Below are 54,159 nucleotides of genomic sequence, written 5' to 3'. Positions count from 1 at the left end.
GGTCTTCCTGGCGGCCGAGCTGGGGCTGAAGAAGGTGCGGTTGGTCAAGGATGTGGACGGCCTTTACGACCACGACCCCAACGACAAGACGGCCCCGGCCTTGCGCTATCGCCGCGCCTCCTGGGACGTGGCGCGCAAGCTGGGCGGGGCGCTGGTCCAGCACGACGCCATCGACCTGGGCGAAAGCCGCGGGGTCGAGATCGAGGTGGCGGCCCTGGACCGCGCCGACGGCACGGTCATCGGCGACAAGTCGGCGCCGCCCGGCCCCGCGCCCGCCCTGCCGCCGCTGAAGGTCGCGGTCGCCGGATGCGGCGTGGTCGGCGGCGGCGTGCTGGCCAAGCTGCTCGATGATTCCCGCTACGAGGTCGTGGGCGTCTTGGTGCGCAATCCCAAAAAGGCGCGCGACGTGGACTGTCCGGCCTCGTTGTTCACTTCCAACCCGGCGGACCTGTGGGCCAAGAAGCCCGACATCGTGCTGGAGGCGCTGTCGGAAGGCGAGGCGGGCCACGCGGTGATCCGCGCCGCGCTTGCGGCCGGCTGTGATGTCGCCAGCGCCAACAAACAGGCGGTCAGCCGCGATCCGGGCGGCCTTCAGGCCATGGCCCAGGCCAATGGGCGGCGCATCTTCTGGTCGGCTTCGGTCGGGGGCGGATCGCCGATGATCGAGACGGTGCGCGCGGCTCGCGCGGCCGGCGAGGTGGTCGGTTTCGAGGCGGTGCTGAACGGCACGGTCAACTTCATGCTGGAACGGCTGGGCGACGGAGCGGCCTTCAACGAAGCCTTGGCGGACGCCCGGGCAGCGGGCTTTGCGGAGGAGGACCCGTCCTCAGATCTGGAAGGTCTGGATGCGGCGGCCAAGGTGCGGCTGCTGTGCCACGAGGCGTTCGGCCGGTCGCCCGACGGCGACGTGCCGCGCGACCACCTGACTGAGACGACCTCGGCCGCAGGCGGGGTGCGCCAGATCGGCGCCGCCCATCTGAAGGACGGGGCGATCCGCCCGTCGGTGTCGCTGAACGCCGACCATGGCGATCCGCTGTTCTCGACCCTGCGCGGCGAGGGCAATGCGTTGAAGGTCTACGGCGCCGACGGCCGCGTCTGGCGCTGCCGGGGCCGGGGCGCCGGGCGTTGGGCCACGACCGAGAGCATCTTGGCGGACCTGGCCGAGATCGTGCGTGCACGGCGCGCCGATGCGGGCCTAAACTAAGGCCATGGCCGTCTTCACCCCTGTCTCTATCGCCGACGCTGACGCGTTCCTGGCCGGCTACGACATCGGAGAGCTGGTCGAACTGACGGCCATCGCCGAGGGGGTGGAGAACACCAACTATCGGCTGGACACCACGCGCGGCCGGTTCGTGCTGACCCTGTTCGAGGGGCGGACGGACGAGGCCTCGCTGCCCTTCTGCCTGGGGCTGACGGCGCATCTGGCGGCGCGCGGCTTTCCTTGCCCGACGCCGATCGAGGACCGGTCGGGAGCCTGGCTGGGACGACTGAACGGCCGGGCGGCGGCGGTGATCGAATGGAAGACCGGCGCCTGGCTGCGCACGCCGTCATCGGCCGATCAGGCGACGGCGGGCGCGGTGCTGGCGCAGCTTCATCTGACGGCGGCTGATTTTCATCTGGAACGCACCAATCCGGTCGGGCCGGCGATGTGGCGTCGGCTGGCGGATCGGTGCGTCGAGGGAGAAGGGCGGGCGTCCGAGGTAGATCGCGCGCTGCTGAGACAGGTCCAGGCGACGCTGGCGCGCTTGGGCGATCCCTTTACGACCGATCTGCCGGGCGGGGCGATCCATGCCGACTATTTCCCCGACAATGTGCTGTTCGAGGACGGCGCCGTGTCAGCGGTGATCGACTTCTATTTCGGCTGCACCGGCGCCTTCGCCTATGACCTCGCCATCGCCCTGTCCGCCTGGGGCTTCGACGCCGAGGGGCGACCCATGCCGGACGCCCTGACGGCCTTCCAGCGCGGCTATGAATCCGTGCGGCCGCTTAACGGCGCCGAGCGGGAGGCCTTGCCGCGTCTGGGCGAAGCGGCGGCCCTGCGGTTCACCGTGACCCGGCTGCACGACCGCATTTTCCACGATCCCGCCAATCTGGTGACGCCCAAGGATCCGGCGGTCTTCCTGCGTCGGATGGACCACTGGCGCGCGACCGAACCGGCCTGAGGCGCCTGCGCGGCTTCGTCGCTGGAACCGAAAGCTTGGCCGGGATTTTGATGGTGCAACGGCGACGTGCGCCGCTCCCCGAGGACGAAGATCATGACTGACGAAACCATCAACGGCGCCGCCTCGCAGGCGCAAGGCAAGTTCCAAAAAGGCGTCGGCAAGCTGGTCGGCGACCAGAAGCTGCAGGTTGAAGGCGCTTATAACGACGCCAAGGGCCGCTCGCTGGAAACCTTCGGCAAGGCGATGGATTCGGTCGATCGCCTGGTCGAGAAGGTCCCCGTCGACTACCGCGACAAGGCCCGCACCGTCGCCGCCGAGGCGCGCAAGCGTCCGCTGGTCACGACCCTGTCGGTCGCCGGCGTCGGCCTGCTTCTGCTGCGCGCCCTCACCGGCGGCGGCCGTCGCTAAGACGTTTTAGTGGCGGCCTGAAAAGGCCGCCACGGCGTCACGCGCCGCTTCCATCGTCCCATCGACGATTGTCAACCGCTCGGGCTTGTCGCCCAGGGCGGCGATGACGTTTGCGGGTTCGGGTTCAAAGCTCAAGACGTTCGAGACGAAGTCGCCGAACTTGGACGGATGGGCGGTGGACATAGCGACGACGGGGCCTTTCGAGCGGTCCTGCCGACGCGCGGCGGCCAGCGCCACGGCCGTGTGCGGGCAGACGACGCGGCCCCAGGCCTCATAGGCGTGAGCGATCTCGGCGCGCGTCTCGTCCTCGTCGATGGAGACCGCCGAGACCTGGTCGCGAAGAGCGGTCAGCAGGTCCGGCGTGAAAGCGACGGCGCCGTCGCGGGCGAAGGTTTCGAACACCACGCGCGTCGCCTCGGCGTCGCGGCCGGCCGCCTCGAACACCAGCCGCTCGAAGTTGGACGGCGCCTGCACATCCATGGAGACGCTGCCGCTTTCGACCGCCGGACGGCGCGAATACAGGCCGTCGTTGAGGGCGCGGGCCAGGGCGTCGTTCTGGTTTACGGCCGCGACGAAGCCGTTGGACGGCAAACCCATTTTCGTGGCCGCGATGCCGGCGAAGGCGTCGCCGAAGTTGCCGGTCGGGACGACGAAGGTCGCGGCCCCGCCTAGCTGGGCCGTGGCTGAGACATAGTAGGGGATCTGGCCCGCCAGCCGCGCCCAGTTGATCGAATTGACCGAAGACAGGCGGCCGCGTTCGCGCAGGGCCTCGTCGGCCAGCAGGCCCTTCACCAGACGCTGACAGTCGTCGAAATCACCGCGGACGGCGAGGTTCAGGACATTGTTGGCCTCAACCGTCGTCATCTGTCTGCGTTGAACCGGCGAGACGCGGTCCAGCGGGTGGAGCACGACCAGATCGACTGACTTGGCGCCGGCGAAGGCGCGCACGGCGGCGGCGCCGGTGTCGCCGGAAGTGGCGGTCAGGATGGTCAGACGCTCGCCTGACGCGGCCAGGGCCTCGTCCGTCAGGCTGGCGACCAGCTGCATCGCCAGGTCCTTGAAGGCGGCGGTCGGGCCGTGGAACAGCTCCAGCACGAACAGGCCGGGCTCCAGCTCGACCAGGGGCGTGACCAGCGGATGGTCGAACCCGGCGGTCAGGCGGTCCAGCGCCCGGTCCAGCGCGCCGGCGGGCAGGGCGTCGCCGATGAAGGGGGCGATGGCTTGGAGCGCGATGGACTTGTAGTCGGCCGCGCCGGTCCAGGTTTCGGGCGACAGGCTGGGCCAGGCGGTCGGCATATAAAGGCCGCCGTCCGGCGCGATGCCGCGCAGCAGGGCGTCGGTGAAATCCGTTTCGGAAGATCGGCCTCGGGTCGAGACGTAGCGGGTGCTGGAGGTGCTCATGACGCCGATGGTCGTAGCCAGACGGAGCGGCGGCGTCACCCGGTTTCTGGACGATTTTGTCGGGTTTTCGCGGGTTGTGGCCCGACAATCTACGTCTGGGCGTGAAGGCGGTGGTTTAGGCGCATATTTTTGCCGCTTCACGGGTAATGTCGTCGGTCCTGCAAGAGGGGTTGCGACATCGCCCCGCTGGCGCGGATCGCTGCGACGGTCCATGTCAGGCACCATGAGACGACGTGATCTTCTGATCCGGCTGGGGCTGGTCGCCGGCGGCGCAGGCGGGGCCTGGTGGCTGCGCGACCATGTGGTCTGGCGCGGGCCGACGGTCATCTTCGCCGCGAACGGCTCCAGCGGTTGGCTGCCCTATGCCGAGCCGCGCGCGCCCACCCCGACGGTCGAGGTGACAATCAATGGACGGCCGGTGCGGGCACTGATCGATTCGGGGGCGCAGTATTCGGTCATCGACCGGTCGCTGGTCGAGCGCCTGGGCCTCACCAAAGTCTTCAACATCCCGATGGTGGCTTATGGCGTCGGCGGCGACGCCCAGGTCGGACGGGGGACGACGCTGGATGTGGCGATCGGCGGCTTGCGGCTGACCGGATTGCGCGCGGCGATCCTCGGCCTGGGGCCGCTCGCCAGCGATCAGGGATTGGGTGCGGCGCTGATCCTGGGTCAGGACGTATTGCGTGAACTGGTGCTGGAGCTGGACACGGCCGAGCATCGGGTCCTGTTCCTGCCGCGCGAGGGCTGGACGCCGCCGTCGTCGCTGAAACCCGTGCCGGTGACGCGGGCCGGCAAGGCCTTACAGGCGGGCATCACCCTGGAAGGGGCGACGGTCAATGCGGTGATCGACACCGGCGCCTCGGCGGTGCTGGCCGTCACGCGCGAGACGGCCGAGGCCGCCGGCCTGCTGGACGGCCGCGAACGCACGCCGGGCCAGAGCATCGTGCTGGGCGGAACGGTACGGGCCGAGACCGTCATCGTGCGCACCTTGACCATTGGCGACGAACTGTATCGTCAGGCGGCGGTCGCGATTTATGACGACGTCGCCGTGCCGGGCTTCCCCAACGCCCTGGTCGGCATGGCCGCGTTCGAGAACCGGCGTCTTGCGCTGGACCTGGGCGGCCCCGGCCTGTTCGTCGAACGGCCGATGGAGATCACGGTCGGCTAGACGCTCAACTCGCCAGCGCCGTGGCCACCACCGCCTTGGCTTCGGTTTGGACCTGGGACAAGTGGTCGGGGCCGAGGAAGGATTCGGCGTAGATCTTGTAGACGTCCTCGGTGCCCGAGGGGCGGGCGGCGAACCAGGCGTCGGCGGTGACGACCTTCAGCCCGCCGATGGCCTCGCCGTTGCCGGGGGCCTTCGTCAGGATGTCGGTGATCGGCTGGCCGGCCAGGGTGGTCGCGGACACGTCCGAGGGGCTGAGCGCGGCAAGGCGGGCCTTTTTCGCGCGGTTGGCGGGAGCATCGACGCGGGCGTAGGCGGGGGCGCCGTACTGGTCGGTCAGCTTGGCGTAGAGCTGGCTGGCGCTGCTTCCCGTGCGGGCCTGGATCTCGGCGGCCAGCAGACACAGCAGCAGGCCGTCCTTGTCCGTGGTCCACACCGTGCCGTCGTGGCGCAGGAATGAGGCCCCGGCCGATTCCTCGCCGCCGAAGCCGACGGTTCCGTCCAAGAGGCCGGGCACGAAGTGTTTGAAGCCGACGGGAACTTCCAGAAGGCGGCGACCCAGGCCGGCGACGACGCGGTCGATTATGGACGATGAGACCAGGGTCTTGCCCACCGCCACGTCCGCGCCCCAGCCGGGTCGGTTTGCGAACAGATAGGCGATGGCGGCGGCCAGGAAATGGTTAGGGTTCATCAGGCCCGCGTCAGGGGTGACGATGCCGTGGCGATCCGCGTCGGCGTCGTTGCCGAAGGCGACGTCATACGCCGAGCCGCCCTTCATCATGCCGATCAGACCGGCCATCGCGCTGGGAGATGAGCAGTCCATGCGGATCTTGCCGTCGGCGTCCAGCGGCATGAAGGCCCAGCGCGGATCGACGGCGTCGTTGACGACAGTCACGTCCAGTCGTTGGCGCTCAGCGATCTCGCCCCAATAGGCCACGGCCGCGCCGCCCAGCGGATCGGCGCCGATGCGGACTCCGGCGTTGCGGATGGCGTCCAGGTCGAGAACGCTGGGCAGGTCGTCGATATAGGCGGACAGGTAGTCGAACCGGCCCGCCGCCGCATGCGCCTGGGCGAAGGGGACGCGACGGACCTCGGTCAGGCCGTTCTCGATCAGCTGGTTGGCGCGGGCGGCGATGGCGGATGTGGCCTCGCCCCCGGCCGGGCCGCCGGAGGGGGGATTGTATTTGATTCCGCCGTCACGCGGCGGATTGTGCGAAGGCGTGATCAGGACGCCGTCCGCCTGCCGGCTATTCGTGCGGTTGTACGTCAGGATGGCATGCGAAACGGCCGGCGTAGGGGTGAAGCCGTCGCGGGCGTCGATCAGCACCTCGACCCCGTTGGCGATAAGCACCTCCAACGTTGTGCGGAAGGCCGGCTCGGACAGGCCGTGTGTGTCGCGACCGAGAAACAGCGGGCCGTCAATGCCCTGAGCCGCGCGGTATTCGGCGATCGCCTGAGCGATGGCCTGGATGTGGGCCTGGTTGAAGGCGCCGTCCAGGCTGGATCCCCGGTGGCCGGACGTGCCGAAGACGACCCGCTGCTGCGGATCGCCCATGTCGGGCCGGGTCGTCTCATAGGCGCCGAGCAGGGCGTCGAGGTCGATCAGGTCTTCAGGGCGTGCGGTCGTGCCGGCGCGGTCGTGCATCGTCAGTCAATCAATCGTTTTGAAGGGTGGCGGCGATCAGGCGCCGCTGAAGGTGTCGCAGGACGCAGGGTCGCCCGACTGATAGCCGCGCTGCAGCCATTCGACCCGCTGAGCCGAGGATCCGTGGGTGAAGCTTTCGGGCGAGACGCGACCGCCGCTGCGGCGTTGCAGGGTGTCGTCGCCGATGGCCTGGGCGGTCTTCATGCCCTCTTCAATATCGCCGGGCTCAAGAGCGACCTGACCGTTGGAGACCGCCGAGGCGTTCCGGGCCCAGACGCCGGCGTAGCAGTCGGCCTGAAGCTCCAGCGCGACGGAATACTGGTTGGCTTCGGCCTGACCGGAGGCGCGCTGCTGGGCCTGGCGAACCTGATCTGAGGTGCCCGTCAGGGTCTGGACGTGATGGCCGAACTCGTGGGCGATGACATAGGCGCGGGCGAAGTCGGCGCCGGAGGCCCCGAGCTTGCTCTCCATCTCCTGCCAGAAGCCGAGGTCCAGATAGACGGTCTTGTCGGTCGGGCAGTAGAAGGGACCCATGGCCGACTGACCATAGCCGCAGCCGGTCGATGTGCCCTGTTCGTAGATGACGACGTTGGGCCGCTGATAGCCCTCAAGCTTCTGCGACCAGACATCATCGATGTTGGCGCCGATGACATCGACGAATCGGCCGGCTTGATCCTTCGGCGTCCCGACTTGACCCTGCTGTTGCTCGGCGCCGACGCCGCCGAATTGGCTGGCGAGCTGGGTCGTGGTCGAGGGATCGATGCCAAAGACGAGGTAGCCGATAATGGCCAGAACGCCGACGCCGAGACCTCCGCCGGCAATGGCTCCACCGCCGAGACCCCGTCGATCCTCGACGCCGCCGCCCGTCCGTCCACCCTCCCAACGCATGCCCTATCCTCCGCCCGATCCTGTTTAAGCTAGGCAGGAACGCGGGTGCAAGGGAAGGGATGCGTCAGTTCGGACGATCAAGCCAGTTGTCGATCTGGCTCATGCCCTTGGCTGTCTGCTGGCGTCGTTCGGCGGCGGACTGGCGCAGGGTCCGCTCCTGCTCGGGGCTGTAGAGCGGGCGGGGCGGCAAGGGCTGGGTGACCGTCGGCTCCCGTGCGCCTTCGATGGCGCGCAGGCGAAGCTGGGTCTCGATCTGCTGTTGACGCGCTTGGTCCGCGTTCGAGTGCGCCTGAGAACGCAGGCGGTCGTTCTCATAGCGGTGCTGGTCGGCGATGGCGGCGGGGACGCCCCCCGGATAGGCGCCGTAGGGTCGGCCGGCCTGCGGATAGGTCTGGGCCAAGGCCGGCGTGGCGGCCGCGGCCAACAGGGCGGTCAGGGTCAGGAGCGATCGCATGGACACGACGTGGGGACGCGGGCCAACGCCGCCAAGCGGAGCCGCAACCCTTTGAGTTTCTGTGGGTTCATCCCGTCGAACCCCCTTTATGAACGGAGCACTCCTCATGGCCCAATCCCTTTCCGGCAAGACGGTCGCCATCCTGGCGACCGACGGCGTCGAGTTGGTCGAACTGAATGAACCGATGAAGGCGCTGAAGGATGCGGGCGCGGTGGTCGAGATCGTGTCGCTGAAGGCCGGCGAGTTCCAGGGCTTCGACCATTTGACGCCGGGCGACAAGGTCACGGCGGACAAGGCGGTGGCGGCGGTCGATGCCTCGACCTATTCCGCCTTGCTGCTGCCGGGCGGCGTCGCCAACCCGGACCTGCTGCGGGCGGACGAGGATGCCGTGAAGTTCGTGCGTTCCTTCTTCGATGCCGGCAAGCCGGTCGCCGCCATCTGTCACGCGCCCTGGCTGCTGATCGAGGCGGGCGTGGTCGAGGGGCGCACGATGACGTCGTTCGAAAGCCTGCGCACTGACCTGAAGAACGCCGGGGCCAATGTGGTCGATGAAGAGGTGGTGGTGGATCAGGGCCTGGTCACCAGCCGCAAGCCCGACGACATCCCCGCCTTCAACGCCAAGATGATCGAGGAGTTCGGCGAGGGACGGCACGAGGGCCAGTCTGCATAGGCCGCGCGTCTAGGGCATGGCCCAGACGGAGGATCGCTTGATCTCTTGGTCCTCCAGTTCGCGCGAGGTCGGGACGCGGTATTCGGCCAGAAAATCCAGGCCCGTGCGCGGGAAATAGGTGCGTCCCGGATCGCCGATCAGGACACGCGTCCCCCTCGCGCGGGCCTGGGCCAGCCAAGACAGCACGGCGTCGGTCATCGGCCGTTCGTAGCAAATGTCGCCTGCGCAGATGATGTCCACATCCGGCGGGGCGGCGTCCAGCAGATTGGTTTGGGTGAAGTCCAGCGTCACGCCGTTCGCCGCGGCATTGGCGGCGACGGCGGCTTGGCAGAAGGGGTCGATGTCGGCGCACAGGACATGGGCGGCCCCCGCCAGCATCGCCGCCACCCCGACCAGACCCGAGCCGGCGGCGAAATCCAAGACGCGCTTGCCAGCGACCTCCTGCGGATGGTCCATCAGATACCGGCTCAGCGCCTGTCCACCGGCCCAAGCGAAGGCCCAGAAGGGCGGCGGCACCCCCATTTCGCCCAGCTCTTCTTCCGTCAGCCGCCAGATCGGCGTGATCTCGTCGGCCAGCCACAGCGAAATCTCGGGCGCGTGCGGCACGGGCTGAAGCCGGGTGTTGTCGCGGATGAAGGCGGCGGGATCGAGGACGGTCATTCCGGCTGGCGCGTAACAGCCTTCAGCACGCTGGCATAGCCGGGTGCGACCTCCATGGCCTCGGCTTGCGGCTTCGCATGGATGGCGCGGTGCAGGCGCGGCAGCTTCCAGCAGGGCACATGCATGAACAGGTGATGCTCGGCGTGGAAGTTGACCCAGTAGGGCGCGATGAAGGCACGCTCCCACCAGCTGGCCCTGGTGGTGCGGGCGGCGCGAAAGGGATCGGTCGACGAACCCTCGACGCAGGCGTGTTCGGCGATGTTTCGCAGGCGCGTCACCATCGGAAACCAAGTCGCCATCGGCAGCAGCCACAACACGAAAAAGGCCCACCAGACGCCAGTGGCGATGAGACCCGCCAGCAGGACTGCACTGAAGGCGAGGAAGGGCAGGACCGAGCGGCCGGTCACGACGGACTCATATTGGTGGGCGCTGTCGCTCATTGTTTGTGCGCTATCGCCCTTCGGGCTGCTTGAGCGCAGTTGGGCCAGCGGCAACAGCACCCGTTGTTTGAAGAAGGTCTGGCCTGTCAGATCGCGGATCAGCTTGCGCCGCAGCGAGGCCGGGCTGACGGGAAACGGCTCCGACAGCATCAGATCGGGATCCTCCGCCTGCTGGGCGAAGCGATGATGCATCAGGTGATAGGGGCGATAGGCCTTCAGACTGGCGCCGATCGGCACGGCGCATAGCCAATGGCCGAGAAAATCGTTCAGGCGGTTCGACTTCGACAGGGCGCCATGCGCCGCTTCGTGCATCAGGATGGCCAGACCCAGCTGACGCGTGCCGACTATCATGACGCACAGCGGGATCAGCCATGGGATCAGGACGCCCGTGATCACGGCCAGGGCGATCACGGCCCAGCAGTGGGCCACAAGCAGCGGGCCTGCCGAGGTCGAGCGTATCTGAAATGGCGCCCATTCCTGGGGCGTGAACAAAGCCGACGGGGCGATGCGCGGGGCGGCGGACATGGGTGAAGTCTAACCGCTGACGCGCGTCTGAAAAAGCAACGGAGGAATGTTGGGCGCGCCTGACAAAAAGTCAGGTTGACATGACATCCGGTCGGTGTCAGGTTGTCCTTACACAAGGAGAGCTGATATGTTCACCGCCTGGAAGGCCGGAACGCCTGCGCATCGACGCTACATCATCCGCACGATGGCCTTCTCCGTGCCCTATGTCGCGATCTGTATCGCCATGATGACGACAGACGCGTTCGACGATTTGATGGGCAAACCGGCGGCCTGGGTCCTGGCGGCTGCGGTGTCGGCCCCGGTGATCGGGCAGATTTGGGCGACCCTGGCGCTGATGCGCGAGAGCGACGAGTTCGTGCGCGGCGTGACGGCCAAACAATTCATCATCGCCGCAGGACTGGCCATGGCCGTCGCCACCTTCTGGGGCTTTGGCGAGAGTTTCGCCGGGGCGCCGCATATGCAGACCTGGTTGATCGTGCCGGTCTTCTGGGGCCTGTACGGCGTCGTTTCACCCTTCATCCGGAGCAGCCGATGAAGAACCGTCTGAAGCTTCTACGCGTCGAACGCGGCTGGACCCAGGAGCAGATGGGTCAGGCGCTGGGGGTCTCGCGTCAGGCGGTGATCGCCCTGGAGACGGAGCGGCACGATCCGTCGCTGGACCTCGCTTATCGGATCGCCGCCGTGTTCGAGCGGCCGGTCGAAGAGATCTTTGAAAACCCGCACGCGGGCTGACCAAAAGTCAGAATAACCTTACAATTGGAGATTGTGATGTCGAACGTCATTCGCCCTTGCCGGGGCGTCTTCGCCCCGTCGCGCCTTGCCGTCATCCTGGGCGTCGTGATCGCCTGCGCCGTGGCCAGCGATCAGGTCCGAGCCCAAGCCGCGCCACCTGTGGCTTCCTCCGCCGCGCCCTTCGTCTCCGACCGGCTGTCGGTCGAGGTGGTGGGCCATGGCCCCGACGTCATCCTGATCCCCGGACTGGCGTCTTCGCGCGAAGTGTGGCGAGCGACAGCGGATCGGCTGAAGGCGTCGCACAGAGTACATCTGGTGCAGTTGGCGGGTTTCGCCGGCGAACCCTGGACGCACGGCGACGGCGCCTTCATCCAGCCCAAGGTGGATGAACTGGCGCGCTATATCCGTCAGGCGCGGCTGGATCGGCCGGCGGTGATCGGCCATTCGATGGGCGGTCTGAGCGGACTTTTGCTGGCGCAGCAGCAGCCGGATCTGGTCGGGCGGGTGATGACGGTCGACTCGCTGCCCTTCTACAGCGCCATGTTCGGGCCAACCGCGACGGCCGAAAGCGCCCGACCGTTCGCGGATCAGGCGGCGGGCATGATCCTGTCGGCGGACACAGCGAGCTTCCGCACCCAGCAGGAGGCGACGGCGCAGGCGCTGTCGCGAACCCCGTCGGAACAAGCGCGGATTGTGGCCTGGTCGTTGGCGACCGACCGTCATGCGATGGCCTCGGCGATGAAGGATGTGATGACCACAAATGCGCGGCCGGGGCTGACGGCCATGACGACGCCGGTGACGGCGCTTTACGCCGCCGATGCGGACGGTGGGGCGCCTTCGGCGGTGGCGGACGCCATGTGGGCGCGGGAGTATGCGGCCTTGCCCGGCGTCACCCTGATCCGCGTCGACGGCTCGCGGCACTTCATCATGGCCGATCAGCCAGCGCGGTTCGCCGAACTGGTGGATGCGTTTCTGGCGAAGTGAGGAAATCCTCCCCCGAGCAGCGCAGCGAAACGGGGGAGGGGGACCGCGCGAAGCGGGGTGGAGGGGGCGAAAGCGGACTCGGTGCCTGGAGGTGTGACGCCCGTGCGGCGTCCGCCCCCTCCACCCCTTCGGGGTCCCCCTCCCCCGTGAACGGGGGAGGAATGTTTCCTAGTTCTTCGGCGTCACGTCGCCGACCTTGATCGGGGCGCCGTCGAACTGGTCGGCGTAGGCGGGGTTGAGCAGGGCGCGCAACGCGCTCTGCGGCAGGGCGATCCAGTAGGGGCCGTCCGAATAGGGGCCGATCTGATACGGTCCCATCAGGAAGGTGACGCCGCCCGCCTTGCCCGGCGTCGTGCCCGGCGTCAGGACGAACGGGGTCGAGACGGCCTTGGGGCAGGTCCACATCTTGCCGTCCAGGGTGGCGGTCTCGGATCCCGGCGAGCGGGCCTGTTTGGCGGCGTTGGCGGCGGCGCACAGGGCCTTGTCCAGCACCGACAGGTCGGCGCCCGGCCGGAACAGGTCGGCGAAGCCCAGCCGTTTGTTGGTCGTCTTGTCCCAGATCACCGAGGCGAAGCTGGTGTTGGGGTGGGCGCCGCCTGTGAACTCGAAATCGGTGCGGGCCAGGCTGACCAGCTTGCCGGTCTCGGCGCCGGGCGCGAAGGCTATGGTCTTCTCGTAGGGGGTGGGGCCGCCGCCCGCTTCGCTGAGATCGGCCTGGGCGCCTTCCTCGAACTGCTTCAGGTCGCGCACCGTGTCGGCATAGAGGGCGGCGTGCAGGGCGGGCGTGGTCTTGATCGCCTGGGGCAGGGTCAGTTTGACGGCGGCATAGGGGGTCTTGCTGTCATAGCCGACGGGGGTGTTCGACATGGCCGGCGCAGCGGCCGGGGCCTGCGCGGCCGGCGCCTGGGCCTTGTCTTCCTTGCGCTGGCAGGCGGCCAGAGAAGCGGAAAGCGTGGCGGCGGCAGCGGCGGACAACAGCAGGATGCGGGCGGTGCGCGACATGGGGAACTCCATCATCGGGGGATCACAGGGAGATTGAGCCAAGGGCGATAGCGGCCAGCAGGATCAAGCCGGCCTCGCGATTGGACTTGAACAGTTTCAGCGCCAGGGCGCCGTCGTTTCGGTCGAGGCGGATGATCTGACACGCCAGATGGACGGCGTAGATCGCCAGACTGAGCCAGAACAGCAGTCCAAGCCCGGCGGCGAGGCCGGTCATGGCGGCCAGGATCACGGTCAGGCCATAGAAGATCGCCACGCCGGGCCGCACGGCCGAGGCCAGTCGGCGGGCCGAGGACTTCACGCCGATCATGGCGTCGTCCTCGATGTCTTGCAGAGCGTAGATGGTGTCGTAGCCCAGGGTCCAGAAGACGCCGCCAAGCCACAGTAGGGCGGCTGGAATATAGGCCTGCCAGGCCAAGGCGATCGCATGGCCGCTGTCGCTGGCGGGTGACCACAGGAATGGCCGGAACTCGCCAGCGAGATCGGCGGGCAGCAGCAAGGCGGCCGCCGCCAGCGGCAGGGCGGCGGCGAACCCCATCAGCGCGCCCCAGTTGAACGTCAGCCCCAGCCAGGCCTGGGGCCACCAGGTGATCCGCTTCATGAAGGGATAGGCCGCGACCAGGCCCAGCGACCCCACGCCGAGCAGGATGGCGACGGTCGGCAGGGTCAACAGGACCAAAAGGCTGATCAGGCTGCACGCGACGACAAAGGCCCAGGCCTGTTTGACCGAGATGCGGCCGGACGGAATGGGGCGCTGAGCCGTGCGGGCGACCTGGGCGTCGAAATCCCGATCGACGATATCGTTGAAGGCGCACCCCGCCGCCCGCATCAGACAGGCGCCGATGCCGAAACCGACGAACAGCCACAGATCATAGAGGCCCGGCGCCTGCCGATACTGCGCCAAAGCCAGCGCGATCCCCTGCCACCCAGGCAGCAACAGCAGCCAGATGCCGATGGGCCGATCGAACCGCCCCAGCTTCAACCACGGCTTCAGCCCCTCCGGCGCATGCCGATCGACCCAGTTGGCGCCGGCGTCGGGGAGGGGAGCGAAAGTCATGCGGCTGACTTAGCGCGTAGGGCCCGAGGGGTGAAGGCGCCGCTCCCCGTTTCCAAAGCGGGCGCACAGAAAAAAGGGGCTGGAGGATCCAGCCCCTTTCCACGGTGATCGGCGCAACCATCAGTCCTGATAGACGTCGCCAGAGCCGGAGACGGTGCTGTTCAAGTTGGCGGGGCGGGTGGCCAGGGCCACGTCGCCGGAGCCGGCGATGGCGACCTTGACGTCGCCGGTCGGGGCGATGCGGGCGTCGCCGGAGCCGGCAATGTCCACCCAGGCGTCGCGGGTCGCCAGATCGCCGAGAGACGCGTCGCCCGAGCCTGCGATGTCCAGCTTCAGCTCGTCGGTGCGACCCGAGGCTGTAACCTCGGCCGATCCGGCGATGTCGAGCGTCAGCGAAGGCTGGTCATAGCCGGTGATCTGCAGGTCGCCCGAGCCCTTGGCGTTGAAGCGGTTCACCTTGGGCGCGGTGATGACGACCTTCAGTTCGTCGCGCTCGGAGCGGGCGGAGAAGTTGCCGTTGCTCCAGCCGAACACCACCCGCTCGTCGCCGTCGCCCAGATCGAGGCGGCCGTCGACCAGACGGACCCGGTCGGTCAGACCCTTGGGCCCCGTGATGACGACGGTGTTCGCGTCACCCTGGACATAATCGACGTCGATGCTGGAATCGACGGTCAGGGTCTCGCCGCCGGTCCAGGGGAGGGTGCGGGTGGTCAGGGGACCGAGGTCGTCAGTCCCGCCGCCCTTGACCCGCTCGAAGCGTATGGTCTCGCCGTCGCGGTCCTTGATAGTCCAGGCCCAGCCGTGGCGCTGGAGGTCGTGGCCGCCGATCGCCAGCGCGCCGCCGACGGTGACCAAGCACAGCACCAGGGCGGCGCCGGCGATGATGAACAGGGTGCGGATCATGCCGAAGCTCCCGAGGTCGAGGTGGATTGAACGCTGGTCGGCTCAAGCGCCGGCTTCAGCAGGCGGTAGTGCAGGCGGGCGAACCAGACGACGCCGTTGACCAGCCAGATGGTGAAGATGGTCAGGAGTGCGCCGATGAAGACGGCGCCGGCCATCAGGCCCAGCCCCATCAGGATCGCCGCGAACGGCCCGCCGGGGAAGCCGGCGAAAGGGCCCGCGACCATGATCACGCCGCCGCCTATGAAAAGGCCGATGGCGGCGATGAAGAAGCCGAACACGGTCCCGATCACGCCCATCAGCAGGGGCAGGAGGATCAGGATGTCCAGCGCCCCCAGGCCCAGGACGGCGAAGACGGCGCCGGCGGCGGCGGAGGGGTTCTTCTCCTGATGCCAGCGCTGGATGCCGGCCTCGGCCTTAAGCTCGCGGGCCAGGCGGACCGGATCGCCCAGCGCGGAGGCGACCTCGGCCTCGGTGCGGCCGGCGGCGATGCCGTCGTCGAAGTGGGTCTGGTAGTCGGCGATGATGTCGTTGGCGGTCGTGGTCGGCAGGCCGACAAGACCTTCCTTCAGACGATCGATGAATTCGGCGCGCGTCATTGAGCGGCTCCCTGATCGGCGTCGTTCGCCACGATGGCGTCGACGGCCTTGGTGAAGGCGGACCATTCGGCAGTCTGGGCGGCGAGGGCCCCCCGGCCCGCTTCGGTCAGTCTGTAGTATTTGCGTGACGGCCCGGCGGAGGATTCGACCAGATAGGTCTCGACCTGTCCTTCGGACTGCATGCGGCGCATCAGGGGGTAGATCGTGCCTTCCCCCATATCGATCGCGTCCGACAAGCGGCTGGCGATCTCGTAGGCGTAGCTGTCCGCCCGGTTCAGAAGGGCCAGGACGCAAAGCCCCAACACGCCCTTCTTCAGCTGTATCTCGATAGTTTCTGGCACCTCGGCTCTCCCGTTGATGACCATTGACTACGACAAGGTATCTTGTGACGCAAGGTAGCTATCGAAACATGACAGCGATTTAATCGAGGCCGGCTGAAGGCGGCTTTGCGGCCTCAGCGCCGTTGATCGCTTGGCAAGCCGAAAGCGATCCGATAGGTGACCGAGAACGCCGGGCGTGGGAATCGCGCCAGCGTGATCTCTTGCGAGCCATTCGCAAGTATCTGCTGCATAACGGTTTTATGGGGAAGTCTCATATGGGGATGGGCAAGCGAGCCCAAGGGACGTTGAAGAAGGCCGCGACTTGCGCGTCCTCCATCGTTCTGGGCGCCGGACTGGCGATGTTCGCTGCGGCGCCGACGTGGGCGCAGGACCTGATGGGTCAGCCGACCCCGGGCGGCATCACGCTGCAACCGGCGGCGTCGCCGCTGAAGCATGATGCGCACTTCTTCCACGATGTGATCCTGATGCCGATCATCACGGCCATCACCCTGCTGGTGCTGGGCCTGCTGGCGTGGATCGTGTTCCGCTACAACAAGAAGGCCAATCCGACGCCCGCGCGCTGGAGCCACAACACCACGATCGAGATCATCTGGACCGTGCTGCCGGTGCTGATCCTGGTCTTCATCTCCCTGTTCTCGTTCCGCCTGCTGTTCGCCTATCACGACATGCCGTCGCCGGACCTGACGGTGAAGGTGACCGGCAACCAGTGGAACTGGGCCTATGAGTATCCGGACCAGGGCGTCGCGGAATACATCTCCAACATGCTTCCGGAAGAGGAAGCCAAGGCCAAGGGCGTGCCCTATCGCCTGGCCGCGACCGAGCCGATGGTCGTGCCGGTCGGCAAGACGGTGCAGCTGGTCATCACCGCCTCGGACGTCATCCACGCCGTCGCCCTGCCGGCGTTCGGCCTGAAGACCGACGCCGTTCCCGGCCGCATCAACACCACCTGGTTCAAGGCCGAGCGCACCGGCGTCTTCTATGGCCAGTGCTCGGAACTGTGCGGCGTCGACCACGCCTTCATGCCGCTGGAAATCCGGGTCGTGACCCAGGCCCAGTTCGAACAGTGGATCGCCTCCAAGGGCGGTTCGATGACGCCCAAGGTCGCCGCGCCCGCCGCCGCTGCTCCGGCCGCAGCCGCGCCTGCGCCCGCCGCCGACGCCGCGACCCCGGTCGCCGCCCCCGTCGGCGCCACCGCCGACCAACCCGTTCCCGCCGCGGCGTCCGCCGCGCCGGCCGCCCAGTAAGAGGCGAACAGAGACACATGGCTGACGCTACCGTAACCCGCGACGCGACCCACATCGGTCACGCTCACGACGACCACCATCACGACCACAAGCTGGGCTTCTTCACCCGCTGGTTCCTGTCGACCAACCACAAGGACATCGGCACCCTGTATCTGATGTTCGCCATCATGGCGGGCATCGTGGGCGGCGCCCTGTCGGGGTTGATCCGCTGGGAACTGGCCGAGCCGGGCATCCAGATCTTCAAGGAAGGCTCGTCGATCCAGTTGCTGGGTCTCGTGGAGCAGTCCAAGCACGGCTATAACGCCGTCGTGACGGCCCACGCCCTGATCATGATCTTCTTCATGGTCATGCCCGCCATGATCGGCGGCTTCGGCAACTGGTTCGTGCCGATCATGATCGGCGCGCCGGACATGGCCTTCCCGCGCATGAACAACATTTCGTTCTGGCTGCTGGTCGCCGCCTGGTGCCTGCTGATCCTGTCGATGTTCACCGACGGCGGACCGGGCAAGGGCTTCGGCGGGGGCTGGACGGCCTATCCGCCGCTGTCGACCACGGGCCACGTCGGCCCCGCCTTTGACCTGGCCATCTTCGCCCTGCACGTCGCGGGCGCCAGCTCCATCCTGGGCGCGATCAACTTCATCACCACCATCCTGAACATGCGCGCGCCGGGCATGACCATTCACCGGATGCCGCTGTTCGCCTGGTCGGTGCTGATCACCGCCTTCCTGCTGCTGCTGTCGCTGCCCGTGCTGGCCGGCGCCATCACCATGCTGCTGACGGACCGCAACTTCCACACCCACTTCTTCGATCCCGCCGGCGGCGGCGACCCGATCATGTACCAGCACCTGTTCTGGTTCTTCGGTCACCCGGAAGTGTACATCCTGATCCTGCCGGGCTTCGGCATCATCAGCCACATCGTCTCGACCTTCAGCCGCAAGCCGGTGTTCGGATATCTGGCCATGGCCTACGCCATGGTGGCCATCGGCTTCGTCGGCTTCATCGTGTGGGCGCACCACATGTACACGGTCGGCATGAGCATCAATCTGCGCGCCTATTTCATCGCCGCCACCATGATCATCGCGGTGCCGACGGGCGTGAAGATCTTCAGCTGGATCGCCACCATGTGGGGCGGCTCCATCAGCTTCAAGACGCCCATGCTGTGGGCGATCGGCTTCATCTTCCTGTTCACCGTCGGCGGCGTGACCGGCGTGGTCCTGTCGAACGCCGGCATCGATTACAGCCTGCACGACACCTACTATGTCGTGGCGCACTTCCACTATGTGCTGTCGCTGGGCGCCGTCTTCGCCATCTTCGCGGGCTTCTACTACTGGTTCGAGAAGATGTTCGGGGTGAAGTACAATGAGTTCCTGGGCGCGACCCACTTCTGGATCATGTTCGTGGGCGTGAACCTGGTGTTCTTCCCACAACACTTCCTGGGTCTGCAGGGCATGCCGCGTCGCTACATCGACTATCCGGAAGCCTTCACCCTGTGGAACCACGTCTCGTCGATCGGCTATGCCGTCACCGTCGTCGGCGTGATCGTCTTCCTGATCATGCTGGTCGAGGCGGCGATCCGTCGTCGTCCGGGCGTCGCCAACCCGTGGGGCGAAGGCGCCACGACCCTAGAGTGGACCCTGTCCTCGCCGCCCCCGGCCCACCAGTTCAACGAACTGCCGGTCATCAAGGCGGAAGAGCACTAAGCCTTTCCAACGATATGAAATCGAAGGCCGCTCTTTCCGTCGGAAGGGGCGGCCTTCTTCATTTGGGTATGCTATGCGGCCCTCACAGATGACCGAAGTTCAGACCCGACCCGTTCTCTCGACCGCCCAGCCGGAGGATTTCTTCCAGCTGCTAAAGCCGCGCGTGATGTCGCTGGTGGTCTTCACCGCCGCGACCGGGCTGATCGTCGCGCCGGGATCGGTCAATCCGCTGGTGGCGGCCATCGCCATCCTGTGCATCGCGGTGGGTGCAGGGGCGGCCGGGGCGCTGAACATGGCCCTGGAAGGCGAAACCGACGCCCTGATGCGGCGCACGCGCGGCCGACCGGTCGCTGCGGGGCGTGTGCGCAAGAACGACGCCATGGCGTTCGGCGTCATCCTGAGCCTGTTCTCGGTCATGCTGCTGGGGATGAACACAAATTGGCTGGCGGCGGGTCTGCTGGCCATGACCATCGTCTATTACGCCGGCTTCTACACCCTGCTGCTGAAGCGGCGGACGCCCCAGAACATCGTCATCGGCGGGGCGGCGGGCGCCTTTCCGCCCGTGATCGGCTGGGCGGCGGCGACGGGCCATGCGCCGTGGCAGGCGTGGCTGCTGTTTCTCATCATCTTCCTGTGGACCCCGCCGCACAGCTGGGCGCTGGCGCTGTATTCGGCCGGCGACTACGCCAAGGCGGGCATTCCGATGATGCCGGTGGCCAAGGGCGCCAAGTCCACGCGGTTGCAGATCCTGCTCTACACCCTGATCTTCGTGCCGGTCGCGATCGCCCCGGCCTTCGCGGGCCTGGGAGGGATCATCTATCTGGTCGTGTCGGTCGCGGGCGGCCTGGGCTTTCTGGGTCTTGCGGTGCGCCTTTATCGCTCGCGCGCGGGCGACGAGCCGGACAAGGCCGAGGCCGTGGGACGCGAGGCCGCATTGTATGACGTCAAGGTCCAGGCCAAACCGGCGCGGGACCTGTTCGCCTTTTCCATCCTCTATCTGATGGCGCTGTTCTCGGCGCTGCTGGTCGAGGCCCTGTCCGGTCTGGGAGCGTAAAACCATGCGTCTGACGCCTGAGGAACTTCGCGCGCGCAAGCGTCGCAACGTCTGGATCGCCTCGGCGCTGGTGGCCTTCATCGTGCTGGTGTTCGCCACCACGGTGCTGCGCCTGCAACAGAACCAGGCGGCCGAGCGCGCGCTGGCAACGGCGGTGGAGACCTCCCAGCCATGAAGGCGGGCCGCAAGAATCTGATCGCCATCATCTGCGTCTTCGGCGTGATGGGCATGACCGGGGCGGCGTTCGCAGCGGTGCCGCTCTATCGGATGTTCTGTCAGGTCACGGGCTTCGGCGGCACGACGATGAAGGCCGATAAGGCCTCCGACACCGTTCTGGACGAGTCGGTGATGGTGCGGTTCGACACCAATGTGCGCGGTGTGCCGATGACCTTCCGCGCCGAACAGTCGACCCAGCGGGTGCGGATCGGCGAGACGGGCCTGGCCTATTTCGACGTGACCAACACCTCGGACAAGCCGATCCAGGTGCGCGCCAGCTACAATGTCTCGCCCGAGCAGACGGGGCCGTATTTCCAGAAGCTGCAATGCTTCTGCTTCACCGACCAAACGCTGGCGGCGGGCGAGACGCGCCAGTTCCCGGTCCAGTATTTCATCGCTCCCGAACTGGCCACGGACCGTGAGGCCAAGGGCGCGCGCGACATCACCCTGAGCTACACCTTCTATCCGTCCGTGGACGCGCCCAAGGCGTGACCTCGAAGCCGGGCGTGGACTTTCCCGGCGTCGGCTGCGGCCTGGTGATCCAGCGCGCCGACGGACGGGTCTTGCTGTGCAAACGGCTGAAGGCGCCCGAGGCCGGGTTCTGGAACATCGTCGGCGGCAAGGTCGACCTGATGGAGCCCTCTATCGACGCCGCGCGACGCGAGGCCCAGGAGGAAAGCGGGCTGACGATCGGCGCGGTCGATTTCCTGTGCCTGGCCGAAGAGATCATTCCCGCCGACGGCCAGCATTGGGTGTCGCTGATCTATATCTCCCGCGACTTCACCGGCGAGCCGCGCCTGACCGAGCCGGACAAGCTGTCGGAGATCGGGTGGTTCGCGCTGGACGACCTGCCTCAACCGTTGTCAGCCTTTTCGGCCAAGGCGTTCGCGGCGATGAACGGCTGATCGCGCGGCGCCGTTCGCGTCGGCGCGCGTTTCTTCTCCGGGTGCACGCTGTACGCCGAGACGGAGACGGAATTTGCGCGGTCTGGATTTCACCAACTGGCACAGTCTGCTGCTGACCCTGGTCGGGCTGGCGCTCGTAACGCTGATCGGTATGGGCATCCGGCTGGTGATGATGTTCACCATCCAGCAGCGGCGCGAACGGATGAACCGCCAGATCAACGAACGGCTGAAGACCCTGATCGCGGCCTATAAGGTGCTGGGCGGGTCGTTCACCGGCGACCTGACCGTCGATCCGACGCATAAGCGCGACCTGAGCCGCCGCAACGTCTCGGGAGGGGAGGCGGGACTGGATCTCAGCGCCGAGGCGACAGCGGGGTCGGACCGCACCCGGCGCATCCGCGACGCGGTCGAGGCCAGTCTGGCGGATATCATTTTGCTGGGCACCGAGGAGCAGGTGCGGCTGGCGCAGCAGGCGGCGCGTGAACTGGTCGCCGGGCGGCCGGTGCGGACGCATGATCTGGTCGTTTCACTGCGCGACTTCATCCGCCAGGCGCTGGACCTGGCGCCCGTGCCGACCGGACCGGACATGCCCTTGCAAGGCCCGACGCGTCCGTCCTCGACCGGAGGCCGCGGCGCTGGAGCCGGCGCAACGGGCGGCCGTGGCGGGGGCGGCGGGGGCGGCATGGGCGCTGGCATGGGGGGAGGGGGAATGGGCATGGGCGGCGCATTGGGCGACAGCCCGGACGACCCCGCCGATCCCATGGCCCGCAAGGGCTGAGCCCCGTCCGCATGCCCGAACAAGGCGGAAAGACGGCGTGGCTCTGGCGTCGGGGAAAATCGAACGCTATAGCCGCTATAACAACCGACTCTGGCCGACGAAGAGACGCGATTCATGGCTGACGCCCACGCCACTCCGCAGCACGACTACCACCTGGTGGCGCCCAGCCCCTGGCCGCTGGTGTCCTCGGTCGCTGCGACCATCATGTTCATCGGCGCGGTGATCTGGATGAAGGGCTTGGCCCCGGCGGACGGCGGCCCGATCGCCGCCAACTTCCTGGCCGAAGGCAAGCCGGGCGTCTTCTTCGCCGGTCTGGCCGGGGTGCTGATCTCGGCCTTCTGCTGGTGGGCGGACGTCATCAAGGAATCCAAGGCGGGCGACCATACGCCGGTCGTTTCGCTGGGCCTGCGTTACGGCATGATCCTGTTCATCGCGTCGGAGGTGATGTTCTTCGTCGCCTTCTTCTGGATGTTCTTCGACATGGCCCTGTTCCATGAATCGCGCGCTCTGACGCCGGGAGTCGGCACCTGGGCCGACACCGCCAAGGCCTGGTCGACCTGGCCGCCGAAGGGCGTCGAGGTTCTGTCGCCGTGGCAACTGCCGCTTTTGAACACCGTGACCCTGCTGCTCTCGGGCTGCACCGTCACCTGGGCCCACCACGCGATCCAGGTCGGCGACCGCAAGGGCGCCAAGATCGCCCTGATCATCACCGTGGCCCTGGGCGTGCTGTTCACCTGCGTCCAGGCCTATGAGTACAACCACATCCTGCACGAGAAGCTGTTCTTCAACGAAGAGGCCGTGAACTCGGGCCTGTACGGCTCGATCTTCTTCATGGCGACGGGCTTCCACGGCTTCCACGTCCTGATCGGCACCATCTTCCTGGCGGTCTGCCTGATCCGCCTGCTGAAGGGCGACTTCACCCCGCAGAAGCACTTCGGCTTCGAGGCGGCGGCCTGGTACTGGCACTTCGTGGACGTGGTCTGGCTGTTCCTGTTCGCCTTCGTCTATGTCGTCTTCGGTTGATCCAAGACGGCCCTGAAGACATCGCAGCGGCGCGGGACGAGCAATCGTCCCGCGCCGTCGTCGTTTCCGATACGCCGGTTCGCTGGGCGCTGCGCGGGCATTGTCCCCGGTGTGGCCAGGGCGCTCTGTTCTCGGGCTTTCTGAAGGTGGCGCCCGGCTGCACGGGCTGCGGTCTGGACTATTCCGCCATCCAGACGGGCGACGGCCCCGCCAGCTTTATCATGCAGATCGCCGGGTTCATCGTCGGCTTCTCGGCCCTGTTCGTCGAAATCAAATACCATCCGCCCATGTGGCTTCATCTGATCGTCTGGCTGCCGCTGGTGGTCGCCCTATCGCTGGTTTTGATGCGGCCGGGGCGGGGACTGATGATCGGGCTGCAATATCGGAACCAGCGATGAAGCGTTTCCCCTGGATCCTGACCGTGCTGACGGTGCTGGGCCTCATCCTGCTGATCGGGCTGGGCGTATGGCAGGTCGAGCGGCTGAAATGGAAGGAGGGGCTGATCGCGGCGGCCGATGCGGCGGCGGCGAAACCGCCCGCGCCGCTGGAGCAGGTGCTTGCCGAGACAAGGAATGGGGGCGATCTGGAGTTCAGGAAGGCGCTGATCGTCTGTCCGGGCCTGGCCAGTGCGCCTTTCGTCGAGCTTCAAAGCATCCATGACGGCGAGGCCGGAGTGCGGCTGATCTCGGCGTGCAAGCCGGCGGGGGCGGATTTCACCCTGCTGGTCGATCGCGGCTTTGTCGGCGACGGCGTGACAACGCGTCCGCGCGTGGTCGAAACCTCCCTGCCGCTGGTGATGGTCGGAGAGTTCCGCACCTTCGACAAGCCCGGCGCCATGAGCCCGGCGCCGCGTGACGGCCGCTTTTACGCCCGCGACACGGCGGCGATGGCTAAGGCGCTGAACATCGCCGGTCCGGTCCGGTCCGAGGCCGTGTTCGCCATCACCGCCGTCAATCCCGAATTGCCAGCGCTCAGGCCGTCCGCGCCGCCGGCGGCCTTTTCCAACAACCATTTCGGATACGCCCTGACGTGGTTCGGACTGGCGATCGCGCTTGCGGGTTTCTATGTGGCCCTGCTTCGCCGTCGAATGAAGAAAGACGGTCCTCAAGCAGCCGCGCACCGCGTGCGCGGCGATAGGAAAGAATAGAGTTCTGACCGCTTCCCTGCACACCCTGTCCAACGGCGTCCGCGTCATCTGCGACCCCATGCCGGGGCTGAAGACCCTGGCGGTCGTCGTCACCGTCAAGGGCGGGGCGCGGTGGGAGCCGCTGGATCGCTCTGGCTGGTCGCACCTGCTGGAGCATCTGGTGTTCAAGGGCGCCGGCGACATGGCCGCGCGCGAGATCGTCGAGCGGATCGAGGCCGAGGGCGGCACGATCAACGCCTCCACCGGCTATGAGCGCACCAGTTTCGAGGTGCGGGGGCTGGACGGCTCGCTGCCGCTGGCCATGCAGGTGCTGTCGGACCTGGTGTTCCGCCCAACGCTCGATCCCTCCGAGATCGAGCGCGAGAAGGACGTCGTGGCCCAGGAGATCGCCGAGGCCTTCGACACGCCCGACGACCATGTGTTCGAGATGGTGCAGACGCGCGCCTTCGCCAAACAGCCGCTGGGTCGGCCGATCCTGGGCTCGGTCGCCAGCCTGAAGCCGGCCGACAAGGCGTCGGTCGAGGCGTGGCGTGCGCGGCTCTATTCTCCCGACCGGATGGTGGTGTCGGTCTCAGGCGCGGTGGACGAGACCGAACTGCTGGCCCTGGCCGAGCGCTGGTTCGGCGATGCGGTCGCAACGCCCGCTGACGCGCCTGCGCCGGCCGCCTTCGTCGGCGGCCATGCGAAGCTGACGCGCAAGATCGAACAGGCCAATCTGGTGTTCCAGCTGCCGGCCCTGTCCGCGACCGATCCGGCGCTGTCGGCCATGCGGCTGTTCGGCGAGATCCTGGGCGGGGGCATGGCGTCCCGCCTATTCCAGAGCGCGCGCGAGGAGCGGGGCTTAGCCTACGCCATCGACGCCTATCAGGAGCCGTACGAGGACACGGGCGTGCTGGGCATCTACGCCGGGGCGGCGGCGGATCGGGCGAAAGAATTGGCCGAGGTCTCGGCGGCCGAGGTGCGGGCCCTGGCCGAGGTCGGGCCGACCGAAAAGGAGCTGTCGCGGGCCAAGGCGGTGATGAAGGCCGGTCTGTGGATGTCGGACGAAAACCCGATGAGCCGGGCCGGCCGCAACGGCGCCCAGACCCTGATCTTCGGCGCCCCGCGCTCCAGCCTGTCAATGACCGAGCAACTGGAAGCCCAGACGATCGAGGACGTGCGCGCCGTCGGCGGCCGGTTGCTGGCCTCTGGCCAGGCGGCCAGCGCCGTTCTGGGCCCGAAGTCGGCCGCACCGGCGGGCGAGGCGTTCGCGACAGCCCTGTTCGGGGGTTAGGCTTTCGGCTGGTCTTTGCTGACTTCAGTCGCTCTCGCGCGGAGGTTCAGCGGCAGATTATCCCAGCGGCGGCCGTCTGAATGTCCGGACCAGGGCACGAGGCAAACTTCTCTTCACGACCCGTTGCGGACATTGGCGCATTGGCCTTCAATCCACCGATGGCCGACGCGATTGCCCGATCATCAGATGCTGTCCGCGATCATGTGATCCGCGCCTTGAAGAGCGTCACGCTCTGTGATGACGAGATCACCGATCGAACGGAACTCTACTATGACCTCGGTCTCTATGGCGAGGACTTGGCCGAAGCCATCGACGCCGTCCGAGAGCCCTTCGGCACAGACTTCAGTCCCATGGATTTGCGGCACTACGGCCCGAACGAAGTGGGGCACAACTTCGGCCTCAACTTCGTCAGGGAGTTTCGCGAATGGCGCGGCCAGCGAACCTACCGCAGCCTAACAGTAGCCAGCCTCATCGCTGCGGTGCAGGCAGGATCATGGACCGACCGCTAACCAACCTTAGCTGATGACGGCGGCCGCTTCTCCGTCTTGCGACCGACGTCAGTTTTCGGCGGCGAAGCCCAAGACTGAAATCGACCCATAGCCGACCTTGGCGGCGTCCGCTTCCAGCGCGTCTTCCGGTTCGCTTCCGTCGCGACGCCAATGACGGACCCAATGCGTACGTCTCGTAAGGTGCTAGCCTGCTTCCATGAGGATTGGGGGCGGTTGATCGATGAAGTCGTTTCGCCGATTGTGCGGGCTTGGGAACGGCGGGGAGAGATGATGAGACTTCCTTCGATACTCGAGGCGGCCTGTGCCCTCGCTCATGCCTCGCTCCTGAATGGTTGCGATGTCCCGCCAGATGCCAGACAGGTTGTATGGTCACCAGCGGCGTTAACCGCAGCGATCGACGCGGCCAGCCCTGCCGATGCGGCGACCGTTATGGGGCTAGACGAGCGCACATACAGAATACCAACAACAGAAGGTTCGAAGCTGTCGAAGCTCCGAAGTGACGACGGGCTCAGGATCTGGTCGTTCTATATCGCCAAAAATGATCAGGCTGACGGGGTGGAACTAACGCTTCGCCCTTTGTCTAGCGGAGTTGCAGTAAGTGTTGAGTTTGGTGATGCCCATAACACGCCCCCTGCGCTTCCCGACGACGCCTCGCCCCTGGGCACTGGGGAAATCTATATCGAAGACTTTGAGTGTGAGCCTGCCGCACTTTCGGAAGACAGCCTTCGCCAGGTTGCCGGAACCGTGGTGAGCGCTGACCGCCCTCTACGCATCTGGCGCAGGGTCGAAGGCGGTCTAGACTTCGCTTCGTGCAACCGTTCGGCTGACCACCCTAATAGTCACTTTGGCCTTGGCTGCACCGTTGGCACCAAAAAGCCGTTTGGAAGCGTCGCTTATGCAATCGTGACTGACAGCATGGAAGACTGCCTAGCCATCAAGGAGCAGATATTCTCCTTGGACTTCGAGGTCACTCAAATCGTCAACTCCGCACGGATAGAAGGCGATTGAGCTTCAAGCCCGGGCGCGGCCCATAACAGTGCCTGGATTGATGGTTCACACGCGGTTTCTCGCAATGAACAGTGCCTGCTAGCCAAAGTCCGCTTCCCACCCGTAACAGCCCTTCGCGATGTCCGCTTTGTGCGCAGGTGAACGGCTGGGCGGGTTAAAACGGAACATCCGGCCGCCGGGATCGGTTATGCTGGCGCTTGAACCCGTCCAGCCCGGAGACCTTCCATGACCGTCCGCGTCGCCCTGATCGTCGGCAGCTTGCGCAAAGGCTCCTATTCGCGCGCCATCGGCATGGCGTTGAAGGCGCTGGCTGAGCCGGGGCTGGAGATCGAGCCGGTCGAGATCGGCGACCTGCCGCTCTATGATCCCGATCTGGAGACCGACAACCCGCCGCCGGCCTGGGAGCGGTTCCGCGAGGAGGTGGCGACGACCGAGGCGGTGCTGTTCGTCACGCCCGAATACAATCGCTCCATCCCCGGCGCGCTGAAGAACGCCCTGGACGTCGGCTCGCGCCCCTATGGCCACAGCATCTGGCAGGGCAAGCCCGCCGCCATCGTCAGCGTCTCGCCCGGCGCCGTCGCGGCCTTCGGCGCCAACCACCACCTGCGCCAACCGCTGGTGTTTTTGAACATGCCGACGATGCAGCAGCCCGAAGCCTATATCGGCAATGTCGCCGACCTGCTGGACGAGAACGGCAAACTGAAGAAGGACGACACCAAGACCTTCCTGAAAAGCTTCACCGACGCCTTCGCCGCCTGGATCGACAAGACGAAGGCCTAGACCTGCAAAGCTGATATGAATTTCGCGGGGTCGCTTACCCGAAGATCGACAACGACGGGATTGTCCATGTCGGTGAGACGCAGTCGGACGTTCATACCTGTCCAATCCCTACGCGCCTCGGCTCTGACGACGGCGAGAGGTTTGCGGAACTCAAGCCCGAACGTCCCGTAGGGCATAAACAGGGTGATCGGGAAAATAGGCGAAAGCCAAAGCTCTCCGCCATCGATGACCACCATCAGGCAGTTGCTCGCGCCTCCCCACTTCCCCTTTTGTTTGCCAGAGGCGCGGGTGTCAGCGTAACGCGCCGAAGCGGGAGGCTTGGGCATGAGGGGTTCGCCCTGACCTCGTCGGCTATTCACGGCAAACCAGATCAAGGCTGGCCATGTGATAACAACGCCTATTACCCAGACGGTTAGAAAAACGATCTCTGGTTTCATGTGGCTAAGCTAGGGCTGGGTCAGACGAGAGTCATCTGTTCCATCGGACAGTTGAAATTGAAAACGGCGGCTCCGTAAGGAGCCGCCGTCGCCAAATCAGCTGTGAAGCTGAAATCAGCCGATGGTTTGCAGCTGGCCAGCCGATTCCTTGCCCGAACGCTTGTCGCGTTCCAGCTCGTAGGAAACCTTCTGGTTTTCATCCAGGCCGCGCAGGCCAGCGCCTTCGACGGCCGAGATGTGGACGAAGACGTCCTTGCCGCCGTCGTCGGGTTGGATGAAGCCGTAACCCTTGGTCGGGTTGAACCATTTGACAGTGCCGGTAGCCATTTTGAGACCTCCGTTAGAAATTGACCGAGGGAACGTCCCTGCGGCCTGTCGGGTCTGAATGGGAGCGGCCTTGACTCGTGCGTTCGCAGAGAGAGTGGGCGTTACGCAGAGAGATCGACGAGCTCTATGTGCGCAGATATTCATGACAGATGCAAGCGCGGGCCGGGCGCGCCGAAAATCCAATAATGGGAACGGTTTAGCTTGGCGCACGTTGTTGGGAGGCACGAAAGGCTTCCAACATGAACCGCACCCACGTCGTGGAGCGCGCCTACCAGCTCGCTCGGACCAACGATTGTCTGAACACCGGCGACGTCGTCAAGGCGCTGTCGGGCGAGGGCTATTCGGGCGCCGAAATCTCGCACTTCCAGGGCAGTTCGATCCGGGCCGACCTGAACCGCATCTGCAAGATGCCCAAGCCTGACCTCGAACCGACCTCCAACGCCGCCTGACGGCTCAATGCGCGCCGGCGCCGTCCGGCAGATGCATCTTCTCGAACCGCCCCACCCGCGTGACCAGGGTGCGGGCGGCGTCGTTCATGCCCAAAACCTGCACGTCGGCGCCCTGACGGCGGTAGCGGAAGACGACCCTGTCCACGGCGGCGACGCCGGTCAGATCCCACAGATGGGCGTCGCTCAGATCGATCTCGACGCGTGTGGGATGGCCGTGATGCTCAAAGCTGGCGGCGAACAGATCGGCCGAGGCGAAGAAAAGCTGGCCTGAGACACTGTAGCGCAGGACGCCCGGCTCCGGCGTTGGAACCTCGGTCACGGCGATGGTCTTGCCGACCTTGCGCATGAAGAAGACCGCTGACAGGATCACCCCCAGGATCACGCCCTTTGAAAGGTCGTGGGTGGCGACGACCGTCACGGTCGTGGCGATCATGACAATGGACGACTGAAGCGGAGTGGAGCGCAGCTTCATCACCGAGGACCAGTCGAAGGTGCCGATCGAGACCATGATCATGACGGCGACCAGGGCGGCCATCGGGATCTGGGCGACCCAGGTCTGAAGCGCCAGCATCAGAAACAGCAGGAACAGCCCGGCCCACAGGGTCGACAGTCGCCCGCGCGCGCCCGAGGTCACGTTGATCATCGACTGGCCGATCATGGCGCAACCGGCCATGCCGCCGAACAGGGGCGACAAGATGTTGGCGATCCCCTGGCCGCGCGTCTCGCGATCCTTGTCCGACGGGGTGTCGGTGATGTCGTCGAGCAGATTCGCGGTCAGCAGGCTTTCCAGCAGGCCTACGAAGGCCAGGGTCGCCGAGATCGGGGCGATGATGACCAGCGTCTCCCACGTCAGCGGGACGGCGGGCAGGTGGAACATCGGCAGGCTGGTCGGCATCTGGCCCATGTCGCCGACGGTGCGCACATCCAGCTTCAGCACGATCACCAGGGCGCTGATGGCGACGATGGCGACCAGGGGCGAGGGCACGGCCTTGGTGAGGCGCGGAAAGCCGTAGATGACGACCAGGGCCGCCGCGACAAGGGCGTAGGTGATCCAGCCGCGGCCGATCAGCTCGGGCATCTGTGCCAGAAAGATCAGGATGGCCAGCGAGTTGACGAAGCCGGTCATGACGCTGCGGCTGACGAACTTGATGTAGCGGCCCAGCTTCAGCAGGCCGATGACGATCTGGAACACGCCGCAGAGCAGCGAGGCGGCGAAGAGATATTCCAGGCCGTGGTCGCGCACGAGGGTGACCATCAGCAGGGCCATGGCGCCGGTCGCGGCCGAGATCATGGCCGGCCGGCCGCCCACGAATGCGATGGTCACGGCGATGACCACGCTGGCGTAGAGGCCCACGGCGGGATCGACGCCGGCGATGATGGAAAAGGCGATGGCTTCGGGGATCAGGGCCAGGGCCACGACGGTCCCCGCCAGAAGATCGCGGCGAGGATTGGCGAGCCATTGCTGGCGCGCGGAGGCGATAATGGACATTTCAGGATTTCATCTGGATGAGCCTGACCGACATTTCGGTTTCTGGCGGCTCGGTTTCCCAGCGGATCGGCGGCGGGGATAGCCACCCGTCGCCTGCGAACAGGGCCGGGTCCAAGGTGATGGCGTCCTGATGCGTTGTTGTGCCGCGAAAAGCAAGCGTGGCGGCTAGACCAGACCGTCCATCACCGGCGCCTCTGCGGCGCTGCCGGGGAAGATGCGGGCGTCCAGGGCGGCGCGGTCGAGGCCCATGTGATCGCGCAACACGCCCTTGAACACCGAACGGATGTCCAAAGTCGGCGCCAGGTCTCGGTTCTCGAACAGGCGGTTGTCGGCCAGGGTCGGCCAGTCGCCGATGGGGCCGCCGCGCTTTACCGCGCCGCCCGCCAGTAGAAGCGACGAGCCAGTGCCGTGGTCAGTGCCCTGGGTCCCGTTGGTACGGGCGGTGCGGCCGAACTCGGTGGCGACGATGACCGCAGTGCGCGACCAGACGTCGCCGAGGCCGTCCTTCAGGCCCATGACCAGTTGATCGAGGCCCGTCAGCCGCGTCTGCAACTGCGCCCTCTGGCCCGCGTGGGTGTCCCAGCCGTCCAGCGAGACGGCGACGATGTCGGCGCCCTGCGGTCCGGTCATCAGCCTGGCGACGGCCTGGCCCAGGCCCTGGACGTCGTTGCGGCGCAGGCGTTGGTCGCCGCCGTCCATGCTGACCAACTGCTCAGTCGCCAGACCCCGCGCCAGGTTCTGGCCCAGCATCGGATCCACGACATAGAGGTCCTGAAGCAGGGAGGCGATGCGGTCGCCGTCGCGCACCAGACCACCGGGCGCCCAGCTGGACACCGGGGCGTCGCCGCGCAGGATCAGCGGGGTCTGGGCGCCGATGGACAGGCCTTTCAGCGACGTTCCGCCGGCCGCGACGATGGCGCGGTTCAGCCAGCCGTCGGATTGCTGGCGCAGACCTTCGCCGCCATTCTCCAGCACGTCCTGGGCGTCGAAGTGCGAGCGGATGCGCACGGGCAGGGCGACGGCGGGGGCGAACCGCATCTGCCCCTGACCATAAAGGGCGTGCAGGCCGGCCAGCGCCGGGTGCAGGCCGAAGCCTTCGCTCAGGGCCAGGGCGCCGCTCGTCTCGCCGGGCGCGGCGATGGCCACACCGCCGCGCAAGGGGACGTAGTTCGGATCGGCGTAAGGCACGGTCACGGACAGGCCGTCCATGGCGCCGCGCGCGATGACGACGACCAGCTTGTTGGCCGGGCCGTTGGTCTGGGCGGCGACGCGGCCGGCGAAGGCCAGGCCGACCCCGGCGGAGGCGGCGGCCAGCAGATGGCGGCGGTTCATATTGAGGGCGGTCATCGGCGTTGGAACTCCGGCGACATGAACAGAAGGGTGAGGGCCTCGGGCCGGCTTTCGGCGCGGGCGACGGCGAGGCGGGTGCGTTCGCTAAGGCGCGGGCCGAGGGCGGTTGCGGCGACCGCATTTGGATCGCTCGCTTGCGCCAGATCGGCGGCGGTGCGCGACCAGTTCAGCCGCTTGACCAAGGCGTCGGGACCGGCCCAGTCAGCGGCCGTGTCGGGCCAGCCCTCTGGCGACGGCGGCGCGAAAGGCGGCTGGCCCATGTCGAGCAGGGCCTGGCGCAGCGGCTGGATCCGCTGAGGCCGCGTTCCCAGCGCGCGATGGGCCGATACGATGAAGTCATAGGGCGTCTTGATCTTGGCGGGCTGGGGCGTCCAGGTCTCGGGCGCGTCGATCAGGGCGCGGGCGACCTGGGCCAGGTCACCGCCTGAGCGGGTCCAGGCCGCTTCCAGTCGGGAGACCAGAGCGGGCGGGGGATCGTCGGCGACGAAATGGGCGGCGAGACGGCGCGACAGGCGTTTGGCCGTGGCCGGATGCCGAGCCAGGTCACGCAGTATCGCCTGCCCCTGGGCCAGGCCCGCCGCCGGATAGGTCTTGCCCATCACCGTGCGGGCGCCGGGTTCGTGGACATTGGCGCGGAAGACGAAGCCGTCGGGACCGGGCTCGGCTTGGGCGGCCATCCTGCGCGCGCGTTGGGGGCGACCCGGCTGACGCTGGTCGCGGGCGGCGGGGATGGACCAGCCGGTGAGGGCCCGCGCCAGTTCGGTGACGTCGCCCTGCGTATAGCCGCCCTCGGCGCCGACCGTATGCAGCTCCATCATCTCGCGCGCCAGGTTCTCGTTCAGACCGGCGTTGCGGCGCGCGCCTGCCATGCTGTCCGGACCGACCGAGCGGGCCTGGTCCAGATACAGAAGCATGGCGGGATGCTGTTCGGCGGCCAGGACCAGGTCCTCGAACCGGCCGAAGACGTGGGGGCGGATGGCCTCGCGCTCGAACTGACCGACAAAGGCGCCGCTGGCGAACTTGGCGGCCGAGACGGTCAGGGCGTTCGACCAGAACAGGGCCCAACGCTCGGCGAAGCCGTCCTCGGTGGTCGCGCCGAGCTGGGCGCGGGCCAGGAACTCTTGCGCCGTGTCCTGGGTGATGTCGCGGCGGGCGGCTTGGCGGGCTTCGCGCCGGGCGACGGCTTGCGGATCGGCGGCGTCCGGCATGGCAGGGGAGGGGGCGGCGTCAGTCGTCGCCGGAGCGGCGGCGCGTCGGTCGCGGCGGACCAGACCGGCGTCGATCTGATAGTCGATATATTGGGCGACGCGTTCGGCGGTTCCGGCGAACTGGCCGGACGGCTGGGGCGCGCCCTGGGGTCGAATCTGGCTCGTCGCCCAGCCGCGCGGATCGGCGGCGACGCGGTCGATCTCGCCAGGCCGGGCGCCGAGACCCAGGCGGGTCAGGGCGACGGCGGCGTCGGTCGGTGATGAAGCCATGGCCTTCTCCTCGTCCGTCCCCTGCACACTGTAACGCCTTTGGGCGAAAACTCCGTCGCGGGATCGGATTTGAGAGTCAGGCCGGTTGGGCCAGGCCGGCCTCCGCGTCCGCAATCAGGTTGCGGTCGTCGACCTGCCACGGGTGGAAGTCGGGTTTGTAGAAGGCCAGGTAGTCGCCGATCATCCGGCGATACAGACCCGGCTTCAGCCACAGCCAGCGGAACAGGCCCAGACGCGCGCGCCAGCCGACGATGCCGTCTTGCTTCAGCAGCATGAAGGTCGTCTCGCGAACCGTCCGGGTGAACAGCAGGGTCGTCAGGAACATGGCCCAGCGCCGGATGCGCCAGCGCTTCAGCGGACTGAGGTCCCGGGTCGCGTGCAGGAAGACATCATAGGCTACGCCCTTGTGCTCGATCTCCTCGATGGAGTGCCAGCGCCACAGACGGGCCAGGTTATGAGGCGAGCCCTTCAGCAGCTCCGGATCGGCCAGCAGTCGATGGGCGAAGGCGGCGGTGAAGTGCTCCAGCGCCATGGTCGCCGCCAGTTGGGCCAGGGCCGGACGGGCGCGAGCGATGTCGAGACGGGCGGTGACATAGGCCTCGATCTCGGCGGTGTCGTAGCCGGCGCGTTCGGTGATGGCGTTGAAAGCCATGTGTTCGCGGGTGTGGGCGCCCTCCTGCACCGTGAAGGCGCGGATGTCGGCGGCCAGGGCCGGGGGCGCATCCTTGGCGAACCGCTTGACCGACTGAATGAAGAACCGCTCGCCGTCGGGGAAGGTCAGGCTGAGGGCGTTCATCACGGCGGTGCCGAACGGGTCGCCGTTCAGCCACCAGCGTGGCGTCGGAGCCTCGCGGTCGATATGCAGGTCGCGCGGCTTGATCTGGAGGTCGGCGGGGGTGGCGGATTTCGCCATGGTTCTGCTCCTCGATTTCGAGCGGAGGATGGAGTTAACTGACATCAATGTCAACTAATGGTCCGGTAAAGCGGCGACGCGGGGCGTTGGCGCGCGAAGAGGCGCTGGAGGCGGCGCGCGACCTTTTGCTGTCGGGCGGGCCGGCGGCGGTGACGCTGAAGGCGGTGGGCGAGCGGATGGGCGTGGGTCACGCCAATCTGATCCATCATTTCGGCTCGGCGGCCGGGCTTCAGGGCGCTCTGATGGATGCGATGGTGCGCGATCTGGCGCAGCGGATCGAGGCCGGCCTGAACGAGAGCGTGGGAGAGGGAAGCCACGCCGTCGAGCCGGGGCGGCTGATGAGCGTGGTGTTCGACGCCTTCGGGCCGGGCGGGGCCTCGCAGATGGCGGCCTGGCTGGCGCTGGCGCGCGAGCAGGGCCGGGCGGGAAGCTTCGCAGAGGTGGTGCGTGATCTGGCCGAACGGCTGGCGGCCATGGCGCCCGAGGATCCCAAGGCGACCGAGCGGGCCAAGGCCCTGGTGGTGACGGCGGCCTATATGGCCTTCGCCGAGGGGCTGATCGGGGACATCCTGACGCCGATGCTGGGCGCGCCGGAGGGGCTGGGCCGCGACCTGGCGCTGAAGCTGACCGCGACACTTTTGGCCGAACCGTAAGGTTCAGAGCCGAATCTTGATGCTATAGTCCCCATCGATGGCGCTTCTGGATTGGATGAGCGATGTGGCCGGGCCGGTGATCCGGGGGGACGGCGTGCTGCTGCGCCCGCCGCGCGCCGCCGATTACGCCGCTTGGTCCACGCTGCGCGACGGGTCACGCGACTATCTGCAACCGTGGGAGCCGGCCTGGCCTGAGGACGACCTGACCAAGGCGGCCTTCCGGCGCCGGCTGTCGATCTATGCGCGCGAGATGGAGCTGGGCAACGCCTGGCCCTTCTTCGTCTTCGTGCAGGACGGCAAGACCCTGGCGGGGGCGGTGACCCTGTCGAACGTGCGGCGCGGCGTCGCCGAGACGGGGACGCTGGGCTACTGGATCGGCCAGCCGTTTTCCGGTCAGGGCGTGGCGACGGCGGGCGTTCGGGCCGTCGTCGGCTACGCGTTCGACAAGCTGAAGCTGCACCGGCTGGAGGCGGCCTGTCTGCCCACCAACCACGGGTCGCGACGGGTGCTGGAGAAATCCGGCTTTCGCAACGAAGGTCGGGCTCGCGCTTATTTGAAAATTAACGGCGAGTGGGCAGACCATTTGTTGTTCGGCCTGGTCGAGGACGAGTGTTGACGGCCGGGGGCCGTCTGGAAGGGCGAGACGCGTGACACCACGATCCCGATCGCTGGCCTGGGACGCCACGACCGCCATCGAGGCGCTGGCCGCTGCCGAGACGGCCCTGTGGGTCTGGACGCCGGCGGCGGACGAACTGCGTTTCACCGGCGCGACGCGATCGCTGGGCCTGGGACCGCTGGCGCCGGAATGCACAGCCGCCGGTTTCGTGGCCCTGGCCATGCCGCAGGATCGCAGCCTGGCCGAACGGATGCTCAAACCCCAGGACGAGGGGGCCGAGATCGCCGTGCGTCTGCGCATGCGCGGGTCCGAGACCTGTCTGTGGCGCGGCGTCTGGCTGGAGGACGGCCTGCGCGCCGCCGGCGTCGTGGCGCTGGAGACCAAGTTCGCCGGATCGGACCGCGATACGCTGACGGGCCTTCTGGATCGTCGCGCCTTTCTGGCCCGCGTCAGCGAGGTGCTGACCCAGCCCGGCGAATACGAGATCGTGGTCGGCGACGTCGATCGGCTGCGGCGCCTGAACGAGGCGCTGGGGCATGAGCGGACCGACCTAGTGCTGTCGGCCCTGGGCTCGCGTCTGGCCGCCGCCTTCAACAAGGACGCCTCGGCCGCGCGGATCGGCGAGGACGAGTTCGCCATCATCGTGCCCAAGACTGCCTCCCACACCAGCTATCGCGTGCGCGACGCGCTGGAGCAGCCGCTGCGGGTCGCGGGCTTCGACATCTATCCGACCGTCTCGATCGGGGCGGTGATGGTGGAGGGCGGGCCGGATGCGCCCGACGCCGCTGAACTGCTGCGCCGGGTCGAGCTGGCGGTCGAATCGGCCAAGGGCGCCGGGCGCGGCGGATCGGCCGCCTATGGCCGGGCGCTGGAAAGCGATTCCTTAAGCCGTCTGGCGCTGGAGGCGGATCTGAGGAACGCCTTCGTGCGCGGCGAGATCGTGCCCTTCTTCCAGCCGATCGTGAACCTGAACACCGGGGCCGTCGCCGGTTTCGAGGCGCTGGCGCGCTGGCGTCACCCGCGCCGGGGTCTGGTGCCGCCGGACGAGTTCCTGGGCCTGACCGCCGACCTGGGCATGATGAACGACCTGGGCCTGCTGATGATGACCCAGTCGGCGCGGCAACTGGCCGAATGGATCGAACGCCATCCGCTGGCCGGCAAGCTGTTCTGCAGCGTCAACCTGTCGGTCGGCGAGATCGAACGTCCGCACCTGTGCGAGGATGTGGCGCGCATCATCAAGGAGACGGGCCTGCCCAAGGGCGCGCTGAAGCTGGAGGTCACCGAGGGCGACATCATGCGCGACACCGCGCGCGCCGCCGAGGTGCTGCAATCGCTGAAGGACGTCGGGGCCTCGCTGGCGCTGGACGACTTCGGCACCGGCTTCTCGTCGCTGTCCTATCTGGCGCGCCTGCCGTTCGATACGCTGAAGATCGACCGCTATTTCGTGCTGACGATGAACAAGGACGAAGGCTCGGCCAAGATCGTCAAGTCGGTGGTCAATCTGGGTCGCGACCTGTCGCTGGAAGTCGTCGCCGAGGGCGTGGAGAACGCCGAACTGGCCCGCCTGCTGCTGGACGCCCAATGCCACTACGGCCAGGGCTTCGGCTATGCCCCCGCCCTGCCGGCGCAGGAGGCCGAGGTCTATCTGGCCGAAAGCCTGGCCGACGGCACGGCGCCGCTGAAGCAGCGGTCGGCGTAAACATCGCTGGAAAGCGAGCGAGCCAAGGTCGACAGTTCCGCCCATGACCGACGCCAGACTGGAGATCGCCGCCGGCTTTGCGACCTTGCAGGGGCCCAAGGCGGATAATCAGGATTTTGGCGGCGTCCACATCGGCACGGCGGCCGAGCAGCGCGAGCATGGGGTCGTGGCGGTGATCGCCGACGGGGTGTCGGGGTCCAAGGCCGGGCGGATGGCGGCCGAGCTGACGACGCGCAGCTTCATCGACGGCTATCTGGACCAGAACCCGCTGAACGGCATCGCCGCCAACGGCATCAAGGCGCTGCGGGGGTTCAACCGCTGGCTCCATTCGCGCGGCCGGATCGATCCGGCGATGGAGGGGGCGGCGACCACCTTTACCGCCCTGATCCTGCGCGGGCGTGAGGCGACGGCGCTTCATGTGGGCGACAGCCGGGCCTGGCATTTTCGTGACGGGGTGCTGACGCGGCTGACGGAAGATCACACGCGGGCCCAGCAGGGGCTGAGCCATGTGCTGTACCGCGCCGTCGGCATCGAGGCGGATGTGAAGCTGGATGTCCGGCAAGTGCGACTGGAGCCGCACGACCGGCTGCTGCTGACCACAGACGGGGTGCATGGGGTGCTGGCCGATGCGGTGATCGCGAGCCTGTTGGGACGGCGCAGTTCGCCCGATGCGGACGCCAAGGCGATCCTGGCCGAGGTCGAGGCGGCGGGGCCGCGCGACAACGCCACCGCCATCGTCATCGACGTGGTCCGCACCGGCGCGCCCGACTGGGAAGCGATCACGGCCGAGGCGGAAGGGCTGGCCATCCTGCCGCCGCCCGCCGTGGGCGACAATGTCGATGGGTTCGCGCTTCAGCGGGTCGTGGCGGACGGGCGCTATACGACCCTGTTTCTGGCGAAGGATACGCTAAGCGACGGCGGCGCGGTCGTGCTGAAGTTTCCCAAGCCCGCCGTGGTGTCCGAACGCGGCGCCCGCACTGCCTTTCTGCGTGAAGCCTTCATCGGGCGGCGCATCGACAGCCCATTCGTCGGCAAGGTGTTGAGCCTGGATGCCGGTCGCCAGAGCCGGCTCTATATCGCCCAGCCCTTCCATGCCGGGCAGACCCTTCACGCGCGGTTGGCGGAGGAAGGGCCGTTCGAGATCGCCGAAGGGATCGGGGTGGCGCTGCGCCTGTCGCGCGCGGTTTCGGCCCTGCACCGGGCAGGGGTGACGCACCGTGACATCAAGCCGGACAATGTGATCCTTGAGACACAGGGCGGGCTGAAACTGGTCGATCTGGGCGTCGCACGCCTGCGGCTGGCCGAGGAGTTCGCCGAGGCCGAGGCGCCGGGCACCGCCGGTTACAAGGCGCCGGAAATGTATGCGGGCGAGAGCGGCAACGCCGCGACCGATCAGTTCGCCCTGGGGGTGACGCTGTATCGCCTGTTCACCCGCACCTATCCGTGGGGCGAGGTGGATCCGGCCGATGCGCCGCGCTTTGATCGGGCGCCCGCACCGCCGACGCGACACCGGCCGGATATGCCCGCCTGGCTGGAGGGAGCCATCATGCGCGCCGTCGCCGTGGATCCGAACGAGCGGTTCGAGGATGTCGAGGAACTGATTCATGTGCTGGAGACTGGCAGCGCCGTCGCCGCCCCGCCGCCGCGCCAGCTGTCCCTGATCGAGAGCGATCCGGTGCGATTCTGGCAAGGGATCAGCCTGGTTCTGCTGATCGCCTTTCTGGTGTCGATGGCGACGCGCTAGCGGCCCGTACGTTCAACCTGAACGATTGGATGTGCGACATTTGGCGATGCAAAGGCTTGGGAACCGGTGGCCGCTTTCGGCTTTTGTGACGGCGAGCGGGGACGTCGCGCCCGCACTTTCGGCACGAAAGCCTCCCCCCAAATGATCAAGACCCTCGCCTCCAGCGCCCTGGCCCTGGCCATGGTTTCCACCCCCGCCCTGGCCCAGTCCGTCGCCCCGGACTGGTCTGGCCCCTACATCGGCATCTTCGGCGGATACAACCAGACCAACGACGACGGCGACGAAATCCTGCGCTTCGACCGTAACCTGGATGGCAACTACGGCGATCAGGTCACGACCTTGCCGGTCGCCCCCGCCACCGTCGGCGCCAACGCCTTCAGCCCCGGCTTCTGCGGCGGCACGGCGACCAGCACTGCGCCGGGCACCGGTTGCCGTAGCGACAACGACGGTGTCGAAGCGGGCGTGCGCGCCGGTTACGACATGCAGTTCGGCAACTTCGTCGTCGGCGCGCTGGCGGAATACAGCGTCAACAATGCCCAGGATTCGGTGACCGGCTTCTCGACCACCCCGGCCTTCTACACCTTCACGCGTGAGCTGGAGAGCACGGCGGCCGCCCGGTTGAAACTCGGCTACGCCTATGGTCCGGCCCTGGTCTACGGCACCGGCGGCTACGCCTATGGCAAGTTCGAGAACCGTTTCCGCACGTCGAACCTGGCCAACAGCTTCACCGAAACCAGCGAAGGCGATGACGGCGACGGCTGGCAGGCCGGCGGCGGTGTGGAATACGCCTTGGGTCGCGGCCTGACGGTCAGCAGCGAATACCTCTACACCTCGCTGGATGTCGACAGCCCGGTGATCCGCGTCGGCCGCGGTACGGCGCCCGCCACCAACCCCTTCGTCCTGGCTCCGAACACAACGGGCACGGACATGGTGCGCGGTAACGGCAAGTTTGGAACTCACATGTTCCGCATCGGCATGAACTACCGCTTCTAAGCCTTAGCGGGCGGCTGGGTTCAGGCCCGGCCGCCCTGGCTGGATAACATGGCCGCGTCCACGCCCAGCTGGGCGAGGGCGCGTGTCCATTTCGACGTGTGTTCACCGTCGAAAATCAGGTCCAGATCGGCGTCGGCGGTCAGCCAGACGTTGTCGGCCAGCTCTTCCTCCAACTGTCCTTCGCCCCAGCCGGCGTAGCCCAGCAGCAGGGCTGAGCGGCGCGGGCCGGCGACCTCGTCCGTCATGGCGGCCAGCGCTTCGCGCGTGCCGGTCATGGCCAGACCGTCGCCGAAGGCCAGGGTGTCGTCGCCGACCGTCCAGTCGTCGGTGTGCAGGACGAAGCCGCGCTCGCGCTCGACCGGGCCGCCCATCAGAACCGCGCGACCGATGGATTGATCGGGCGCCGGCGCGTCCAGCTTGTCCAGAACCGTCTTCAGATCCACGCCCGGCGCCGGTCGATCAAGCCGCAGGCCCATGGCGTGATCCGGCCCGTGGGCGCAGATCAGGATGACGGCGTGTTCGAACCGGGCGTCGTCGATCCCGGGCATGGCGACCAGCAGTCGTCCGGTCAGGGTGGAGGCTTGGCTCATGATCCTGGCATCATCTGTCCGGAAAGCGGCGCAAGCAAGCCGAACCGGCGCTTGCGGTGTCGTCCGTGGTGTATATGTGTCGCACACGGCCGTTCAAACGCGCCGGCCCCAAACCTCAGCGAGACAGACATGACCATCCAGATCGGCGATCGCATCCCGAATGCAACCCTCGCCCAAGCGACCGCCGAGGGCCCCAAGCCCGTCAGCACCGACGACATCTTCGCCGGCAAGACCGTGGCCCTGTTCGCCGTGCCCGGCGCCTTCACACCGACCTGCTCGGCGCGCCACCTGCCGGGCTTCAAGGATCACCTGGCCGACATCCAGGGCAAGGGCGTCGATACGGTCGCCTGCATCTCGGTCAACGACGCCTTCGTCATGAAGGCCTGGGGCGAGAGCCAGGGCATCACCGACGACAGCATCGTCATGCTGGCCGACGGCAACGGCGAACTGACCCGCGCCCTGGGTCTGGTGCTGGACGGTTCGGGCTTCGGCCTTGGCGAGCGGTCGCAGCGCTATTCCATGTTGGTGAAGGACGGCGTGGTCGAGCAACTGAACATCGAGCAAGGCGGCGAGTTCAAGGTGTCCTCCGCCGAGCATCTGCTGGCGCAGCTCTAATTTGGATCAATCCACGCTACCGCTTCGCTACTTGAGCGTGGATTGATCGTGAGCTCGGATGTCTTCAGCCCAGAGAAGCGCAGCGCCGTGATGCGTCGCGTGAAGGGGCGGGATACGTCGCCGGAACTGGCCGTGCGCAGGATCCTGCGTGCGGCCGGGATCGGCTATCGGCTGGGCGGCATGGGTCTGCCGGGCCGCCCGGATGTGGTGATGAAGGGCCGTAAGGTCGCCCTGTTCGTCCACGGCTGCTTCTGGCACGGCCATGATTGCGCCCGTGGATCACGGCAGCCCAAGACCAACGCCGATTACTGGATCGCCAAGATCAGCCGAAACCGCGTGCGCGACGCCGCCGCCGTGACGGCGCTGGCAGCGTCAGGCTGGCGCGTGGTCGTCGTCTGGGAATGCGAGATGAAACAGCCTGATTTCCCCGCGCGCCTTATCGCAAGCGTCCGGGGTCAGGCGGCCTCGGTCGCGGCCTGAGCGGCGGTGTCGTTCAGGACGTGCTGCAAGGCGCCGATCAGGGCGGGCGGCGTCAGCGGCTTGGAGACGAAATAGGCCATGCCGGCCGCCTGACAGGCCGCGACGTCCTCGGGCGCGGTGTCGGCGGTGACGGCGACGACCGGAGTGGCGGCGTTGGGTCCGCCGCCGGCGCGCAGACGACGCGTCGTCTCGCGCCCGTCCAGCTCAGGCATGCGCACATCCATGAAGATGACGTCGAACACGGCCTCCTGACAGCGTTCCAGCGCGATCATGCCGTCGGCGGCGGTGGTGATCTCGCAGCCCAGCGGCTGAAGGATCAACTGCACCGCGCGGCGGTTGATGTCGTGATCGTCCACGACCAGCAGGCGCAGCGGCTGATCTTCGGCCTCGTCGGCGACCGTAAACGTCGTGACAGGTTCGGGCTCCGGCTCCGGCGCGATGGGTGGGGGCGCCGGCGATACGACCGGCGTCAGCGAGCGTGCGATGTCCAGGCGGCTTTCGTCAACCACCTCGACAATCTGAACCGCCTCGTCGCCGCGCGGCAGGATCAGGGACACGGTGAAGCGCGAGCCCTGACCCGGCGCGCTGCGGACCGTCAGCCGTCCGCCCATCAGGTCGATCAGATTGCGGCTGATCGCCAGCCCCAGGCCCGAGCCGCCGTAGCGGGCGGAGACGCCGTCGGCGGTCTGGTCGAACGGGGTGAACAGGCGGGCCAGTTGATCGGTCGTCATGCCCGGACCCGTGTCCACGATTTCGAACAGCAGGGCATATCCCGACGGCTCTTCGGGCCAGGCCTGGACCCGCAGGGTGATCTGGCCCTGCTCGGTGAACTTCATGGCGTTGGACAGCAGGTTGTTCAGCACCTGACGGATGCGCATGACGTCGCCCTTGACGTGGCGCGGCATAGCCGAGGCGCCTTCGATGCGCAGCTTCAGTCCCTTGGCGTCGGCGAGACCTCGCCACAGCATCACGGTCTGGGCAAGCATCTGCCGCAGGTCGAAATCCTTGGCCTCGACCGTCATCCGCCCGGCGCCGATACGCGTATGGTCCAGCAAGTCGTCCAGCAGGGCCTTCATCATCAGCCCGGCGTCGGTAATCAGATTGGCGCTGTTGCGCGACTGGGCGTCGGGCGCGCGCAGCTCGGCGGCGCCGGCCAGGATCGCGCCGATCGGGGTGCGCAGATCATGGCCGATGGCGGCCAGGAAGGTAGTGTGGTCGGCCAGGCTGCGTTCTGCCTTGAGCCGGGATTCCTCGGCCGAGGCATGGGCGCGCACGACGTTGGCGCTGGCCTCGACCATGCGCTGGCCGGTGATGGCGACATAGAAGGTGAACAGCACGACCGCAGCAGCCGCCGACATGACCAGCGGGCCGGGGGCCTCCAACGCGTAAACGAAAACGGGCGTGGCCAGCAGGAAGCCGGTCTGAGGCGCAAGGCCCGCGACCATCACGGCCTGACAGCGGTTTGCATTCAGCATGGCCGTCAACATGCAGGCGCTGAGCATCAGCGCTGCGCTGACGCCGCCGATCGCGCCGCCGATATTCCACATCACCAGCGACAGGGCGGCGAAAACGGTGGAACTGATGGCGACTACGGTCAGGACGGCCAGCTTTCGGCCGCTGGATAGCTCGCCGGGCGTCTTCAGGATCGGTCGATAAACGACCATCTCCATGGCCTGGACCGCCAGATACAGCACGACCCAGCCGAAGGTGAACCGCACCCCGACCATCGGGGTCACGACCAGGGCGACAGCCGCCGCCGCCACGAGCCGTTGCACCGCAGCGCCCGAGCGTTGGCGAACGGCGGCGGTCCAGCTGCTTTCAGCGATATCGACGGCGGTCGATTTCATTCAGGTTCTCGGATGACGAACGCAGGTCGCTCGCATCGGTCACCCTAGACGTATCGACACTAACGCTCTGTCAACGGAGCGCGCCGACCGCGTCTGTTACTGCGGAAAAACCGTCGGCGCGCAGGCGGGCGGCCAGGTCACGCTTGATACGGGCGACCAAGCCTGGTCCCTCGTAGATCAGGGCGGAATAGATCTGGACCGCCGATGCCCCCAGGCGGATGCGGGCATAGGCCTCGGCGCCGCTGTCGATGCCGCCGACGGCGATCAAGGGCAGGCGGCCGGCCGCCGCCTCGGCCGCCGCACGCAGGGCCTTTTCCGCGAAGGGGCGGATGGGCGCGCCGGACAGGCCGCCGGCCTGGTGGGCGTCCGGGGAGCGAAGGGTCTCGGGGCGCTCCAGCGTGGTGTTGGATACGATCAGCCCGTCGATCCGGTGGGCCAGAGACGCCTCGACGATCATGGCGATCTCGTCGGCGATCAGGTCGGGCGCGATCTTGAGGAAAACCGGCACGCGCGCGGGGCCGGTCGCCGGACGGGCGGCGTCGATACGGCCCAAAAGGTCGTCCAACTGCTCGCGGCCCTGAAGCGCGCGCAGGCCCGGCGTATTGGGCGAGGAGATGTTGACGGTGAAGTAGGCGGCGCGGCCGGCAAGGCGTTGCAGACCGGCGACATAGTCGGCCGCCTTGTCCTCGGTGTCCTTGTTGGCCCCCAGATTGGCGCCGACGACGACGCCCGTTGGACGCCCGTCCAGCCGCTCGGCGAAGGCGTCGAGCCCGGCGTTGTTGAACCCCATCCGATTGATGATGGCCCGGTCCTCGGCCAGGCGGAACAGGCGGGGCTTGGGATTGCCGGGCTGGGGCCGGGGCGTGACCGAGCCGCATTCGACGAAGCCGAAGCCGAGGCGCGACAGGCCGTGCAGGGCCTCGCCATTCTTGTCAAGACCCGCCGCCAGACCGACCGGATTAGGCAGGTCCAGCCCCGCCAGCTGTGTTCTTAGGATCGGATCGTCGGCGGGCGGGGCGGGCAGGGGGGCGAAGGCCAGGCCCTTGATCGCCAACTGATGCGCCTGCTCCGGATCGAGCCGACGCAGCAGGGCGGCGCCCACATCAGCCAGGCTCATGCGTCTTCCTCGAACGCTATCTCGCCGTCGGCCGTGACCGAGAAGGCGCGCGAGGCCGTGACGGCGGCGACGGGCAGGGGCGCATAAAGATGCGGGAACAGATCCCCGCCGCGCGACGGTTCCCAGATCAGGTCGTCGCCGAACCGGCTGAGATCGACGGTCAGCAGCAGCAGGGCGCCGCGCCCGGCGAAGTGCCGTCGCGCTGTGTCGGCCAGTTGCGCCTCGGTCGACATATGGATGTAGCCGTCGGCCAGATCGACGGGCGCGCCGTCGTATCGACCCTCGGCGACGGCGGCGCGCCATTCGGCGGCGTCGACGATCTTGTAGGCGATGTCGGTCATGCCGAGGGCGCGCCCAGCGACCGAGGCGTCAGGAAGCCTTCGTAGGTGCAGCGCCCCGCGACATCGACGCTGAACAGGGCGGCGGCGCCGGTCGGGAAGCCGGCCGACAGCTTGTCCACCACGGCCGGCGAGGCGGCGCTTTCGATCAGATATTCGGCGGCCAGGACGTGGACGCCCGGATTGTGGGCCAGGATCAGCAGGCAGCCGGCCTCGTCCTCGCTGGCCTCGACGAAGCGGCGGATCACGTCGGAGGGGGCGTTGTAGAGGACGTCTTCATCGCGGACTTCCACATCGCCGAAGGCGTCGTGCATCTGCTCCCAGGTCTGGCGGGTGCGCACGGCGGTGGACACCAGGGCCAGGTCCGGCTTCAGGCCCCGCTCGGCCAGGGCGCGCCCCATCAGCAGGGCCTCGGCGCGGCCGCCGGCGGACAGGGGACGGGCTTCGTCTCCGCCAGAGGGGGCGGAGGTTTCGGCCTGGGCGTGCCGCATCAGGATCAGTCGGTGCATGGCCTTCGCCATAAGGCGGTTTCGCCCGGCCCGCCAGATGGGGCGACGGTCAACTCGCCGTCAGTCGCGATGTTGGCCCCGCGAAGAGACGGAGGCGGCGGGTTGGGGCGCCAAAACGGGGGCGGCGACGCGCTGCGCATGGCCGCTGGGGCGGATACGGGCGTAGCTGTGGCGCGAGGCCTCCAGCAGGATCAGCCCGGCGGTTCCGGGAAAGACCCGGCGACCGACCTGTTCGAACCCTTCGGCCAGGGGCAGCATCGGTCCCCAGGGCGGGACATACAGGGTCTGGGACCAGGCCATCGGTTCCAGTCCGACATCACGCACCAGCCGTTCCAACTGGCGCCGCGTGAAGGGGCGGCCGTGACCAAACGGGGTGTTGTCCGCCCGTGCCCACAGGCCGCCGCGCGCCGCCGCCGCCAGGATAATGCGCCCGGTCGGCGAAAGCGCGCGCACCGCCTCCAGCAGCAGGGCGGCGGGGTCGTCGGCCTCTTCCAGGGCGTGGACCAGCAGGATGCGGTCGAACGATCCGGCGGAGAAGGGCAGGCGGCGGTCGTCCACCAGCAGGGTGCGGTTGCGCCCGACCGTCGGCCAATGCTCGACCCCTTGCCCGCCCGGCATGGCCGCAACGACGCGCCGCGCGCCGACGAAGGCGTCCAGCCAGGGCGTGGCGTAGCCGACGCCCAGCACGTCGCAATCGGCCGCCTCGCCCCACGCGTCGTCCAGCCGTCGCGCCACCAGCCGTCGCGCCAACGCCCCGGTTGGCTCGCCGTAGAAGGTTCGAAGCTCGTCGATGCTGCGCCGCATGGGATCACTATAGGCCCTTCGGCGGCCCTGCTGCTAGGATGGGGGCATGACCTTGGATGTGCATCTGTTTCCCTGCCGCAGCGACAACTACGGCTTCCTGATCCGCGATGCAGCGACCGGCGTGGTCGCGGCGGTCGATACGCCGGACGCGGCGCGCATTGTGGAGGAGCTGGAGGGCCTGGGCTGGGGGCGTCTGGACCTGATCCTGAACACCCACTGGCACCCTGATCACACCGAGGGCAACGCGCGGCTGAAGGCCGACTGGGCTTGCGAAATCGTCGGGCCGGAAGAGGTGCGCAAGGTCGCGCCGCTGGACCGCGTGGTCGCTGACGGCGATGTGGTGATGGTGGGCGAGACGCGGTTCGAGGTCACTGAAACGCCCGGCCACACCCTCGGCCATGTGGTGTTTCATGCGCCGGCGGACGATCTGGCCTTTACCGGCGACACCCTGTTCGCCCTGGGCTGCGGCCGGTTATTCGAGGGCGCGCCCGAGCAGATGTTCGAGAGCCTGCAGCGGCTGAAGGCCTGGCCTGATCAGACGGTGATCTGGTGCGCGCACGAATATACGGCGTCAAACGCGCGCTTCACCCTGAGCCTGGATGACCGGCCAGAGACCGCCGCCCATGCCCAGGCGATCTTCGCGGCGCGTGAGCGAGGCGAACCGACCGTGCCGACGACGCTGGGGGTGGAGAAGCGGTTCAATCCGTTCCTGACCGCGACGGACGCGGATCAGTTCGCCGCGCGCCGCGCGGCCAAGGACAGCTTCCAGGGTTAGCGGTTCAGGGCGTCCCCGCCCACGACCCGCACGATGCGGGCCGAAGACGGGCGGCCGGCGATGCCGGCGTCGGCGTCGATGACGATCCGCAGCGTGCCCTGGACCAGGCTGACGCCGGGACGCCCCTGATCTGACACGACGACGCGGCGCACCCGCTCGACCTGGGCGCGCAGGTTGGAGGACCGCGCCATGCGCACGATGGCGTCGCTAGCGGCCGAGACGGTGTCCGCGGCGACCTGTTCAGAGCCGGGCTGAATATCCACGTCAATGACGATCAACCGACCCATCGCCTGGCTGGCGCGGTAGCTCTGGCGCATGAAATAGTCGACCAACTGGGCGCCGGTCATGGCCGCGCTGGCTAGGCCCTGCGCCTCGCCGACACGCGAGGCGGGCGAGCCTTGAGGCGTCGCGGTCGTATACAGGGTCACGGCGCCGTCGGGCGTGACGCGCAGCACCTGATCGCCATTGTCGTTGCGATAGATGATGTCGCCACGCGGCGCTGGCGTCGGCCGCAAGACCCAGACCTCGGTCGATCTTTCCAGCCGCATCAGAGGCCGCGATCCGGAGGTGTCCAGGATGAACCCTTGGCCGTTGCTGCTGACGTAGCGGGCGGTCGGCGGCACGGTCCGACGCGACTGGGCCTGGCTTTCGGTCGGGATGACCACAGGCGCGACGACGCCCACGCCGATGACCGCGATGGCGGCGACCGCCATCGCGGTCACGCGTGGCGATTTTTTCGCCCTGACCGATCCCAACAACTTCATGACAGACTTGATGAAACCCGCGCGCGGCGGATTTTGGGCGAAGCCCGCCTCAACCCACCAGGTACTGACCGCCGTTCAGCGACAGTGTGCAGCCTGTGACATATCCAGCACGCTCGCCCACCAGCCAGGACACCATGTCGGCGATCTCCTCGCCCTTGCCCAGGCGACCGACGGGGATGTGGCTGATGATGCCTTCCAGCACCTTGGGGTCCATGGCGCCGACCATTTCGGTGTCGATATAGCCGGGCGCGATGCAGTTCACGGTCACGCCCTTGCGCGCATTTTCCAGCGCCAGCGCCTTGGTGAAGCCGATCATCCCAGCCTTGGCGGCGGAATAGTTGGTCTGGCCGATCTGACCCTTCTGACCGTTGATCGAGGAAATGTTGACGATGCGCCCGTGGCCCCGGTCGCGCATGCCGTTGATGACCTGGCGCGTCATGTTGAAGACGCTGTCCATATTGACGCGGATCACGTCGGACCACTGGTCGTGGCTCATCTTGTGGAAGAAACCGTCGCGGGTGATGCCGGCGTTGTTGACCAGGATGTCGATGGGGCCGAGCTGATCCTCGACCTCTTTCACCGCGCGGGCGCAGTCGTCGAAGCTGCCGACATTGCCCTTGACCACCATGACGTCCAGCGCATCGGCGATGGCCTTGGCCGCCTCGTCGTTGCCGGAATAGCCGGCGGCGACCTTGAAGCCGTCTTCATGCAGGCGCTGAACGATCGCCTTGCCGATGCCTCGGGTCCCGCCCGTCACGAAAGCTACGCGCGCCATATCATCTCCTGTCCCTGTGCAGACCCTTCAGAAGGCCTTGTCGCGGTTCAGGATTAACGTGCGAGCGCTAGCGCGCAAGGCGAGAATATGACGCGACGGAAGTTTCATGCTTCCGTCGCGTTTGGTGATTTTCGCGTCAGGCGATCAGGCGGCCAGCTTTTCCATGTCGATGACGAAGCGATAGCGGACGTCGGATTTCAGCATCCGCTCATAGGCGTCGTTGATCTGATCCGGAGCGATGGTCTCGATGTCGCAGGCGATGCCGTGCTCGGCGCAGAAGTCCAGCATCTCTTGTGTTTCCTTGATGCCGCCGATCAGCGAGCCGGCGATGCGGCGACGACGCCACAGCAGGGGCAGGGCGAAGACCGGCAGGCCCTCGGTGGTCAGGCCCAGCATGATCATGGTGCCGTCGCGCGCCAGCAACTGGACGTGGCTGGCGATCTCGTGCGTGGCCGAGACGGTGTTGATGATCAGGTCGAACTTCTCGGCCGCCGCCTTCATCGCATCCTTGTCGGAGTTGATCAGGAAATGTTTGGCGCCCATCCGCTCGGCGTCGGCCTTCTTGCGGTCCGAGGTGGACAGGACGGTGACTTCCGCCCCCATCGCCGCCGCCAGCTTGACGGCCATATGGCCCAGGCCGCCCAGGCCGATGACCGCGACCTTGGAGCCGGGGCCTACGCCCCATTCCTTCAGCGGCGAATAGGTGGTGATGCCCGCGCACAGCAGGGGGGCGGCGACGTCCAGCGCCAGGCTGTCGGGGATGGACAGGACGAAATGCTGATCGACGGTGATGTGGTCGGAATAGCCGCCCTGGGTGATGGCTTCCGACGTGCCGCCCTTCTTGTCCTTGCCGCCATAGGTGCCGGTGAAGCCGGGGATGCAATATTGTTCGACGCCTTCCTGGCAGGAGGCGCATTCGCGGCAGCTGTCGACCATGCAGCCGACGCCGACGCGGTCGCCTTCCTTGAAACGGGTGACGTTGGCGCCCACAGCTTTCACCAGGCCGGCGATCTCGTGACCCGGCACCAGGGGGAAGGCCGTGCCTCCCGTCTCGCCGCGCGCGGCGTGCAGGTCGGAGTGGCAGACGCCGCAGTATTTGATGTCGATCAGCACATCGTCCGGACCCGGATCACGGCGCTCGAAGCTGTAGGGCGTCAGCGGCTTGTCGGCGGCGGTTGCGGCGAAGGCGCGTGTGGCGATCGGCATGGGAAAAGTCCTTCAGGCTTTGCAGTGAGCCGGCCTCAGATGAGAGTGCGGCCGCGGGTCCGCAAGCGTACGGACCGCTATTTCAGCTTGGCGATCAGCGCCTGAGCCGCCGCGGGGTTCCGCACCTTCGCGCCCGAGATGAAATAGGCGAAGACCTCGCCGCGTTTGGCCCAGGTTTTCGCTTGATCCGCCACCGCATCCAGCTCGGCCGCCGTCATGCCGGTCGGCTCATCCTCGCGGCTGGACATCAGCCGGGCGTAGCTGAAGTCGGCGGTCGCCTCGTCGATCTGGGGCCAGGTCGGCTCCTCGTCATCGACCGCATAGACGATGGCCGCGCCGTATTTGCGGGCCAGGTCATAGAACTGTTCGGTGGCGAAGGTCGGGTTGCGAACCTCCAGCGCATGCCGCAGGCGGACCCCGTCCTTCTCCTTGGGCAACAGCTTCAGGAAGCCCTCGAAGTCCTCGGCGTCGAACTTCTTCGTGCCCATGAACTGCCAGTTGATCGGACCCAGTTTGTCGCCCAGTTCGGTCAGGCCCTGGCTCAGGAACTTGTCGAAACTCTCGGCGCCTTCGGACAGCACCTTGCGATTGGTGCAATAGCGGCTGGCCTTGACCGAAAAGACAAAACCGTCCGGCGTCTCGTCGCGCCATTTCTTCCAGCTGTCGGGCTTGAAGGTCGAATAATAGGTGCCGTTGATCTCGATCGAGGTCAGTTTCGACGCCGCATATTCCAGCTCGCGCTTCTGAACCAATCCTTCGGGATAGAAGACCCCCCGCCACGGCTCGAACGTCCAGCCGCCGATGCCGACATGAATGGAATGGGTCATGGTTCGCTCCGTTCGTCGTTCGATCCGACGCCTGGCGGGTCAGACTGCCAGTCCTCAAGCGCGTGCCGAATGCGTCGGACGAACACGTCCGCATCGTCGACTCGATAGAGAATGGCGTGGCTTTTGTAGAAGATCACATGGGCGTCAGCGCTTAGCTCCGGTCGAGCCGCCCCAAGACGTGGAAAATCCGCAAGCAAGTCCAGTTTCGCGAACAGACCCTCGATATAGTCATCGGCCTGACGGCTCCCGAACAGTTCGAGGCCTTGCAGATAGACCTGCTGCAAGTCCACCCGCGCCTCGCGGCTAAGGCGAAGCATCAGGAGGCGCGACGCAACTGGGCGCGCAGTTCCTCGATCACTTCCCGTGGCGACTGGTCGGAGACACCGGAGGCGTCGGCCTCGGCGATCAGTCTTTGCCAATGCGCGATCTTCTCGGCCTTGATCTGCTCGCGGCGGATCAGGTCGCGCACCACGTCCGACGTGTTGGCGTAGCGCCCGGATTTCGCCTGTTCCTCGACCCATGCCTTCATCGGATCGGGCAGGGAGATGTTCATCGTCGCCATGATCGGCCTCCTATCAATGAGAATGGTCGCTTGGCAAACTTTGTCAACGTCGGATCAGGGCGCGGTCGCCGCCTGAATGCCGGCCAGCAGGCTGGCGGCGGTGATGGGCTTGGGGACGTGCAGGTCGGCGCCGGCGTCGCGCGCCTGGTCGCGGTGCTCGCTCATGGCGTTGGCGCTGAGCATGATGATCGGCGTATGGGCCTGATCGGCGCGCGCAGCCTCGATCCGGCGTATGGCGCGGGTCGCGGTCAGGCCATCCATTCTCGGCATCTGCATGTCCATCAGAATCAGGTCGAAGGTCTCGGACTGGAAGGCGGCCAGGGCCTGCTGGCCATCTGCGACAGTGACGACCTGCATGGCGTGGGCCGCCAGGATCAGCTGAACGACGCGCTGGTTGACGGGATGATCCTCGGCCAGCAGCACGCGCAGCGGCGCCAGGGGGCGGTCGGCCTCGGCCGCGCGAGCGCGCCTCTGCGCATCATGTTCGGTCAGGGATGCGGCGCGCGTCAGCGGAATCTCGACCGTGAACCGGCTGCCGACACCCGGCGTCGAGGCGGCGGAAATCCGCCCGCCCATCAGTTCGACCAGCGAACGACAAATTGACAGGCCCAGGCCCGTGCCGCCGAACCGCCGCGTGATGGTGCTGTCCGCCTGGCTGAATCGGTCGAACAGACGGGCCGCGTGGTCGGAAGAGAAGCCGACGCCCGTATCCTCAACACTCAGCGTCAGATGGGTCAGGCCGTCGGAATCCTCGTCCACCGCAATGGCGACGCCGACCGAGCCGTGACGGGTGAACTTGATGGCGTTGGACAGCAGATTGTCGAGCACCTGACGGATGCGGGTGCTGTCGCCGACGAACATGCCGCGCGCATCGGCGTCGCGGCGGATGTCGAAGGTCAGTCCCTTGGCCTCGGCCTTCAACCGCATGACGTCCAGCGGGGCGGCGACGGCTTCGTCCAGATCGAAGGGCCGGCTTTCCAGGTCCAGATGCCCGGCCTCGATCTTGGACACATCCAGAATGTCGGACACCAGCCGTTCCAGCGTCACGCCGGAGGTTGCAATCAGGGCGACCATCTCGGCCTGCTCGGGCGTCAGCTCGGTGCGCGACAGGGCGTCGACGATGCCGATTACTCCGTTCAGGGGCGTGCGGATTTCGTGGCTCATATTGGCCAGGAACTCGGACTTCGCGGCATTGGCGGCCTCGGCGGCGGCGGTGGCCTCTCGCAGGGCCTGCTCTGCCGCGACCTTTTCGGTCACGTCGCGGGCGATGCCATAGATGCGGTCGCCCTGGCGATGGGCGCGCCATTCGACAGTGACGTAATGACCGGCCTTGTGGCGATAGCGGTTGATCTGACCAAGGACGGGATCGCCCGGCCGCCGGTTTTCGACCTCGACGATGCTTTGGCGGGTCGCGGCGTGGTCGTCGGGGTGGATCAGGCGCAGCAGGCCCTGCCCTTCGATCTCTTCGGGGCGATAGCCCAGCATGGTGAACCAGGAGGCGCTGGCCTTGACCACGCGCCCATCCAGCTCGCGCACCACCAGCAGATCCAGCGACACATCGAAGAAGGTGTCCAGATCGACATCGGCTGTCGGGAAGGCCAGGGCCGCAACGGGCGAACAGGTCATGGCGCACTCTCTTGAATTCAGACCCATGTTACGGCGGAACGGTTAAGCTCGCCTTTGCAAAGGGCCGAAATGCACCGACGCCGACGGCGACGGCCTATCCGCGAGGCGCCTTGCGATCCGAGGATTCGCTGGAGAATTCGCCGTCCCCTAGTAGGCGAAGTCAGCGTAGATGCGCTTCACGTCTCCCTGCCAGGCGCCGTGATACAGGTCCAGCAGGCGCTCAGCCGGCGTGACGCCGCTGTCGGCGATGTCTTCCAGTTCCGACAGATAGCCGCGCTCGTCCACCATCCCGCCCGAGAATTTGGCGCGGTTCTTCAGGCCCTGTTTGGCGATGTTCACCAGGTCGACGGCGATGTCGCGCACCGATCGGCCCGCCACCTCGGCCTTGAGGCCCAGGCGGGTCACATCGCGGCGCAGGCGCTCGTGGTCGGCGATGTCCCAGTCCTTGACCAGGTCCCAGGCAGCGGCCAGCGACGGCGCGTCGTACAGAACCCCAGCCCACAGGGCGGGCAGGGCGCAGATCCGGCTCCAAGGTCCGCCGTCGGCGCCGCGCATTTCCAGATAGGCCTTCAGCCGCACCTCGGGGAAGAGGGTGGTCAGGTGGTCGTTCCAGTCCTGCAGGGTCGGATACTGGCCGGGCAGGGCGGGCAGTTTTCCGGCCTGGAAGTCGCGGAACGACTGGCCCGAGGCGTCGACATAACGGCCGTCGCGCTTGGCGAAATACATCGGCGTGTCCAGCGCATAGTCGGCGTAGCGCTCGAAGCCGAACCCCTCCTCGAACACGAAGCCCAGCATGCCGGTGCGGTCGGCGTCGGTGTCGGTCCAGACATTGGCCCGGGCCGACAGGAAGCCGTTGGGGCGGCCCTCGGTGAACGGCGAGCAGGCGAACAGAGCGGTGGCGATGGGTTGCAGCGCCAGCGAGGATCGGAACTTCATCACCATGTCGGCTTCTGAATCGAAGTCCAGGTTCGCCTGGATGGTGCAGGTGCGCAGCATCATGTCCAGGCCCAGGGTCCCGACCTTGGGCATATAGGCGCGCATGATGTCGTAGCGGCCCTTGGGCATGACCGGCACCTGTTCGCGGGTCCACAGCGGGTCGAAGCCGGCGCCCAGGAAGCCGACGCCGATCTGGTCTGCGACCTGCTTGACCTCCATCAGATGCTGGCCGGTCTCGTTGCAGATGTCGTGGATGCTCAGAAGCGGCGCGCCCGACAGCTCGAACTGACCGCCCGGCTCCAGGCTGACAGAGGCGACGAAGCCTTCGCTGTTCCTGCGCTCCAGCCCAATCAGGAAGCCGTTCTCCTCGACGGGCGACCAGCCGAAGCGTTGCAGCCCCTCCAGCATGGCCTTGATGCCGTTCGGGCCGTCATAGGCGGGGCGGGCCAGGGTGGTCTTGTCGAAGCCGAACTTCTCGTGCTCGGCGCCGATGCGCCACTGGTCCTTGGGCTTGATCCCCTTGGACATGGCCTCGATCAGAGCGTCTCTGGAAAGCGGCGCGTTATCGGCCAT

Annotated in this window: 62 protein-coding genes and 1 other annotated feature (1 of these 63 only partly in view); of the genes, 31 read left to right on the top strand and 31 right to left on the bottom strand. The window is 67.1% G+C overall.

Going from position 1 to position 54,159, the window contains the following annotated elements; translation table 11 throughout:
* The 3 genes from HNP47_RS09800 to HNP47_RS09790 all read left to right on the top strand — a co-directional run.
* Positions 1-1,204: the 3' portion of a homoserine dehydrogenase gene (locus tag HNP47_RS09800; RefSeq protein ID WP_184279404.1), read on the top strand. Its footprint begins 548 nt before the window's first position; 1,204 of the gene's 1,752 nt are visible here — the last part of the coding sequence; its start codon lies off the left edge, out of view; the stop codon is at positions 1,202-1,204.
* Between the two features lie 4 nt (positions 1,205-1,208).
* Positions 1,209-2,162, top strand: a complete 954-nt coding sequence (gene thrB / locus HNP47_RS09795; protein ID WP_184279403.1) for a homoserine kinase — start codon at positions 1,209-1,211, stop codon at positions 2,160-2,162.
* Between the two features lie 93 nt (positions 2,163-2,255).
* Entirely contained in the window at positions 2,256-2,570 is a 315-nt protein-coding gene (locus HNP47_RS09790; RefSeq protein ID WP_055806344.1) for a CsbD family protein, read from the top strand.
* 6 nt (positions 2,571-2,576) lie between these two features.
* On the opposite strand, the gene thrC is transcribed toward HNP47_RS09790, so the two are convergent.
* The gene (thrC, locus tag HNP47_RS09785; protein ID WP_311770066.1) at positions 2,577-4,010 is read right to left on the bottom strand and encodes a threonine synthase; all 1,434 of its coding nucleotides are present in this window, start codon (positions 4,008-4,010) and stop codon (positions 2,577-2,579) included.
* A 184-nt stretch (positions 4,011-4,194) separates the two neighbouring features.
* On the opposite strand from thrC, the gene HNP47_RS09780 reads away from it, so the two are divergent.
* Complete coding sequence (locus tag HNP47_RS09780; RefSeq protein ID WP_184279402.1) at positions 4,195-5,139, top strand: retropepsin-like aspartic protease; 945 nt, start codon at positions 4,195-4,197, stop codon at positions 5,137-5,139.
* 4 nt (positions 5,140-5,143) lie between these two features.
* Here the strand turns inward: HNP47_RS09780 and pgm are convergent, their stop codons facing one another.
* The 3 genes from pgm to HNP47_RS09765 form a co-directional block, all read right to left on the bottom strand.
* The gene (gene pgm / locus HNP47_RS09775; RefSeq protein WP_184279401.1) at positions 5,144-6,781 is read right to left on the bottom strand and encodes a phosphoglucomutase (alpha-D-glucose-1,6-bisphosphate-dependent); all 1,638 of its coding nucleotides are present in this window, start codon (positions 6,779-6,781) and stop codon (positions 5,144-5,146) included.
* Between the two features lie 36 nt (positions 6,782-6,817).
* Positions 6,818-7,669, bottom strand: a complete 852-nt coding sequence (locus HNP47_RS09770) for a neutral zinc metallopeptidase (RefSeq protein WP_184279400.1) — start codon at positions 7,667-7,669, stop codon at positions 6,818-6,820.
* A 64-nt stretch (positions 7,670-7,733) separates the two neighbouring features.
* Positions 7,734-8,123: a hypothetical protein gene (locus tag HNP47_RS09765; protein WP_184279399.1), complete on the bottom strand. Its 390-nt coding sequence runs from the start codon at positions 8,121-8,123 to the stop codon at positions 7,734-7,736.
* Between the two features lie 106 nt (positions 8,124-8,229).
* On the opposite strand from HNP47_RS09765, the gene HNP47_RS09760 reads away from it, so the two are divergent.
* Positions 8,230-8,793, top strand: coding sequence for a type 1 glutamine amidotransferase domain-containing protein (locus tag HNP47_RS09760; protein ID WP_184279398.1), 564 nt, complete (start codon positions 8,230-8,232; stop codon positions 8,791-8,793).
* 9 nt (positions 8,794-8,802) lie between these two features.
* On the opposite strand, the gene HNP47_RS09755 is transcribed toward HNP47_RS09760, so the two are convergent.
* The gene (locus tag HNP47_RS09755) at positions 8,803-9,453 is read right to left on the bottom strand and encodes a methyltransferase (RefSeq protein ID WP_184279397.1); all 651 of its coding nucleotides are present in this window, start codon (positions 9,451-9,453) and stop codon (positions 8,803-8,805) included.
* Positions 9,450-10,418 (bottom strand): fatty acid desaturase family protein, encoded by a 969-nt coding sequence (locus tag HNP47_RS09750; protein ID WP_184279396.1) that lies wholly within the window; start codon positions 10,416-10,418, stop codon positions 9,450-9,452. The genes HNP47_RS09755 and HNP47_RS09750 overlap by 4 nt, the downstream gene beginning before the upstream one ends.
* 127 nt (positions 10,419-10,545) lie before the next feature.
* Here HNP47_RS09750 and HNP47_RS09745 point away from each other — a divergent pair, with 127 nt between their 5' ends.
* The 3 genes from HNP47_RS09745 to HNP47_RS09735 are packed head-to-tail and all read left to right on the top strand — an operon-like array spanning position 10,546 to position 12,134.
* On the top strand, positions 10,546-10,953 hold the full coding sequence (locus tag HNP47_RS09745; RefSeq protein WP_184279395.1) for a hypothetical protein: 408 nt from the start codon (positions 10,546-10,548) through the stop codon (positions 10,951-10,953).
* On the top strand, positions 10,950-11,150 hold the full coding sequence (locus tag HNP47_RS09740; RefSeq protein WP_039244155.1) for a helix-turn-helix transcriptional regulator: 201 nt from the start codon (positions 10,950-10,952) through the stop codon (positions 11,148-11,150). The genes HNP47_RS09745 and HNP47_RS09740 overlap by 4 nt, the downstream gene beginning before the upstream one ends.
* A gap of 36 nt (positions 11,151-11,186) precedes the next feature.
* On the top strand, positions 11,187-12,134 hold the full coding sequence (locus HNP47_RS09735; RefSeq protein ID WP_184279394.1) for an alpha/beta fold hydrolase: 948 nt from the start codon (positions 11,187-11,189) through the stop codon (positions 12,132-12,134).
* Positions 12,135-12,302: 168 nt separating this feature from the next.
* On the opposite strand, the gene HNP47_RS09730 is transcribed toward HNP47_RS09735, so the two are convergent.
* The 5 genes from HNP47_RS09730 to HNP47_RS09710 form a co-directional block, all read right to left on the bottom strand.
* On the bottom strand, positions 12,303-13,136 hold the full coding sequence (locus HNP47_RS09730; protein WP_221415067.1) for a DUF3298 and DUF4163 domain-containing protein: 834 nt from the start codon (positions 13,134-13,136) through the stop codon (positions 12,303-12,305).
* Positions 13,137-13,158: 22 nt separating this feature from the next.
* Entirely contained in the window at positions 13,159-14,190 is a 1,032-nt protein-coding gene (locus HNP47_RS09725; protein ID WP_184279392.1) for a UbiA family prenyltransferase, read from the bottom strand.
* 120 nt (positions 14,191-14,310) lie between these two features.
* Positions 14,311-15,093, bottom strand: coding sequence for a GIN domain-containing protein (locus HNP47_RS09720; protein WP_184279391.1), 783 nt, complete (start codon positions 15,091-15,093; stop codon positions 14,311-14,313).
* Complete coding sequence (locus HNP47_RS09715) at positions 15,090-15,689, bottom strand: DUF1700 domain-containing protein (RefSeq protein ID WP_184279390.1); 600 nt, start codon at positions 15,687-15,689, stop codon at positions 15,090-15,092. The genes HNP47_RS09720 and HNP47_RS09715 overlap by 4 nt, the downstream gene beginning before the upstream one ends.
* The gene (locus tag HNP47_RS09710) at positions 15,686-16,030 is read right to left on the bottom strand and encodes a PadR family transcriptional regulator (protein WP_039244893.1); all 345 of its coding nucleotides are present in this window, start codon (positions 16,028-16,030) and stop codon (positions 15,686-15,688) included. Before HNP47_RS09710 ends, HNP47_RS09715 begins: the two co-directional genes overlap by 4 nt.
* 254 nt (positions 16,031-16,284) lie before the next feature.
* On the opposite strand from HNP47_RS09710, the gene coxB reads away from it, so the two are divergent.
* The 14 genes from coxB to HNP47_RS09640 all read left to right on the top strand — a co-directional run bounded on the left by coxB (position 16,285) and on the right by HNP47_RS09640 (position 27,667).
* Positions 16,285-17,274 (top strand): cytochrome c oxidase subunit II, encoded by a 990-nt coding sequence (gene coxB, locus HNP47_RS09705; protein WP_409360153.1) that lies wholly within the window; start codon positions 16,285-16,287, stop codon positions 17,272-17,274.
* Positions 17,275-17,291: 17 nt separating this feature from the next.
* A complete protein-coding gene (gene ctaD / locus HNP47_RS09700) occupies positions 17,292-18,974 on the top strand; it encodes a cytochrome c oxidase subunit I (RefSeq protein ID WP_174087103.1) in 1,683 nt (560 codons plus the stop codon).
* An 88-nt stretch (positions 18,975-19,062) separates the two neighbouring features.
* Complete coding sequence (gene cyoE / locus HNP47_RS09695; RefSeq protein ID WP_184279389.1) at positions 19,063-20,028, top strand: heme o synthase; 966 nt, start codon at positions 19,063-19,065, stop codon at positions 20,026-20,028.
* A gap of 4 nt (positions 20,029-20,032) precedes the next feature.
* The gene (locus HNP47_RS09690; protein WP_017505721.1) at positions 20,033-20,203 is read left to right on the top strand and encodes a hypothetical protein; all 171 of its coding nucleotides are present in this window, start codon (positions 20,033-20,035) and stop codon (positions 20,201-20,203) included.
* The gene (locus tag HNP47_RS09685; RefSeq protein WP_184279388.1) at positions 20,200-20,736 is read left to right on the top strand and encodes a cytochrome c oxidase assembly protein; all 537 of its coding nucleotides are present in this window, start codon (positions 20,200-20,202) and stop codon (positions 20,734-20,736) included. The genes HNP47_RS09690 and HNP47_RS09685 overlap by 4 nt, the downstream gene beginning before the upstream one ends.
* Positions 20,733-21,149: an NUDIX domain-containing protein gene (locus HNP47_RS09680; protein ID WP_184279387.1), complete on the top strand. Its 417-nt coding sequence runs from the start codon at positions 20,733-20,735 to the stop codon at positions 21,147-21,149. The genes HNP47_RS09685 and HNP47_RS09680 overlap by 4 nt, the downstream gene beginning before the upstream one ends.
* Positions 21,150-21,222: 73 nt before the next feature.
* A complete protein-coding gene (locus HNP47_RS09675) occupies positions 21,223-21,927 on the top strand; it encodes a hypothetical protein (protein WP_184279386.1) in 705 nt (234 codons plus the stop codon).
* Between the two features lie 114 nt (positions 21,928-22,041).
* Complete coding sequence (locus HNP47_RS09670) at positions 22,042-22,950, top strand: cytochrome c oxidase subunit 3 (protein WP_184279385.1); 909 nt, start codon at positions 22,042-22,044, stop codon at positions 22,948-22,950.
* On the top strand, positions 22,947-23,348 hold the full coding sequence (locus HNP47_RS09665; RefSeq protein WP_184279384.1) for a DUF983 domain-containing protein: 402 nt from the start codon (positions 22,947-22,949) through the stop codon (positions 23,346-23,348). The genes HNP47_RS09670 and HNP47_RS09665 overlap by 4 nt, the downstream gene beginning before the upstream one ends.
* Entirely contained in the window at positions 23,345-24,097 is a 753-nt protein-coding gene (locus tag HNP47_RS09660; RefSeq protein WP_184279383.1) for an SURF1 family protein, read from the top strand. Before HNP47_RS09665 ends, HNP47_RS09660 begins: the two co-directional genes overlap by 4 nt.
* Before the next feature lie 58 nt (positions 24,098-24,155).
* Complete coding sequence (locus HNP47_RS09655; RefSeq protein ID WP_184279382.1) at positions 24,156-25,370, top strand: pitrilysin family protein; 1,215 nt, start codon at positions 24,156-24,158, stop codon at positions 25,368-25,370.
* A gap of 158 nt (positions 25,371-25,528) precedes the next feature.
* Positions 25,529-25,879 (top strand): DUF1493 family protein, encoded by a 351-nt coding sequence (locus tag HNP47_RS09650; RefSeq protein WP_184279381.1) that lies wholly within the window; start codon positions 25,529-25,531, stop codon positions 25,877-25,879.
* 213 nt (positions 25,880-26,092) lie between these two features.
* Positions 26,093-26,887, top strand: a complete 795-nt coding sequence (locus HNP47_RS09645) for a hypothetical protein (RefSeq protein WP_184279380.1) — start codon at positions 26,093-26,095, stop codon at positions 26,885-26,887.
* A 225-nt stretch (positions 26,888-27,112) separates the two neighbouring features.
* Positions 27,113-27,667 carry an NADPH-dependent FMN reductase gene (locus tag HNP47_RS09640; RefSeq protein WP_017505729.1) on the top strand — a complete coding sequence of 185 codons (555 nt, stop codon included), beginning with the start codon at positions 27,113-27,115 and terminating at the stop codon, positions 27,665-27,667.
* Here HNP47_RS09640 and HNP47_RS09635 read toward each other — a convergent pair.
* The gene (locus tag HNP47_RS09635; protein ID WP_184279379.1) at positions 27,664-28,104 is read right to left on the bottom strand and encodes a hypothetical protein; all 441 of its coding nucleotides are present in this window, start codon (positions 28,102-28,104) and stop codon (positions 27,664-27,666) included. The two genes, HNP47_RS09640 and HNP47_RS09635, sit on opposite strands and share 4 nt — an antisense overlap.
* A 114-nt stretch (positions 28,105-28,218) precedes the next feature.
* Entirely contained in the window at positions 28,219-28,431 is a 213-nt protein-coding gene (locus tag HNP47_RS09630; RefSeq protein ID WP_008260410.1) for a cold-shock protein, read from the bottom strand.
* A 239-nt stretch (positions 28,432-28,670) separates the two neighbouring features.
* On the opposite strand from HNP47_RS09630, the gene HNP47_RS09625 reads away from it, so the two are divergent.
* Positions 28,671-28,880, top strand: a complete 210-nt coding sequence (locus tag HNP47_RS09625) for a hypothetical protein (protein WP_055753991.1) — start codon at positions 28,671-28,673, stop codon at positions 28,878-28,880.
* Between the two features lie 4 nt (positions 28,881-28,884).
* Here HNP47_RS09625 and HNP47_RS09620 read toward each other — a convergent pair whose 3' ends face one another.
* The 4 genes from HNP47_RS09620 to HNP47_RS09605 form a co-directional block, all read right to left on the bottom strand.
* Positions 28,885-30,363, bottom strand: coding sequence for a SulP family inorganic anion transporter (locus HNP47_RS09620; protein ID WP_311770073.1), 1,479 nt, complete (start codon positions 30,361-30,363; stop codon positions 28,885-28,887).
* Between the two features lie 58 nt (positions 30,364-30,421).
* Positions 30,422-30,485, bottom strand: a sequence feature (sul1 is cis-regulatory element that is thought to sense ions involved in sulfur or methionine metabolism; They are found in Alphaproteobacteria).
* A 49-nt stretch (positions 30,486-30,534) separates the two neighbouring features.
* A complete protein-coding gene (locus HNP47_RS09615; protein ID WP_184279377.1) occupies positions 30,535-31,716 on the bottom strand; it encodes a DUF1501 domain-containing protein in 1,182 nt (393 codons plus the stop codon).
* Complete coding sequence (locus HNP47_RS09610) at positions 31,713-33,197, bottom strand: DUF1800 family protein (protein ID WP_184279376.1); 1,485 nt, start codon at positions 33,195-33,197, stop codon at positions 31,713-31,715. The genes HNP47_RS09615 and HNP47_RS09610 overlap by 4 nt, the downstream gene beginning before the upstream one ends.
* Positions 33,198-33,273: 76 nt before the next feature.
* Positions 33,274-34,110 carry a metal-dependent hydrolase gene (locus tag HNP47_RS09605; protein WP_184279375.1) on the bottom strand — a complete coding sequence of 279 codons (837 nt, stop codon included), beginning with the start codon at positions 34,108-34,110 and terminating at the stop codon, positions 33,274-33,276.
* Positions 34,111-34,157: 47 nt separating this feature from the next.
* Between HNP47_RS09605 and HNP47_RS09600 the strand changes: the two genes are divergently transcribed.
* From HNP47_RS09600 to HNP47_RS09580, 5 genes are all read left to right on the top strand, one after another.
* The gene (locus tag HNP47_RS09600) at positions 34,158-34,763 is read left to right on the top strand and encodes a helix-turn-helix domain-containing protein (RefSeq protein ID WP_184279374.1); all 606 of its coding nucleotides are present in this window, start codon (positions 34,158-34,160) and stop codon (positions 34,761-34,763) included.
* A gap of 37 nt (positions 34,764-34,800) precedes the next feature.
* A complete protein-coding gene (locus HNP47_RS09595) occupies positions 34,801-35,379 on the top strand; it encodes a GNAT family N-acetyltransferase (protein ID WP_184279373.1) in 579 nt (192 codons plus the stop codon).
* A gap of 31 nt (positions 35,380-35,410) precedes the next feature.
* Positions 35,411-37,078: a bifunctional diguanylate cyclase/phosphodiesterase gene (locus HNP47_RS09590; protein WP_045809768.1), complete on the top strand. Its 1,668-nt coding sequence runs from the start codon at positions 35,411-35,413 to the stop codon at positions 37,076-37,078.
* Positions 37,079-37,121: 43 nt separating this feature from the next.
* Positions 37,122-38,822, top strand: a complete 1,701-nt coding sequence (locus HNP47_RS09585; RefSeq protein ID WP_184279372.1) for a bifunctional protein-serine/threonine kinase/phosphatase — start codon at positions 37,122-37,124, stop codon at positions 38,820-38,822.
* 141 nt (positions 38,823-38,963) lie between these two features.
* On the top strand, positions 38,964-39,815 hold the full coding sequence (locus HNP47_RS09580; protein WP_184279371.1) for an outer membrane protein: 852 nt from the start codon (positions 38,964-38,966) through the stop codon (positions 39,813-39,815).
* Positions 39,816-39,835: 20 nt separating this feature from the next.
* Here the strand turns inward: HNP47_RS09580 and HNP47_RS09575 are convergent, their stop codons facing one another.
* Positions 39,836-40,405 carry a YqgE/AlgH family protein gene (locus HNP47_RS09575; RefSeq protein WP_039244846.1) on the bottom strand — a complete coding sequence of 190 codons (570 nt, stop codon included), beginning with the start codon at positions 40,403-40,405 and terminating at the stop codon, positions 39,836-39,838.
* A 129-nt stretch (positions 40,406-40,534) separates the two neighbouring features.
* On the opposite strand from HNP47_RS09575, the gene HNP47_RS09570 reads away from it, so the two are divergent.
* Together HNP47_RS09570 and HNP47_RS09565 are read left to right on the top strand one after the other, a co-directional pair.
* Positions 40,535-41,020, top strand: coding sequence for a peroxiredoxin (locus HNP47_RS09570; RefSeq protein WP_039244844.1), 486 nt, complete (start codon positions 40,535-40,537; stop codon positions 41,018-41,020).
* Positions 41,021-41,068: 48 nt separating this feature from the next.
* Positions 41,069-41,500 (top strand): very short patch repair endonuclease, encoded by a 432-nt coding sequence (locus tag HNP47_RS09565; protein WP_311770065.1) that lies wholly within the window; start codon positions 41,069-41,071, stop codon positions 41,498-41,500.
* On the opposite strand, the gene HNP47_RS09560 is transcribed toward HNP47_RS09565, so the two are convergent.
* The 5 genes from HNP47_RS09560 to HNP47_RS09540 form a co-directional block, all read right to left on the bottom strand.
* Positions 41,476-43,347 carry an ATP-binding protein gene (locus HNP47_RS09560; RefSeq protein ID WP_184279369.1) on the bottom strand — a complete coding sequence of 624 codons (1,872 nt, stop codon included), beginning with the start codon at positions 43,345-43,347 and terminating at the stop codon, positions 41,476-41,478. The genes HNP47_RS09565 and HNP47_RS09560 overlap by 25 nt on opposite strands.
* 70 nt (positions 43,348-43,417) lie before the next feature.
* Positions 43,418-44,464 (bottom strand): quinone-dependent dihydroorotate dehydrogenase, encoded by a 1,047-nt coding sequence (locus HNP47_RS09555; RefSeq protein ID WP_184279368.1) that lies wholly within the window; start codon positions 44,462-44,464, stop codon positions 43,418-43,420.
* Complete coding sequence (locus tag HNP47_RS09550; RefSeq protein ID WP_184279367.1) at positions 44,461-44,805, bottom strand: DUF952 domain-containing protein; 345 nt, start codon at positions 44,803-44,805, stop codon at positions 44,461-44,463. The genes HNP47_RS09555 and HNP47_RS09550 overlap by 4 nt, the downstream gene beginning before the upstream one ends.
* Positions 44,802-45,311: a histidine phosphatase family protein gene (locus HNP47_RS09545; protein ID WP_184279366.1), complete on the bottom strand. Its 510-nt coding sequence runs from the start codon at positions 45,309-45,311 to the stop codon at positions 44,802-44,804. Before HNP47_RS09545 ends, HNP47_RS09550 begins: the two co-directional genes overlap by 4 nt.
* A 60-nt stretch (positions 45,312-45,371) precedes the next feature.
* Positions 45,372-46,115 carry a class I SAM-dependent methyltransferase gene (locus HNP47_RS09540; protein ID WP_184279365.1) on the bottom strand — a complete coding sequence of 248 codons (744 nt, stop codon included), beginning with the start codon at positions 46,113-46,115 and terminating at the stop codon, positions 45,372-45,374.
* Between the two features lie 46 nt (positions 46,116-46,161).
* Between HNP47_RS09540 and gloB the strand changes: the two genes are divergently transcribed.
* The gene (gene gloB / locus HNP47_RS09535; protein ID WP_184279364.1) at positions 46,162-46,890 is read left to right on the top strand and encodes a hydroxyacylglutathione hydrolase; all 729 of its coding nucleotides are present in this window, start codon (positions 46,162-46,164) and stop codon (positions 46,888-46,890) included.
* Here the strand turns inward: gloB and HNP47_RS09530 are convergent.
* From HNP47_RS09530 to HNP47_RS09495, 8 genes are all read right to left on the bottom strand, one after another.
* Positions 46,887-47,603 (bottom strand): DUF4908 domain-containing protein, encoded by a 717-nt coding sequence (locus tag HNP47_RS09530; RefSeq protein ID WP_260394812.1) that lies wholly within the window; start codon positions 47,601-47,603, stop codon positions 46,887-46,889. The genes gloB and HNP47_RS09530 overlap by 4 nt on opposite strands.
* 100 nt (positions 47,604-47,703) lie before the next feature.
* Positions 47,704-48,429 carry an acetoacetyl-CoA reductase gene (phbB, locus tag HNP47_RS09525; protein ID WP_017505756.1) on the bottom strand — a complete coding sequence of 242 codons (726 nt, stop codon included), beginning with the start codon at positions 48,427-48,429 and terminating at the stop codon, positions 47,704-47,706.
* A gap of 144 nt (positions 48,430-48,573) precedes the next feature.
* Positions 48,574-49,635: an NAD(P)-dependent alcohol dehydrogenase gene (locus tag HNP47_RS09520; RefSeq protein ID WP_221415065.1), complete on the bottom strand. Its 1,062-nt coding sequence runs from the start codon at positions 49,633-49,635 to the stop codon at positions 48,574-48,576.
* 77 nt (positions 49,636-49,712) lie between these two features.
* Positions 49,713-50,462, bottom strand: coding sequence for a DUF72 domain-containing protein (locus HNP47_RS09515; protein WP_184279362.1), 750 nt, complete (start codon positions 50,460-50,462; stop codon positions 49,713-49,715).
* On the bottom strand, positions 50,459-50,779 hold the full coding sequence (locus tag HNP47_RS09510; RefSeq protein WP_184279361.1) for a type II toxin-antitoxin system RelE/ParE family toxin: 321 nt from the start codon (positions 50,777-50,779) through the stop codon (positions 50,459-50,461). The genes HNP47_RS09515 and HNP47_RS09510 overlap by 4 nt, the downstream gene beginning before the upstream one ends.
* Positions 50,779-51,024: a type II toxin-antitoxin system ParD family antitoxin gene (locus HNP47_RS09505; protein WP_184279360.1), complete on the bottom strand. Its 246-nt coding sequence runs from the start codon at positions 51,022-51,024 to the stop codon at positions 50,779-50,781. Before HNP47_RS09505 ends, HNP47_RS09510 begins: the two co-directional genes overlap by 1 nt.
* Before the next feature lie 54 nt (positions 51,025-51,078).
* Positions 51,079-52,650, bottom strand: coding sequence for an ATP-binding protein (locus HNP47_RS09500; RefSeq protein WP_184279359.1), 1,572 nt, complete (start codon positions 52,648-52,650; stop codon positions 51,079-51,081).
* A 147-nt stretch (positions 52,651-52,797) separates the two neighbouring features.
* Complete coding sequence (locus HNP47_RS09495) at positions 52,798-54,159, bottom strand: glutamate--cysteine ligase (protein WP_184279358.1); 1,362 nt, start codon at positions 54,157-54,159, stop codon at positions 52,798-52,800.

Source organism: Brevundimonas vesicularis (genome assembly GCF_014204545.1).
Classification (GTDB): Bacteria; Pseudomonadota; Alphaproteobacteria; order Caulobacterales; family Caulobacteraceae; genus Brevundimonas; species Brevundimonas vesicularis_B.
This window is presented reverse-complemented; position numbering and strand designations above follow the sequence as displayed.

Coding starts and splice junctions, on each gene's coding strand:
- thrB (WP_184279403.1), top strand. CDS start 1,209: ATGGCCGTCTTCACCCCTGTCTCTATCGCCGACGCTGACGCGTTCCTG.
- HNP47_RS09790 (WP_055806344.1), top strand. CDS start 2,256: ATGACTGACGAAACCATCAACGGCGCCGCCTCGCAGGCGCAAGGCAAG.
- HNP47_RS09780 (WP_184279402.1), top strand. CDS start 4,195: ATGAGACGACGTGATCTTCTGATCCGGCTGGGGCTGGTCGCCGGCGGC.
- pgm (WP_184279401.1), bottom strand. CDS start 6,781: ATGCACGACCGCGCCGGCACGACCGCACGCCCTGAAGACCTGATCGAC.
- HNP47_RS09770 (WP_184279400.1), bottom strand. CDS start 7,669: ATGCGTTGGGAGGGTGGACGGACGGGCGGCGGCGTCGAGGATCGACGG.
- HNP47_RS09765 (WP_184279399.1), bottom strand. CDS start 8,123: ATGCGATCGCTCCTGACCCTGACCGCCCTGTTGGCCGCGGCCGCCACG.
- HNP47_RS09760 (WP_184279398.1), top strand. CDS start 8,230: ATGGCCCAATCCCTTTCCGGCAAGACGGTCGCCATCCTGGCGACCGAC.
- HNP47_RS09755 (WP_184279397.1), bottom strand. CDS start 9,453: ATGACCGTCCTCGATCCCGCCGCCTTCATCCGCGACAACACCCGGCTT.
- HNP47_RS09750 (WP_184279396.1), bottom strand. CDS start 10,418: ATGTCCGCCGCCCCGCGCATCGCCCCGTCGGCTTTGTTCACGCCCCAG.
- HNP47_RS09745 (WP_184279395.1), top strand. CDS start 10,546: ATGTTCACCGCCTGGAAGGCCGGAACGCCTGCGCATCGACGCTACATC.
- HNP47_RS09740 (WP_039244155.1), top strand. CDS start 10,950: ATGAAGAACCGTCTGAAGCTTCTACGCGTCGAACGCGGCTGGACCCAG.
- HNP47_RS09735 (WP_184279394.1), top strand. CDS start 11,187: ATGTCGAACGTCATTCGCCCTTGCCGGGGCGTCTTCGCCCCGTCGCGC.
- HNP47_RS09730 (WP_221415067.1), bottom strand. CDS start 13,136: ATGTCGCGCACCGCCCGCATCCTGCTGTTGTCCGCCGCTGCCGCCGCC.
- HNP47_RS09725 (WP_184279392.1), bottom strand. CDS start 14,190: ATGACTTTCGCTCCCCTCCCCGACGCCGGCGCCAACTGGGTCGATCGG.
- HNP47_RS09720 (WP_184279391.1), bottom strand. CDS start 15,093: ATGATCCGCACCCTGTTCATCATCGCCGGCGCCGCCCTGGTGCTGTGC.
- HNP47_RS09715 (WP_184279390.1), bottom strand. CDS start 15,689: ATGACGCGCGCCGAATTCATCGATCGTCTGAAGGAAGGTCTTGTCGGC.
- coxB (WP_409360153.1), top strand. CDS start 16,285: ATGGGGATGGGCAAGCGAGCCCAAGGGACGTTGAAGAAGGCCGCGACT.
- ctaD (WP_174087103.1), top strand. CDS start 17,292: ATGGCTGACGCTACCGTAACCCGCGACGCGACCCACATCGGTCACGCT.
- cyoE (WP_184279389.1), top strand. CDS start 19,063: ATGACCGAAGTTCAGACCCGACCCGTTCTCTCGACCGCCCAGCCGGAG.
- HNP47_RS09690 (WP_017505721.1), top strand. CDS start 20,033: ATGCGTCTGACGCCTGAGGAACTTCGCGCGCGCAAGCGTCGCAACGTC.
- HNP47_RS09685 (WP_184279388.1), top strand. CDS start 20,200: ATGAAGGCGGGCCGCAAGAATCTGATCGCCATCATCTGCGTCTTCGGC.
- HNP47_RS09670 (WP_184279385.1), top strand. CDS start 22,042: ATGGCTGACGCCCACGCCACTCCGCAGCACGACTACCACCTGGTGGCG.
- HNP47_RS09660 (WP_184279383.1), top strand. CDS start 23,345: ATGAAGCGTTTCCCCTGGATCCTGACCGTGCTGACGGTGCTGGGCCTC.
- HNP47_RS09655 (WP_184279382.1), top strand. CDS start 24,156: ATGCCGGGGCTGAAGACCCTGGCGGTCGTCGTCACCGTCAAGGGCGGG.
- HNP47_RS09650 (WP_184279381.1), top strand. CDS start 25,529: ATGGCCGACGCGATTGCCCGATCATCAGATGCTGTCCGCGATCATGTG.
- HNP47_RS09640 (WP_017505729.1), top strand. CDS start 27,113: ATGACCGTCCGCGTCGCCCTGATCGTCGGCAGCTTGCGCAAAGGCTCC.
- HNP47_RS09635 (WP_184279379.1), bottom strand. CDS start 28,104: ATGAAACCAGAGATCGTTTTTCTAACCGTCTGGGTAATAGGCGTTGTT.
- HNP47_RS09630 (WP_008260410.1), bottom strand. CDS start 28,431: ATGGCTACCGGCACTGTCAAATGGTTCAACCCGACCAAGGGTTACGGC.
- HNP47_RS09625 (WP_055753991.1), top strand. CDS start 28,671: ATGAACCGCACCCACGTCGTGGAGCGCGCCTACCAGCTCGCTCGGACC.
- HNP47_RS09615 (WP_184279377.1), bottom strand. CDS start 31,716: ATGACCGCCCTCAATATGAACCGCCGCCATCTGCTGGCCGCCGCCTCC.
- HNP47_RS09610 (WP_184279376.1), bottom strand. CDS start 33,197: ATGGCTTCATCACCGACCGACGCCGCCGTCGCCCTGACCCGCCTGGGT.
- HNP47_RS09605 (WP_184279375.1), bottom strand. CDS start 34,110: ATGGCGAAATCCGCCACCCCCGCCGACCTCCAGATCAAGCCGCGCGAC.
- HNP47_RS09600 (WP_184279374.1), top strand. CDS start 34,158: ATGTCAACTAATGGTCCGGTAAAGCGGCGACGCGGGGCGTTGGCGCGC.
- HNP47_RS09595 (WP_184279373.1), top strand. CDS start 34,801: ATGGCGCTTCTGGATTGGATGAGCGATGTGGCCGGGCCGGTGATCCGG.
- HNP47_RS09585 (WP_184279372.1), top strand. CDS start 37,122: ATGACCGACGCCAGACTGGAGATCGCCGCCGGCTTTGCGACCTTGCAG.
- HNP47_RS09580 (WP_184279371.1), top strand. CDS start 38,964: ATGATCAAGACCCTCGCCTCCAGCGCCCTGGCCCTGGCCATGGTTTCC.
- HNP47_RS09575 (WP_039244846.1), bottom strand. CDS start 40,405: ATGAGCCAAGCCTCCACCCTGACCGGACGACTGCTGGTCGCCATGCCC.
- HNP47_RS09570 (WP_039244844.1), top strand. CDS start 40,535: ATGACCATCCAGATCGGCGATCGCATCCCGAATGCAACCCTCGCCCAA.
- HNP47_RS09560 (WP_184279369.1), bottom strand. CDS start 43,347: ATGAAATCGACCGCCGTCGATATCGCTGAAAGCAGCTGGACCGCCGCC.
- HNP47_RS09555 (WP_184279368.1), bottom strand. CDS start 44,464: ATGAGCCTGGCTGATGTGGGCGCCGCCCTGCTGCGTCGGCTCGATCCG.
- HNP47_RS09550 (WP_184279367.1), bottom strand. CDS start 44,805: ATGACCGACATCGCCTACAAGATCGTCGACGCCGCCGAATGGCGCGCC.
- HNP47_RS09545 (WP_184279366.1), bottom strand. CDS start 45,311: ATGCACCGACTGATCCTGATGCGGCACGCCCAGGCCGAAACCTCCGCC.
- HNP47_RS09540 (WP_184279365.1), bottom strand. CDS start 46,115: ATGCGGCGCAGCATCGACGAGCTTCGAACCTTCTACGGCGAGCCAACC.
- gloB (WP_184279364.1), top strand. CDS start 46,162: ATGACCTTGGATGTGCATCTGTTTCCCTGCCGCAGCGACAACTACGGC.
- HNP47_RS09530 (WP_260394812.1), bottom strand. CDS start 47,603: ATGGCGGTCGCCGCCATCGCGGTCATCGGCGTGGGCGTCGTCGCGCCT.
- phbB (WP_017505756.1), bottom strand. CDS start 48,429: ATGGCGCGCGTAGCTTTCGTGACGGGCGGGACCCGAGGCATCGGCAAG.
- HNP47_RS09520 (WP_221415065.1), bottom strand. CDS start 49,635: ATGCCGATCGCCACACGCGCCTTCGCCGCAACCGCCGCCGACAAGCCG.
- HNP47_RS09515 (WP_184279362.1), bottom strand. CDS start 50,462: ATGACCCATTCCATTCATGTCGGCATCGGCGGCTGGACGTTCGAGCCG.
- HNP47_RS09510 (WP_184279361.1), bottom strand. CDS start 50,779: ATGCTTCGCCTTAGCCGCGAGGCGCGGGTGGACTTGCAGCAGGTCTAT.
- HNP47_RS09505 (WP_184279360.1), bottom strand. CDS start 51,024: ATGGCGACGATGAACATCTCCCTGCCCGATCCGATGAAGGCATGGGTC.
- HNP47_RS09500 (WP_184279359.1), bottom strand. CDS start 52,650: ATGACCTGTTCGCCCGTTGCGGCCCTGGCCTTCCCGACAGCCGATGTC.
- HNP47_RS09495 (WP_184279358.1), bottom strand. CDS start 54,159: ATGGCCGATAACGCGCCGCTTTCCAGAGACGCTCTGATCGAGGCCATG.